This window comes from Fervidicoccus fontis Kam940 (assembly GCF_000258425.1).
Lineage (GTDB): Archaea > Thermoproteota > Thermoprotei_A > Sulfolobales > Fervidicoccaceae > Fervidicoccus > Fervidicoccus fontis.
Window position 1 is genome coordinate 1,036,821 of record NC_017461.1, and the last position, 57,671, is coordinate 1,094,491.

At 38.3% G+C, this 57,671-nt stretch carries 62 protein-coding genes, 2 tRNA genes and 2 rRNA genes (1 of these 66 only partly in view); 23 read left to right on the plus strand and 43 right to left on the minus strand.

The features are described from left to right. Together FFONT_RS05365 and FFONT_RS05370 are read left to right on the plus strand one after the other, a co-directional pair. Positions 1-1,467: the 3' portion of a beta-CASP ribonuclease aCPSF1 gene (locus FFONT_RS05365; protein WP_148683699.1), read on the plus strand. Its footprint begins 480 nt before the window's first position; the window shows 1,467 of its 1,947 coding nt (coding positions 481-1,947); the start codon falls outside the window, past its left edge; its stop codon occupies positions 1,465-1,467. Positions 1,468-1,552: 85 nt separating this feature from the next. Next, entirely contained in the window at positions 1,553-1,804 is a 252-nt protein-coding gene (locus tag FFONT_RS05370) for a hypothetical protein (protein ID WP_014558219.1), read from the plus strand. On the opposite strand, the gene FFONT_RS05375 is transcribed toward FFONT_RS05370, so the two are convergent. Next, positions 1,801-3,069, minus strand: a complete 1,269-nt coding sequence (locus FFONT_RS05375) for an MBL fold metallo-hydrolase (protein ID WP_148683700.1) — start codon at positions 3,067-3,069, stop codon at positions 1,801-1,803. The genes FFONT_RS05370 and FFONT_RS05375 overlap by 4 nt on opposite strands. Before the next feature lie 151 nt (positions 3,070-3,220). Here FFONT_RS05375 and FFONT_RS05380 point away from each other — a divergent pair, with 151 nt between their 5' ends. Then, the gene (locus FFONT_RS05380; RefSeq protein WP_014558221.1) at positions 3,221-3,595 is read left to right on the plus strand and encodes a nascent polypeptide-associated complex protein; all 375 of its coding nucleotides are present in this window, start codon (positions 3,221-3,223) and stop codon (positions 3,593-3,595) included. A 227-nt stretch (positions 3,596-3,822) separates the two neighbouring features. On the opposite strand, the gene FFONT_RS05385 is transcribed toward FFONT_RS05380, so the two are convergent. Next, on the minus strand, positions 3,823-5,067 hold the full coding sequence (locus FFONT_RS05385; RefSeq protein WP_014558222.1) for a Clp1/GlmU family protein: 1,245 nt from the start codon (positions 5,065-5,067) through the stop codon (positions 3,823-3,825). Further along, entirely contained in the window at positions 5,051-5,668 is a 618-nt protein-coding gene (locus FFONT_RS05390) for a hypothetical protein (protein WP_014558223.1), read from the minus strand. Before FFONT_RS05390 ends, FFONT_RS05385 begins: the two co-directional genes overlap by 17 nt. An 88-nt stretch (positions 5,669-5,756) precedes the next feature. Between FFONT_RS05390 and FFONT_RS05395 the strand changes: the two genes are divergently transcribed. Together FFONT_RS05395 and FFONT_RS05400 are read left to right on the plus strand one after the other, a co-directional pair. After that, positions 5,757-6,359 (plus strand): AAA family ATPase, encoded by a 603-nt coding sequence (locus FFONT_RS05395; RefSeq protein ID WP_014558224.1) that lies wholly within the window; start codon positions 5,757-5,759, stop codon positions 6,357-6,359. After that, positions 6,338-6,859 carry a CDP-2,3-bis-(O-geranylgeranyl)-sn-glycerol synthase gene (locus FFONT_RS05400; protein WP_014558225.1) on the plus strand — a complete coding sequence of 174 codons (522 nt, stop codon included), beginning with the start codon at positions 6,338-6,340 and terminating at the stop codon, positions 6,857-6,859. Before FFONT_RS05395 ends, FFONT_RS05400 begins: the two co-directional genes overlap by 22 nt. Here the strand turns inward: FFONT_RS05400 and FFONT_RS07355 are convergent. From FFONT_RS07355 to dph2, 14 genes are all read right to left on the minus strand, one after another. Continuing rightward, on the minus strand, positions 6,828-7,010 hold the full coding sequence (locus FFONT_RS07355) for an RNA-protein complex protein Nop10 (RefSeq protein ID WP_148683701.1): 183 nt from the start codon (positions 7,008-7,010) through the stop codon (positions 6,828-6,830). The genes FFONT_RS05400 and FFONT_RS07355 overlap by 32 nt on opposite strands. Before the next feature lie 8 nt (positions 7,011-7,018). Then, positions 7,019-7,813, minus strand: a complete 795-nt coding sequence (locus tag FFONT_RS05410) for a translation initiation factor IF-2 subunit alpha (protein WP_014558227.1) — start codon at positions 7,811-7,813, stop codon at positions 7,019-7,021. Between the two features lie 142 nt (positions 7,814-7,955). Then, entirely contained in the window at positions 7,956-8,156 is a 201-nt protein-coding gene (locus tag FFONT_RS05415) for a 30S ribosomal protein S27e (protein ID WP_014558228.1), read from the minus strand. 2 nt (positions 8,157-8,158) lie between these two features. Further along, complete coding sequence (locus FFONT_RS05420) at positions 8,159-8,443, minus strand: 50S ribosomal protein L44e (protein ID WP_148683702.1); 285 nt, start codon at positions 8,441-8,443, stop codon at positions 8,159-8,161. A gap of 55 nt (positions 8,444-8,498) precedes the next feature. Beyond that, positions 8,499-8,948, minus strand: coding sequence for a hypothetical protein (locus FFONT_RS05425; protein WP_014558230.1), 450 nt, complete (start codon positions 8,946-8,948; stop codon positions 8,499-8,501). Between the two features lie 65 nt (positions 8,949-9,013). Continuing rightward, complete coding sequence (locus FFONT_RS05430) at positions 9,014-10,183, minus strand: DNA primase small subunit domain-containing protein (RefSeq protein WP_014558231.1); 1,170 nt, start codon at positions 10,181-10,183, stop codon at positions 9,014-9,016. Next, on the minus strand, positions 10,152-10,886 hold the full coding sequence (locus tag FFONT_RS05435; RefSeq protein WP_148683703.1) for a DNA polymerase sliding clamp: 735 nt from the start codon (positions 10,884-10,886) through the stop codon (positions 10,152-10,154). The genes FFONT_RS05430 and FFONT_RS05435 overlap by 32 nt, the downstream gene beginning before the upstream one ends. A 455-nt stretch (positions 10,887-11,341) precedes the next feature. Then, the gene (locus FFONT_RS05440; protein WP_014558233.1) at positions 11,342-11,656 is read right to left on the minus strand and encodes a transcription factor S; all 315 of its coding nucleotides are present in this window, start codon (positions 11,654-11,656) and stop codon (positions 11,342-11,344) included. Beyond that, positions 11,637-11,984 carry a hypothetical protein gene (locus FFONT_RS05445; RefSeq protein ID WP_014558234.1) on the minus strand — a complete coding sequence of 116 codons (348 nt, stop codon included), beginning with the start codon at positions 11,982-11,984 and terminating at the stop codon, positions 11,637-11,639. The genes FFONT_RS05440 and FFONT_RS05445 overlap by 20 nt, the downstream gene beginning before the upstream one ends. A 3-nt stretch (positions 11,985-11,987) precedes the next feature. Continuing rightward, positions 11,988-12,278, minus strand: a complete 291-nt coding sequence (locus FFONT_RS05450; protein WP_228009417.1) for an RpoL/Rpb11 RNA polymerase subunit family protein — start codon at positions 12,276-12,278, stop codon at positions 11,988-11,990. Between the two features lie 38 nt (positions 12,279-12,316). Continuing rightward, a complete protein-coding gene (locus FFONT_RS05455) occupies positions 12,317-12,949 on the minus strand; it encodes a DUF2067 family protein (protein ID WP_148683705.1) in 633 nt (210 codons plus the stop codon). A 54-nt stretch (positions 12,950-13,003) separates the two neighbouring features. Then, on the minus strand, positions 13,004-13,579 hold the full coding sequence (locus FFONT_RS05460; protein WP_014558237.1) for an exosome complex RNA-binding protein Csl4: 576 nt from the start codon (positions 13,577-13,579) through the stop codon (positions 13,004-13,006). After that, on the minus strand, positions 13,576-14,214 hold the full coding sequence (locus FFONT_RS05465) for an METTL5 family protein (RefSeq protein ID WP_014558238.1): 639 nt from the start codon (positions 14,212-14,214) through the stop codon (positions 13,576-13,578). Before FFONT_RS05465 ends, FFONT_RS05460 begins: the two co-directional genes overlap by 4 nt. After that, positions 14,214-15,242: a diphthamide biosynthesis enzyme Dph2 gene (gene dph2 / locus FFONT_RS05470; protein WP_014558239.1), complete on the minus strand. Its 1,029-nt coding sequence runs from the start codon at positions 15,240-15,242 to the stop codon at positions 14,214-14,216. Before dph2 ends, FFONT_RS05465 begins: the two co-directional genes overlap by 1 nt. A 76-nt stretch (positions 15,243-15,318) precedes the next feature. Here dph2 and FFONT_RS05475 point away from each other — a divergent pair, with 76 nt between their 5' ends. Beyond that, a complete protein-coding gene (locus FFONT_RS05475; RefSeq protein WP_148683706.1) occupies positions 15,319-16,605 on the plus strand; it encodes an ArsB/NhaD family transporter in 1,287 nt (428 codons plus the stop codon). A 663-nt stretch (positions 16,606-17,268) separates the two neighbouring features. On the opposite strand, the gene FFONT_RS05480 is transcribed toward FFONT_RS05475, so the two are convergent. Next, positions 17,269-17,781 (minus strand): 50S ribosomal protein L16, encoded by a 513-nt coding sequence (locus FFONT_RS05480; protein ID WP_014558241.1) that lies wholly within the window; start codon positions 17,779-17,781, stop codon positions 17,269-17,271. A 69-nt stretch (positions 17,782-17,850) separates the two neighbouring features. Continuing rightward, entirely contained in the window at positions 17,851-19,059 is a 1,209-nt protein-coding gene (locus FFONT_RS05485) for an aminotransferase-like domain-containing protein (RefSeq protein ID WP_148683707.1), read from the minus strand. Between the two features lie 318 nt (positions 19,060-19,377). On the opposite strand from FFONT_RS05485, the gene FFONT_RS05490 reads away from it, so the two are divergent. The 7 genes from FFONT_RS05490 to FFONT_RS05520 all read left to right on the plus strand — a co-directional run bounded on the left by FFONT_RS05490 (position 19,378) and on the right by FFONT_RS05520 (position 24,563). Then, positions 19,378-20,739 (plus strand): aspartate aminotransferase family protein, encoded by a 1,362-nt coding sequence (locus FFONT_RS05490; protein ID WP_014558244.1) that lies wholly within the window; start codon positions 19,378-19,380, stop codon positions 20,737-20,739. Between the two features lie 194 nt (positions 20,740-20,933). Further along, positions 20,934-21,239 (plus strand): 50S ribosomal protein L21e, encoded by a 306-nt coding sequence (locus FFONT_RS05495; RefSeq protein WP_014558245.1) that lies wholly within the window; start codon positions 20,934-20,936, stop codon positions 21,237-21,239. Positions 21,240-21,271: 32 nt separating this feature from the next. Next, entirely contained in the window at positions 21,272-21,598 is a 327-nt protein-coding gene (locus FFONT_RS05500) for an Rpb4 family DNA-directed RNA polymerase subunit (RefSeq protein ID WP_014558246.1), read from the plus strand. 96 nt (positions 21,599-21,694) lie between these two features. Next, positions 21,695-22,378, plus strand: coding sequence for a DUF655 domain-containing protein (locus tag FFONT_RS05505; RefSeq protein ID WP_014558247.1), 684 nt, complete (start codon positions 21,695-21,697; stop codon positions 22,376-22,378). A 7-nt stretch (positions 22,379-22,385) separates the two neighbouring features. After that, on the plus strand, positions 22,386-23,252 hold the full coding sequence (gene rsmA, locus FFONT_RS05510) for a 16S rRNA (adenine(1518)-N(6)/adenine(1519)-N(6))-dimethyltransferase RsmA (RefSeq protein ID WP_014558248.1): 867 nt from the start codon (positions 22,386-22,388) through the stop codon (positions 23,250-23,252). Beyond that, on the plus strand, positions 23,201-23,863 hold the full coding sequence (locus tag FFONT_RS05515) for a HemK2/MTQ2 family protein methyltransferase (RefSeq protein WP_148683708.1): 663 nt from the start codon (positions 23,201-23,203) through the stop codon (positions 23,861-23,863). Before rsmA ends, FFONT_RS05515 begins: the two co-directional genes overlap by 52 nt. Continuing rightward, positions 23,853-24,563: an RNA methyltransferase gene (locus FFONT_RS05520; RefSeq protein ID WP_014558250.1), complete on the plus strand. Its 711-nt coding sequence runs from the start codon at positions 23,853-23,855 to the stop codon at positions 24,561-24,563. The genes FFONT_RS05515 and FFONT_RS05520 overlap by 11 nt, the downstream gene beginning before the upstream one ends. On the opposite strand, the gene FFONT_RS05525 is transcribed toward FFONT_RS05520, so the two are convergent. Genes FFONT_RS05525 through FFONT_RS05535 form a run of 3 tightly spaced genes read right to left on the minus strand, consistent with a single transcriptional unit; the run spans position 24,547 to position 27,591 of the window. Beyond that, positions 24,547-25,815 carry a tRNA pseudouridine(54/55) synthase Pus10 gene (locus FFONT_RS05525; RefSeq protein ID WP_014558251.1) on the minus strand — a complete coding sequence of 423 codons (1,269 nt, stop codon included), beginning with the start codon at positions 25,813-25,815 and terminating at the stop codon, positions 24,547-24,549. The two genes, FFONT_RS05520 and FFONT_RS05525, sit on opposite strands and share 17 nt — an antisense overlap. Before the next feature lie 4 nt (positions 25,816-25,819). Continuing rightward, the gene (locus FFONT_RS05530; protein WP_148683859.1) at positions 25,820-27,172 is read right to left on the minus strand and encodes a signal recognition particle protein Srp54; all 1,353 of its coding nucleotides are present in this window, start codon (positions 27,170-27,172) and stop codon (positions 25,820-25,822) included. A gap of 20 nt (positions 27,173-27,192) precedes the next feature. Continuing rightward, the gene (locus tag FFONT_RS05535) at positions 27,193-27,591 is read right to left on the minus strand and encodes a translation initiation factor IF-5A (protein WP_014558253.1); all 399 of its coding nucleotides are present in this window, start codon (positions 27,589-27,591) and stop codon (positions 27,193-27,195) included. 136 nt (positions 27,592-27,727) lie between these two features. Between FFONT_RS05535 and FFONT_RS05540 the strand changes: the two genes are divergently transcribed. After that, the gene (locus FFONT_RS05540) at positions 27,728-28,192 is read left to right on the plus strand and encodes an ASCH domain-containing protein (RefSeq protein ID WP_148683709.1); all 465 of its coding nucleotides are present in this window, start codon (positions 27,728-27,730) and stop codon (positions 28,190-28,192) included. Positions 28,193-28,290: 98 nt separating this feature from the next. On the opposite strand, the gene FFONT_RS05545 is transcribed toward FFONT_RS05540, so the two are convergent. From FFONT_RS05545 to FFONT_RS05565, 5 genes are all read right to left on the minus strand, one after another. Next, positions 28,291-31,496, minus strand: a 23S ribosomal RNA gene (locus FFONT_RS05545). A 205-nt stretch (positions 31,497-31,701) separates the two neighbouring features. Then, a 16S ribosomal RNA gene (locus tag FFONT_RS05550) occupies positions 31,702-33,203 on the minus strand. Together the 16S and 23S rRNA genes form the textbook arrangement of a ribosomal RNA operon. Before the next feature lie 417 nt (positions 33,204-33,620). Continuing rightward, entirely contained in the window at positions 33,621-34,562 is a 942-nt protein-coding gene (gene speE, locus FFONT_RS05555) for a polyamine aminopropyltransferase (protein WP_014558255.1), read from the minus strand. Positions 34,563-34,946: 384 nt separating this feature from the next. After that, positions 34,947-35,022 (minus strand) — tRNA-Gly (locus FFONT_RS05560). Positions 35,023-35,120: 98 nt separating this feature from the next. Next, positions 35,121-35,933 carry an SDR family oxidoreductase gene (locus FFONT_RS05565; protein ID WP_158308323.1) on the minus strand — a complete coding sequence of 271 codons (813 nt, stop codon included), beginning with the start codon at positions 35,931-35,933 and terminating at the stop codon, positions 35,121-35,123. 159 nt (positions 35,934-36,092) lie between these two features. Between FFONT_RS05565 and upp the strand changes: the two genes are divergently transcribed. Together upp and FFONT_RS05575 are read left to right on the plus strand one after the other, a co-directional pair. Further along, positions 36,093-36,761 carry a uracil phosphoribosyltransferase gene (gene upp, locus FFONT_RS05570; protein WP_148683710.1) on the plus strand — a complete coding sequence of 223 codons (669 nt, stop codon included), beginning with the start codon at positions 36,093-36,095 and terminating at the stop codon, positions 36,759-36,761. A 1-nt stretch (position 36,762) separates the two neighbouring features. Then, positions 36,763-37,467: an HAD family hydrolase gene (locus FFONT_RS05575; RefSeq protein ID WP_148683711.1), complete on the plus strand. Its 705-nt coding sequence runs from the start codon at positions 36,763-36,765 to the stop codon at positions 37,465-37,467. A 373-nt stretch (positions 37,468-37,840) separates the two neighbouring features. Here the strand turns inward: FFONT_RS05575 and FFONT_RS05580 are convergent, their stop codons facing one another. The 4 genes from FFONT_RS05580 to FFONT_RS05595 form a co-directional block, all read right to left on the minus strand. Further along, positions 37,841-38,584 (minus strand): hypothetical protein, encoded by a 744-nt coding sequence (locus FFONT_RS05580; protein ID WP_014558259.1) that lies wholly within the window; start codon positions 38,582-38,584, stop codon positions 37,841-37,843. 19 nt (positions 38,585-38,603) lie between these two features. Beyond that, on the minus strand, positions 38,604-39,518 hold the full coding sequence (locus tag FFONT_RS05585; RefSeq protein WP_014558260.1) for a fumarylacetoacetate hydrolase family protein: 915 nt from the start codon (positions 39,516-39,518) through the stop codon (positions 38,604-38,606). Positions 39,519-39,560: 42 nt separating this feature from the next. Then, positions 39,561-40,184 (minus strand): methyltransferase, encoded by a 624-nt coding sequence (locus FFONT_RS05590; RefSeq protein WP_014558261.1) that lies wholly within the window; start codon positions 40,182-40,184, stop codon positions 39,561-39,563. 92 nt (positions 40,185-40,276) lie between these two features. Continuing rightward, a complete protein-coding gene (locus tag FFONT_RS05595) occupies positions 40,277-41,716 on the minus strand; it encodes an MFS transporter (RefSeq protein WP_014558262.1) in 1,440 nt (479 codons plus the stop codon). A gap of 549 nt (positions 41,717-42,265) precedes the next feature. Here FFONT_RS05595 and FFONT_RS05600 point away from each other — a divergent pair. From FFONT_RS05600 to FFONT_RS05620, 5 genes are all read left to right on the plus strand, one after another. Then, positions 42,266-42,349: transfer RNA gene (locus FFONT_RS05600), tRNA-Ser, on the plus strand. 122 nt (positions 42,350-42,471) lie between these two features. After that, positions 42,472-43,149 carry a 50S ribosomal protein L15e gene (locus tag FFONT_RS05605; RefSeq protein WP_148683714.1) on the plus strand — a complete coding sequence of 226 codons (678 nt, stop codon included), beginning with the start codon at positions 42,472-42,474 and terminating at the stop codon, positions 43,147-43,149. Positions 43,150-43,253: 104 nt separating this feature from the next. Next, a complete protein-coding gene (locus FFONT_RS05610; protein ID WP_014558265.1) occupies positions 43,254-43,691 on the plus strand; it encodes an RNA-binding domain-containing protein in 438 nt (145 codons plus the stop codon). Positions 43,692-43,724: 33 nt separating this feature from the next. Continuing rightward, complete coding sequence (locus tag FFONT_RS05615; RefSeq protein WP_014558266.1) at positions 43,725-44,339, plus strand: RNase P subunit p30 family protein; 615 nt, start codon at positions 43,725-43,727, stop codon at positions 44,337-44,339. A gap of 17 nt (positions 44,340-44,356) precedes the next feature. Then, complete coding sequence (locus FFONT_RS05620) at positions 44,357-44,863, plus strand: Rpp14/Pop5 family protein (protein ID WP_014558267.1); 507 nt, start codon at positions 44,357-44,359, stop codon at positions 44,861-44,863. Here FFONT_RS05620 and apgM read toward each other — a convergent pair whose 3' ends face one another. From apgM to FFONT_RS05635, 3 genes are all read right to left on the minus strand, one after another. Then, entirely contained in the window at positions 44,864-46,144 is a 1,281-nt protein-coding gene (apgM, locus tag FFONT_RS05625; protein WP_014558268.1) for a 2,3-bisphosphoglycerate-independent phosphoglycerate mutase, read from the minus strand. 15 nt (positions 46,145-46,159) lie between these two features. Next, complete coding sequence (locus FFONT_RS05630; protein WP_014558269.1) at positions 46,160-47,707, minus strand: bifunctional ADP-dependent NAD(P)H-hydrate dehydratase/NAD(P)H-hydrate epimerase; 1,548 nt, start codon at positions 47,705-47,707, stop codon at positions 46,160-46,162. Between the two features lie 111 nt (positions 47,708-47,818). Beyond that, entirely contained in the window at positions 47,819-49,396 is a 1,578-nt protein-coding gene (locus FFONT_RS05635; RefSeq protein WP_014558270.1) for a PINc/VapC family ATPase, read from the minus strand. A gap of 366 nt (positions 49,397-49,762) precedes the next feature. Between FFONT_RS05635 and FFONT_RS05640 the strand changes: the two genes are divergently transcribed. Further along, positions 49,763-50,650: a geranylgeranylglycerol-phosphate geranylgeranyltransferase gene (locus FFONT_RS05640; protein WP_014558271.1), complete on the plus strand. Its 888-nt coding sequence runs from the start codon at positions 49,763-49,765 to the stop codon at positions 50,648-50,650. A gap of 187 nt (positions 50,651-50,837) precedes the next feature. Beyond that, positions 50,838-51,257 carry a hypothetical protein gene (locus FFONT_RS05645; RefSeq protein ID WP_014558272.1) on the plus strand — a complete coding sequence of 140 codons (420 nt, stop codon included), beginning with the start codon at positions 50,838-50,840 and terminating at the stop codon, positions 51,255-51,257. Positions 51,258-51,260: 3 nt separating this feature from the next. Here FFONT_RS05645 and sso10a read toward each other — a convergent pair whose 3' ends face one another. The 9 genes from sso10a to FFONT_RS05690 all read right to left on the minus strand — a co-directional run bounded on the left by sso10a (position 51,261) and on the right by FFONT_RS05690 (position 57,462). Continuing rightward, positions 51,261-51,560: an Sso10a family chromatin protein gene (gene sso10a, locus FFONT_RS05650; RefSeq protein WP_148683716.1), complete on the minus strand. Its 300-nt coding sequence runs from the start codon at positions 51,558-51,560 to the stop codon at positions 51,261-51,263. A gap of 129 nt (positions 51,561-51,689) precedes the next feature. Beyond that, positions 51,690-52,118, minus strand: a complete 429-nt coding sequence (gene hjc / locus FFONT_RS05655; protein WP_148683717.1) for a Holliday junction resolvase Hjc — start codon at positions 52,116-52,118, stop codon at positions 51,690-51,692. A gap of 36 nt (positions 52,119-52,154) precedes the next feature. After that, positions 52,155-52,553, minus strand: coding sequence for a metal-sulfur cluster assembly factor (locus tag FFONT_RS05660; protein ID WP_014558275.1), 399 nt, complete (start codon positions 52,551-52,553; stop codon positions 52,155-52,157). A gap of 86 nt (positions 52,554-52,639) precedes the next feature. Next, positions 52,640-52,864: a hypothetical protein gene (locus tag FFONT_RS05665; protein WP_148683718.1), complete on the minus strand. Its 225-nt coding sequence runs from the start codon at positions 52,862-52,864 to the stop codon at positions 52,640-52,642. Then, positions 52,854-53,681, minus strand: coding sequence for a nicotinamide mononucleotide deamidase-related protein (locus tag FFONT_RS05670; RefSeq protein ID WP_148683719.1), 828 nt, complete (start codon positions 53,679-53,681; stop codon positions 52,854-52,856). The genes FFONT_RS05665 and FFONT_RS05670 overlap by 11 nt, the downstream gene beginning before the upstream one ends. Before the next feature lie 11 nt (positions 53,682-53,692). Further along, complete coding sequence (gene glyA / locus FFONT_RS05675; RefSeq protein ID WP_014558278.1) at positions 53,693-55,003, minus strand: serine hydroxymethyltransferase; 1,311 nt, start codon at positions 55,001-55,003, stop codon at positions 53,693-53,695. A gap of 275 nt (positions 55,004-55,278) precedes the next feature. Further along, the gene (locus FFONT_RS05680) at positions 55,279-55,731 is read right to left on the minus strand and encodes an RNA-binding domain-containing protein (protein WP_148683721.1); all 453 of its coding nucleotides are present in this window, start codon (positions 55,729-55,731) and stop codon (positions 55,279-55,281) included. After that, positions 55,692-56,267, minus strand: a complete 576-nt coding sequence (locus FFONT_RS05685; protein ID WP_148683722.1) for an AAA family ATPase — start codon at positions 56,265-56,267, stop codon at positions 55,692-55,694. The genes FFONT_RS05680 and FFONT_RS05685 overlap by 40 nt, the downstream gene beginning before the upstream one ends. 37 nt (positions 56,268-56,304) lie before the next feature. Beyond that, positions 56,305-57,462, minus strand: a complete 1,158-nt coding sequence (locus tag FFONT_RS05690) for a hypothetical protein (RefSeq protein WP_014558281.1) — start codon at positions 57,460-57,462, stop codon at positions 56,305-56,307. Positions 57,463-57,671 lie beyond the last annotated feature (209 nt).

Sequence of the window (57,671 nt, forward strand, 5' to 3'; positions counted from 1 at the left end):
GCAGAAAGCAATTACAGAAAAACGTTTCTTAGAAATATTGGAGAGAGAATACATAGAGACCTGCTTTTTAAAACGAACTCGATAAGAATTATTGCTCTCGGAGGATTTCAAGAAGTAGGAAGGAGCGCAATACTTGTAGAAACTAATGAAAGCAAAATTCTGCTAGATGCTGGAGTTAATCCCGGCTCTTCTAGCTTTCCATCAATAGCACCGAGATTTGATGTTGATGAGTTTAAAATAGAAGAGCTTGATGCCATTGTTATTACACATGCACATTTAGATCATGTAGGTATGTTGCCATTCCTCTTTAAATATGGGTACAATGGACCCGTATATATGACTAAAGCTACAAGAGATATAATGGTATTATCGCAACTGGACTTTCTAGATATAATGACGAAAGAAGGAAAAATACCTCCATATACTCAAAAAGAAGTGAAAAAAGCCGTACTTCATACAATACCTGTTGAATATGGTGATGTTACTGATATTGCACCGGATATCAGGCTAACTTTATATGACGCAGGGCACATATTGGGTTCGGCAATGGCTCATTTACACATAGGGAACGGTCTGCATAATATCGTGTATACAGGTGATTTTAAATATGCCCATACCAAGTTATTAAACAAAGCTACAGATAAGTTTCCGAGATTAGAAACGCTGATCATGGAAAGCACTTATGGTGAGACGAAGCAACCATCAAGAGCAGAGGCCGAAAGCAATCTCATTAATATAATAAGAAAAACTGTTCAGAGAGGAGGAAAAATATTAGTACCTGTTATGTCAGTTGGAAGAGGACAGGAAATAATGCTGATTCTCTCAGAAGCTTTTAGTAAAGGACAATTGCAGGACATACCCGTATACATAGAAGGTATGGTAACAGAAGTCACCGCGTTGCACACTCATTATCCAGAGCTTATGTCTCAATCAGTTGAGAAAGCTATACATCTAGGAGAAAATCCATTTATGAACAAAAACTTCGTGGTTGTTCAGAGCAAAGATAAAAGAAGTGAAGCATTAGAACCTGGCCCTTGCATTATTTTAGCTACAAGTGGAATGCTTAATGGAGGTCCAAGCGTTGAATATTTGAAAAGCTTGGCTGAGGATCCTAAAAACTCTCTAATATTTGTAAGTTATCAAGTTGAAGGAACCCTTGGAAGAAAAATAAAAGATGGTCAAAAAGAATTAACGTTTCTGAATCCTGATGGAAAAATAGAAACTATCAAAATCAATATGGAAATACATTCGATAGAGGGATTTAGCGGACATAGCGATAAAAATGAACTAATATCTTTCATAGAAAATATTGAGCCAAAACCTAAAAATATAATTTTAAACCACGGTGAGCTATCTGCAATAATGTCGCTTTATAATTCTATCGAGAAAAGAAAATATGCGAACAGAGCTTTAAGCGATATAAGGGTTATAGCTCCATCCATTCTTGATGCAATCGCTTTAATTTAAAAACTTCTTAAACAATCTACAGCTAATTAATATAAACCTTAAAAATTAATACTACTATTAAGTTGTCAAAGGAGGTCGTGTCAAAGTGCCATACGAAGTTTTATTTAAAAATTTGGATGAAGCTAATGAAAAAGTGAAAAAGTTAGTAAAAGAACCTGACCTTTGCTTGATAAAAGTTAACAAAGAAAACGTTAAGCTGAAAATTAGAGATAAAAATAAACTTTATACGCTTGTATTTTCCAAAGAGAATGTAGGGGTTAGTTCTGTAGAGGAGCTGAAAAAAGTAGCTACAGATATAGCGACAAAAATTTCTTGCAAAGAAACTAAAGAACTCTAATGTTTTTTACTGAAAGAGATAACTTCTCCTGTGTTAGGAATGACAGGGACGATTCCCGTTTGCTGTTTTATCTCATCAGCAAGTACATTCTGAGACTCAGGCTCGCCGTGAACTAGTATTATTTTTTCTAAATTCCTTATAGATTTGATAATCTCAATTAATCCATTTTTTCCTGCATGACTTGAAAAATCCATCCATTCGACCCTGGCCTTTACAGGCTTACCTCCATCTTCATATATTCCTCTTTCAATTATACTTCTACCTGGAGTGTTTTTTCCTTGAAAGCTGACAAGAAAAACGGCATTTTTTTCATCATCTGCAATTTTTCTCAAATAGTATCTTGAAGGGCCTCCCTTCAACATTCCTGAACTTGATACAATAACGCATGGTTTTTTCCACACTTTCCTTCTATCTTGCCATCCTTTTAGGAATATCTGTTCGGAATATGCCTTCTCTAATAGCTCGCTATTTTTTAAAAACACTTTATTTTCCAACATGATTTCAGTTGCTTGCTTAACCATCCCATCTATATAAACAGGAGAGACATCATTTTCAGCTAGTATTGTCATTATCTCCTGCCCTCTTCCTACACTGAAAACTGGTATAAGTACAGTACCACCCTTTTCTAAGACCTCGTTTACTGATTCTGTAAGTCTCTTTTCTACATCCTTTCTTTCTGGATGGTTCGCATTTCCGTATGTGCTTTCTATTATTAACACATCCGCTTCTGCACCGTCAATCTTTGCTGATTCTACAAGCTTTGTATCTATAGAATTAATATCTGCAGTATATATTAAGGAGCCATCGGGCGTTGATACCTTTACAGAGAGACTTCCGGGGATATGTCCCGAATGGTAGAAATCTAAGGAGAAAAATTCACTCAATTTAACAAAATCTCCCGCTTTAACGTCTTGAATCGATGATAGCAAGCTATTAACTTCATTTATTTCAAAGTCAAGATAATAGCCAGAAAGCTTGAGAAAATCCTCAAGCATTAATCTAGCTAAGTGTCTTGTGACCCTGGTAGAAAAAGCTTTCGGTTTGACTGACGAATATAATAGTGGAGCGGCGCCTATGTGATCTAGGTGAACATGAGAAAGCACTACACCATCTAATTTTATCGGCGATATATGGAGCGGCATAACTGGGTTATCATTTTCATCGAAATTTACCCCATAGTCAAGAAGAACCGATCTATTGTTATATTCTACAGAAATCGCAGCTCTTCCAACTTCTTTTCCGCTACCTAAAATTTTAATTTGCATTTTTTCACGCTCTTTCACTAGCCTTTTTTGCTATATAGAATAATTTTTTCTAACGCTATAATCAACATATTACAATATTTTTATTTGTTAAACTTATTTATTTTCTTTGTATAAAACTAATTGATAGTGAAAGAAGTAGAGGTAGTAAAATATGTTTAAAATGAATCCTAGTGATATGAAAAAAATGATGAAAAGAATGGGAATAAATGTAGATGTTGAAGAAGTTAAAGATGCAGAAAGAGTGCTGATCGAAACTTCAGGGGATAAAAACTTCGTCGTTGAGCAACCCTCTGTGACTTTTTTAAAAATGAAGGGGCAGACGATCATTTATGTTATAGGAAGCTTGAAAGAAATTGAAAAAGAAGAAACTACTCATCAAAAAAGGGAGTTAGAAATTTTAGAAGATGACGTTCAGCTTGTAGCCGCAGAAGCAGGTGTATCATTGGAAGAAGCAAGGAAGGCTCTTGAAATTACAAATGGAGATATAGCACAAGCCATAATGCTTTTAAGTGCAAAAAAAGGATAAACCGATTTCTCTTTTAATTCGCAAAATTATATACAGGATTTTATAACTGAAACGGGTATTTATGATAGAGCTGAATGTTTTAATATCTTTTGTTTAAAACTCCATCAACACTTGATGTCAAAAGAATAAAGGACATGTTCACGAATATGTGGTGGTAACAGATGAATAACATTGATCGAATTTCTCAATTCATGCGGCGGAATTGAGTTTGATATGAAGATAATTTATCAGTCAGAATTTTCTAGTTTGAAATCAAAAATTGTAATATTCCCTATATACAATCCTTTGATTTCTTTTTCATAACTTGTTTTTATCAGAAATCCATATTCGTTGATATCAGTTAAAAATCCTATATCTATATGTTCGCCCTTATCATTTAAAACTGAAACGATTTTCCCTTTTAGGTTATTTGTATTTATAACATAGAAATCTTTGAAATTGTTTCTTTTCAACCTTTCTACAATAACTACAGTTTTTTCGTCGTAATCTTCTCCATAAAGCACTTTATCACCTATTTTATTAGAAAGTTCAGTTAATTCATTATAACTTAATGGATTTCCGAACCCAATAGTAATTTCCCCAAGTGTAAAAAAAGAGCCATAAGTCAAAAGTCTGCTTTTTTTGCTCTCAATTAGCGATAACACCTTATCTCCTCTTATCATCTTCCTTTCTATCTTGCTTCTCGAAGCCTTGTTTGGAGGGGTGTTTAAAGTTATAATCTTGGTGATAGGAAAAATAGATTTTACAAATAGATCGATTTTTTGCCCACTTCTGATTATAACAGTATAGTCGGGTTTTATTTTTTGTATCATCCTGAATTTATAATTCAATGATAAAGGATCTCCGAACCAACCATCGGTATCTATTATTATGATACCCTTTTCTATTCCAGCGATTAGTTCCTCTGTTGCCTGGATTACGTCAGATTCTTTACCAACGGGAGAAAGCTTTCCTATAAAGATAAACTTATCGGATTTACTTGCTGTTGACCAAAAGAGCTTTCCACTATTTTTAGAGATCGTAACACTTCCAGGATATCCGAAAGTTTTTTGTCCTAAGTCAGTATCCACATAATATGTTTCCATTCCTTTTAAATATGCAGTGTTAGCAATCATACTTGAAAAAGTAGTTTTCCCGCTATCCACTTTCCCTAATACAATTACCTTACATGTTTTTTCTTTATTAGCGCATTCTTCAACGATCAGAGAAGAATATTTTTTCCAATCAGTGTAAACTTCTATTTCTTCATTTATTGCATCTCGAATACAAAAGTCATTTTCCCCTATAACGGAGATCTTTGAATTTTTCTCAATTCTCAAAATATAGCTCCTAGACTTATGAATAACAACGCTTTCCCCTTTGTCGAATAAGATACCGTTTATTTCAACCTTTCCTCGTAAAACGTTAATTTTTGCTGGACCCTTAATAAAATAAAACTTTTCTATCTCATTAGTTTCAAGTATTTTTTCCATGCTTCCTCAACTTAATCGTTCCGGATCTGTTAGCAATAATATATGCAGCTTTTACATCAGGATCTTTTTCTTCTAATTGTTTTCTCTTGATTTTAGATGTCTTATATTCATCTACAAGTTCTAGCTCAGCACTAACATTTTCCAAAATCGTTGATGTCAAATTCCAAAGCCTATTGTTATCATTATAATCGCCTATCTTGACAATCATATTGTCATGAGGCACATTTTCATATTTTTTAAGAACCGAGATTATTTCATCTTGAATGACTTTACCTTTGCCTATAATTTTTCCATCTGCCAAGACTACATAGCCGATCTCTCTTCCAACATCAATCCCGACGATTATCTCTTTGTATTTTTCCTTGCCATCAATCATAAAAGGTATAAGAGAAAGAAAAACTTCATCTGTAAATTTTTCAATTTTAAACTTCCTGCAAGTTCCGATTATTTCTTTGCACCCTTTTTTGTCACAAATAACAACATCATCTTCACTGCACTTAAATGGTAAGTAACTTGGAGATTTGAAATCTATAGACTCTTCTCTAAGATTTTTAACAAATAAATAATAATCTTTAGAGCTTACAATAGATAACAGGAGCATTATTTCACTCTTGTTGACCTTACAAAATATTTTTTATAGAAGGACTAAATAAGCATTTATATACTATAAAAAATGTAGTGAATAGTTGATGAAAAAAGGGAAGGATTGTTGGAATGCTTTTGCTTCGGTGTTTTTTCCCAATAAAAAAGGATATGTTACTATATATGGCGAGGCTGGTTCAGGCAAGACAACTTTTTGCTTAACTTTTATAAAGAACTTGTTCAATAAGGCTATATACATTAATACCGAAGGCTCTGTTAATAAAGAAAGGCTCTTGCAAATTTTAGGCGAGAATTTTGACATTATGTTTATAGACGTGTTTAGCGAATGGGAGTTGCTACAAGCGGTTCTCCGTTCCCTCTATAAAGATGTGCTCATTGTGGTTGATAGCATTAATTATCTATACAGGCTTTCCTTTTCTCAAAATGAGGATATCTCGTCAAAACTGTTTATGCTTATTAATTCCTTATTAAAGGAGAATTCAAAGCTAAGTCCAGTACTTTCGACAGCACAGGTTTATCTCGAGGGAGATATTCCAAGCGGGTACAACATCCTTTCGCATTACAGCACTCTGCTGAGACTCTCTAAAGGCTCGTCCAGATCTGAGGGAGAGGTTCTATTAGATGATATAATTGTAGGAAGATACACAATTAAAAATGAGGGATTTGAATGGATATATTGCGAATATTAATAGATTTTTTGAAAATATACATTCCCCCAATGGTCGCTAATGGTATACCAGTTGTCGTTTCGAAGTTTATCAAAGGAAGACCACTGGACAGAGGAAAGTACTTGAGCGACGGAAAAAGAATATTAGGCGATGGAAAGACAGTCGAGGGCACAACATTTGCAATTCTAACTGGTACTTTAATGGGAGCGATTATAGGTATACTAAATTACTACTCACTGCAGTATTGCTTTACGGGATTTTTAGGCTCTTTAGGAGGAATTTTAGGAGATATAACTAAGTCATTCTTTAAAAGGAGAATTGGGATTGAAAGAGGGGGGATGCTCCCCTTAGTAGACCAGCTGGATTTCTATTTAGGATCAACTTTATTCATTTATCTTTGTCCAATCTGCGCGCATCCATCATTGGATGTTTTCCTATTTGGTATCATTATAATACCATTGCTTCACTTATCTACTAATTATATTGCATTCAAGCTTCATTTAAAGTCCGTTCCTTGGTAAGTTTTATTGCTATTCTATATTTAGCATATTTATCTTCTGGAGAAAACCTATGAGGATGCGGAACAAATAGTTCTCCACCACAATAAGGACATCTTCCAGTTTCTAACGTATATCTTTTGCACTTGGAACATTTTCTCATTAGCCATTTCATTTTTATCATCATTCTTTTTCTTTAACTACTTCAAAATTGACCTTCAACTTTTGGGCGTCTTTTTCCGCTTTTTCCAATATGCTGTTGATTATCCTTTCAGCAGATTTGTAATCCTCTGATATAACTTCTATTTTATATTTTGGTGCTCCAATCGTATATATATTAACTGAAGAATTATCCTCTGAAATGTTCTTCATATTTAGCAAGACGCTTCTTATATCTTCGATCCCACTTGGAGAAGTGCTCCATAAGTTTATTATTCTTGTAACTTTGACTTGTTTAATTTTTATATGTTTGTTAGCTTCTTCGTATACAGGCATTATCCACTCTTCTTTTGCATTAGGAACTCTTAAGGTATCAGGTCCTAACATTACAGCAGTTTCCAATGCTGTATATAAATCACTATAGTGATCCAATAAAGGCCATCCGATATCGTTATATGCATCATCTAAAGTTTTTCCAAGTTTTTGTGCAGCTAGTTCAAGAATTTTTTCAGCTCTTTGATTTCTTTTATACCAGTGCATTTTCTTTTTCTTTTCACTATCATATACCCTTTTTAAGCTAACGTCTACTTGCTTTTTCTGCTTATTAACTCTAATAACCTTAACAACTATTTTTTCATTTTCCTTCAAAACTTCTTTTATGTTTTTAACCCACTTTGTTGCAACCTCGCTCCATGGTAAAAATGCCCTCATTCCATTATATTCATCTAGCTCAACATATGCTCCATAATCAAAAATCTCTTTAACTGTAGCGATGACTAATTCATTAGCGTCAGGAAGCTCTTTTCTGGCTCTAACCAAATGATTTCACCTGTTAATTACTTAATAGCTATTACAAAATAGGTTTTGCCGAGATTATATATTATTTTTTAAGTAAAAATATCGTTCTTCCAAAATAGATGGTATGATGCAAAGAAATTTGTGATTTAACTAGTAATAAAATCTACCCAACTACTTTTATGAACTGTGCTTGTAGTCTTGCTCTTCCACCTGTTGGTTTTACAAGTTGAGACCCGCATATAAGGCATCTTACTGGAAAAGTTGCATGAGAAAAGATGACTTGTTCGTTTCCACATGCAGGACATCTTACTAAAATGAATTTTGTTCTTGGCTCTGGGATAGGAAGGCTTCTCCTCTTTGTCATGCTTAAGCCACCTCTGTGAGCTCAAGCTTCTTTAATCTTAGTCCTTTTCTATGCTGTATATACCCGCATTCACTGCATTTTAGCTTAATTACTTGCTTTTTGGTAGTTTTTGCATATCTTTTTTGTTCAGGTTTTCTTTTTGAACCATAACCTTCCTGTTTTCTGACGTATCTTCTCTGCCCTATAGACAATGCTCTTCTTTTTCCAGCTTTATAAATCATTACTGTTTGCACTGTATGTTTTTTACACCTTGGGCAATAGGCTCTAATTTTTTTAGGAATTTTCAATGCCGGCTCACTCCGTTTATTTTTTTATTGCAAAACTTATTTCACATACTAGTCTTTATTTAAAATCAGGGTTTAAATAATTGATTCTCAGTTCTTTCGCAAAAGATAAATCTTTAAGTGCTTTTGCTTCTTTTACGCTTAAAATCGAAAAGCAAAAATCTTCATTTCTACACTCTTTAAAAATCCCTGGATCATCATTTTCAACAAACACATAAAAATCTTCATCTTTTTTAAATGATGTTGCAAAAAAAGAAAGAAAACCAGATTTTTCTAGCGGACTGTCATCTAAATTCTTAGAAATTATTTTTGAGATTAGCTTAGAAATACTTTCTGTTTCTTTTATTGTTTTCTTGCAAAGTTCTACATTGTTTACAAAGCTTTGAGCACTTCCTCTTTGATAACATACATTTGATATCATGTTCAAAAATCTCATTTTTAAATCGTTATAGTTTACTTCTTTTTTAATTGATATTCTATTGAGTACAAACTCAATTGATTCGCTCATTTTTCACGACCAAAAGTTTTAGTATATCGCCATTACTTAATTTTTTGATATCTTGTAATAAAAATTTAGGCGGGATCTGCTATACCTTTTGAGATGAATAAAAAGGCGAGGCAGCCAGGGATTTTTATAATATCCCCCTTTAAGCTATTTATCTTTATCCCTAAAATTTCCTTATTTTGCATTGAAACATTCATTTTAACATCCTCATCTTCCTTAAACGGAGAATATGAACAATTTATGGAAAAACTTTCAAGCTCACTTTCTCCTATTTCAAATACAGGCAGACCCAGCTTACCATTTATTGAACCAGGGATCCTTATTAATCTATGAACATCGACTGTAACCTTTTCATCTATACTTATAGATGCCATTTTCATGATATCGTTCAAATTAATTTTTTCTCCGAGTAGTACCTCAGCTTCTCCGAACGTAATCTTTTTTTCATCATTTAAGTTCATCTTTTTATACAAGATTTCTCCTAATCTCCCTCTCCATCCAGGTTCCTTAGGATTTGGAATATACATATTTTTTCCTTTTATTGATTCTCCCAATCCGATTATTCTTTCAATATTCACTCCACTTCCTGTTATATACTTAATTATCATGCTTCTTTCTTCACTCGTTAGCTTCAACCATTCATCATCGCATTTTGGATGAACGTGAAAACCCCTATTGCCAGAAAAATATATCTTGATTTTTTCAAAACCGAAGTCTTTTCTTAAAACTTTTATTAACTTTTTTGCTTCAATTCCGGCTTTTAAGATGCATTCTTTAGGAATTGGTTCGACCTCAATAACATTCTGGCTACCGCATTTCGTACATTTTTTTATCGACTTACCATAAAGAAGCGATCCGCAGTTTAGGCAAGCGTGTAGTTGCTCAATAGATTCGCATCCAGGAACTTCATCGGCATCAATATCAAAGATTATTTCTGAACCTATCATTCCTTTTTTTTCCATATCATCTATCTCAGGGAAGGTGTAAATCGCAGATGAGTAATAAAGGTGCATAGGTGGATTTTTTAATAAAAAGCTTCTAAGCTCATCTTCACTTTTAAAGGATAAATGTCTAACATAACCTTTATAGTCTATAGGCTGGACGGCAAATTCCCTGCTATTTATATCGTCAGGTAGCTCAAGTTTAGCTTTCTCGTAGTATGCTGAAAGCTTTTGAAAAAGCCATTCTTTTCTATCTATCGACCTTTTACGCTTCTCTTGGTGCGATGTAAGAGACAAGCCTTGCACCCTGCGGAAATTCAAAAGTTATCTTTGTAGGAATTCCGCTTGAGAACTGTATTGAAACAATATCCGCAACCTCTGCAGAATATAAGAGTGACTCTAAATATTCTAAACCATAGAGAGATTTTTGTTCCCCTTCGCACACTAAAGAGATTATGTTACCTGAATCCTTATCGAGCTCAACTATAGCCTTTCCAATTTCACTCTCATTTAATATAGTAAATTTACTTTCATTTGCAATAAAATAGATATTGTCGCCTAAAAATTCTACATCTTCAATAGAATCTTTAAATATTTGAGCAGAAAGTCTTATATCTGCCTTAAACTCCAAGTTAATATCTGGTAATTCCTGGTAAGGGACGTCGACAGTACTTTCAGTAAATATTCTACTAAATTTGCCGATAAATTTGAGCTGGAATTTGTTACCCTCAGTGACTATTTCAAGCTTATCTCCCTTTTTTGCCCTTTTCAGCATATCGCTTAAATTTTCTAGGTTAATACCTATAATTTCAGAATTAGCTTCATAACTTTCAAATGAAGAGCTTGGAAAGAAAAGATCAATAAGCATCACATGGCTAGGATCCATCGCCCTTAATCTGATTCCATCTTTATCTGCTTTTATTGCAACCTCTTCCAATATTTTGCTAATACCCAATATAGTATACTTCCAAAGAGATGCGTTACTAAACGTTATTTTCATATACGATACACCATTATTCTTACCAAGAATTAAACTCGCTTAATATTTTAATGTATCATCTGTTAAATAATGATATATATTTTTTGAAAATTTTAGATTTTCTAATCATATCATAAGGATCCTTATATTGAGTTTTGTTAGAATATTTACAACCGAAAGCCTCGCCCTTTAGGGCAGGAGAAGACCAGAATAGTTGAAATTTTCGCTATTTATAGCATGAAAGAAAGGTTCGTATGAAACCTCTTTAAGCAAATCTGTACTGTTTGTAATGCTTGACAGCGAAGAATTTTTTTATCTTAACTTTTCGCATAAAAGTTAGCAGATATGAACATAAAGAAAATCTTAGAAAGGACTAGGGAACAAACTTTTACTCTTCACGAATGTCTACCCAACGAAAGATCTATTTCTAAATTGATTCAAAGTAACTATGAACCGACCAGAAAACTATGAAAAGATCACTCATATTCTCTCCAGACGTATCCGCATTTAGTGCATTTATAGAATCTCGTTGGAGGCTCGTCTGCAGCTCTTGTTTGCATAGTCCAATAATAGACTTCATTATTGCCGCATTTCGGACAATATACTACGTCTTTTAATTTTGGTAAAGTTTCGGGAATTTTATTTTCATCAACTATGATAAGCTTGTCCTTTTCTCCATGCTTTATCTTGTTAACAATTTTGTACTCATTTTTCTTCGGTTCAACTTCTTCTGTATATCCGCATTTTGGACAAACATATACATCTTTGCCATCAATTTTCTTCGGCTTCATTAGAGTTCCACACTTTGGACAGAACTTCACAGTTTTTCACCTCTTTTAGACCATTTACTATAGATTCGTATAGCTCTTTATAAACTAATTCTTTTTTTATGTTTGCTTTTAAAGCTTTTACCAATATTTCTTCGTTCTTACCACCGATATTCATTACATCAATAAATCTTACTTCTTTTATAAAAGACCTCTTTTCAAGCCTATTTAAAAAATTCTCATCGTTTTTTTCAATTATCAGATGTTCTAAAATTTTATTTCTAAGAACTCCCCCTACTACTAAGTCTTCTTTTATAAAAAGTTCCAGAATCCTCTTTTCATCGTTTTTCATAGTTCAAACTTGTACCTCTTTTATTTTAGTTTCCAGCTCTCGTATTTCATCTTTTAGTAAGCCTATGCCTTTTTTAAGCGCTTCTACAGGTTTTATAGATCCATCGGTTTTCAAATAGAGTACCATTTCGTTTTTAAGTGGGTGATCTATTCTATAATAAGACATAACCACTCCGTCGATCTTCATTAAGGTTTTTGCCATAAGATTTCCAAAAGTGTGATCTTCATCATATAGTACAATTTCTAGTTCTTTTTCATTCATCTGTTTTATGCTATATTTCATTTTTCTGTTCATCTCCACCTAGCTACACTTTTACTTTTCAGCTTTATAGCTTAATATTCGTTTTTCTTTTTTAAGGCTTCTATAATAGTATTCAATGCTTTATCTTTATCGGCCTTCAACATGTACATATCTTCGATTTTTTCAAAAACTCCTTCTTCCTCTCCTATTGATGCAATTTCCATGGGAGAAAGGCCAGAATATACAGATAATACCGCGATAATTTCTGCACCTATACCTCTAGCAATTTCTCTCGCTGACTTGTAGGAATCAAATAAGTCTTTTGCTAACGACTTTAACTCTTCGAGATCATCATAGATTACAAGCAAATCTTCTTTTTCGTCGTACGAGAAATCGATATTCTCTAACTCTAATAATCTTTTAAAACCTTCTAGAGGGACTGGGACTTCAAGTGACTTCGCTAACATAGAGCCAAATACTGTTATACCTCTTCCCTCTTTCGGGTAACCCATTTTTATTGCAAAATCTTCCACTGCACTTCTAATCCTGTGAATGCTATTCTCTACGCTTACTGGGTCCCCAATAATTCTAATCTCGACAGAATTTCCTTTTATCCTATACATTACCTGTGTGGCTATCGTGCTTCCCATTATAGCATCTAAGAAACGCTCAACATCAGCATTTTTTGGGATCCTAAGAACTAATTTCTTCTTAATTAGCTTCAAGACGCTCACCAGAATTAGTATGACTTGTGAAATTTTTGCTACTGGTTGGTTTATTTATCCACTATGATCCTTCAAGTTTATATAATCACTAGAAAGTTTCCTATTTTCTATGTTTCCACATTTAGGGCACTTAAGCTTCCCATTTTCCAGCTTTTGCATAATTGCGCCACATTTAGAACATGATGCCAAAATTACTCCAAGGGAAGAGTGCTTAAAAGAAAGCTGAAACGGGTTCTCAGAGGATATTATTTTTGCTTTAACTAAATCTCCAGGAAGAACATAATCGCTAATATTTTTGCCCTCTTCATCTACTTGCGAAACATGCAAAAAGCCTGCTAGTGGTGCTGAGATAGGCTTTAGGTTTCCATCATATAAAATCGTTATTAAAGCTATATCGCTTTTTACCGAGTTTACATACCCAATTACTACAGATTTTAGTCGCGGAAAGTCATACTTCTTTTTAAATGGAATTACTTTTAGATTCTTGTTAATAATATCTTTAACTACTTTTCCAATTAAAGTAGATCTCAGCTTGCCGTTTTCGTCGCTATAAACTCCTGAAACAGGGATAAACTCTTCTAGAATTGCGAGCTCGTCTCCAGGAAATGCCAAATTTTCTTCTTTCATCATTTTTTCTCTCCTTTAATAATAAAGAGTAGCATGACTGGTATTTTCTTTTTTCTAGACACATGATATTCAAATATTTGTTTTAATTCCATATTATAAACTTTGAGTATTTCTATTTTGTACCCAAATTCTCCGACCTTTTTGAAGAAAAAATCTTTGCTTTTTTCGCTGTACATATGAAAGGACAAAACTGCCCTTGTCACTCGTAAGGCTTCTTTTAAAAACTTCCAATCTATTCCTCTTTTTACGCTCCCAAATGGTGGGTTCATTAAAGTCACGTCTAAACTGCTATCTCTCAACGGAACAGATGCTCCGTCAGCTTTTATTATTTCAACTTTGCACTCTATACCAAGTTTTTTTGCATATTTAATCTGTTCTTCAATTTCCTCATCATCAATTTCTATTGAAACGCACTCATTTGCTCCTGCTATTAAAGAGCCGAGACACAGCCTGCCAGTTCCTGAACCAATATCTAATATTTTCTTGTTTATAATTAGTCCATGTTGTAGTGCGAACCATATAGTTTCAGATGCTATATTCGAAGGTGTCATGTGTTGCTCCAACTGAGGCTTAGGATTTTTCGGTCCCTTAATTTTTTCAATAGTAATTTCGAGCATTTTTTTATTGAACGAAGTCATCACAACAACCTGTACCTCTCCAATTCTCCTTTTAGTACCATAAATGCTTCTCCTGGAGTAAGCACGGGCTTTTCAAACTCCTTCTCACTTATGTCATCTATAGGGATTCTTGGGCATGAAGTTACAACATATGCATCAATTTTAGGCTGATCAATGTTTCTTAGCTCATTTATTGTTAAACTTTTAGAAAAAAAGAGATAGTACTTCTTCCCTTTGTTTTTTATCAGAGATTCAAGTGCCCTTATAGTTATAGGCCTATATTGACCAGTTCTAGTTCCAATTATTATTCCCCACACTTCTGCGCTTTTAGATCTCTCCATTGTGGCATATCTTTTTTTAAGAATTTTTTTAACATTCTCGGTAACATTCTCAACCTTATCTGTATAAGGGTCAATTTTTATAGTAGGCTTCATTGTCATGAGACCGGCACCAAAAGCGTGAAAATATCCTCCTGAAACCACTACCACAGAATCATAGTTTTTCTCATTAATAAGCGGTGAATAGTCACAACCAACAATTTGCCCTTCTTCCATAAGCGGAGACTTTGGTATAGTAGCACTTATCCCTCTTTCATTCAGAAAATCTCTTATTTGCTTTAGCGCATCCACATGTTGTATGGTAGAAACAAGCGCGGGTTTTGAAGCTCCTATTTTATTTAATTCAAATAGCAAAGATATTAGAGAGCTTTTGCTAAGCTCTTTTTTAAACTTTCCTGGAACATAAATTACTGGTACTTTTTCCAAAATTGATTTATATTCAGCCAATGAATAGGGAGTATGGCCAAAATGAACTATAAGCTCAGCACCAAGCATTTTTGCCTCCTCAATAGCTATATCGCAACCTCCCCACGTACTTTCGGCAGAAATGTATATTTTAACATCTTTTAAATAATTTTTTAAATAGTCAGCTATAGCTATAGAAAATAATTTAAACCCGTCAGGAAACTGAAGAATTATTGATTTTGGGTTTAAATTCGAAATCTTCGAAACCAAGTCCGGAAGATTAAAATCATAGTCGAGAGTTTCCAAGTCATTTCACCATATTTATCATATAATTGTTTGGGACATAAGTATTGCAAAAATACTTAAGCTAAAGTGAAGAGAGTTGGTCACCCATACGCTTATAGCATGGGCAATACTCATCCTCTTGGTATTCTTTCTAATTTTTAGGTCTAAGTATCCTAATATACCTGTTTGGTCTTTTATGTCTTTTTTAGCCTTTTTGTCTGTTGCAGGAGGATTAGTGAATATCGAAGAGATTCCTTCAGCTATAGATTTAAATGTTATTTTCTTCCTAATAGGAATGTTCAGCATTATCGCTTTAGCCGAAAGCTCAGGTTTGCTTGACCTTCTTTCTCATTACGTGATTAGTAAGTTCAAATCGACATATGCTGCAATTATAGGTACTTTTGCCTTTTTTGGCCTTCTAACATCAGTAGCTGTTAACGATACAATGGCAGTGATGGCTCCTCCGATAGTTTATTTCATCTCGAAACACCTAAAAATACCATACAGGCAATTGCTCATTCTTCTCGCTTTTTCAATAACAATCGGTTCTGTTATGACTCCGATGGGAAATCCGCAGAACGTGCTTATAGCCATCGGCTCTGGAATGAGCGCTCCTTTTATTTATTTTATAGAATATCTTTTTTTGCCCACAATTATAAATCTAGTGATTACTTCATTTTTGGTTATAAAGATTTACAAAATTCCTAATAATTCTATTGACATCGGAACAATACCTGAAGAAAAAATAAAAAATAAAAAAGATGCAATCCTTGCAGCAATAGGAATTTTTTCAGTAATAGTCGCAATGATAGTTAATGATATCTTACGAGTTATGGGAAAACCTAGTATAGAGCAGATAGGGTTCATACCGTTCATTATTGCATCCTCTTTATATTTTTTCGTGAGTGAGCCTAGGTCGCTTATAAAAGAGGTGGACTGGGGAACAATCATCTTTTTTATCACAATGTTTATAGCAATGGACGGTGTATGGAAGAGCGGAGTAGCTTCTGAGCTTTTAAGGGTATTCATTCCATCAAAGCCAAGTGATACAATAGCTCCAGTGCTGATATCTATTATTTCTATAATATTGAGCCAGCTTTTCAGCAATGTTCCATTTGTAAAGCTATTTATGGATTATATGCGAGAATTAGGATATACGGCAAATAATATAGTGCCCTGGATCTCGCTTGCTATGTCTTCGACAATTGCAGGTAACTTAACCCTTTTCGGCGCTGCTTCTAATATTATAATACTAGAAATCTCAGAAAGCAGGTATAAAGAGACGATCCCATTTTCAGAGTTCTTTAAGATAGGCTTTCCTGTTACTTTACTGAATTTGACTATATACCTGTTTTATATATATCTGACCTCCTATTCGCTCTAAAGAGCGAGGGTTCCCCTTAGGGAATTCATCTGTTCCCCGCATCTATTCGTGAATACATCTTTCATCTGCAGGGCAGTCGAGGGGATCAGAGTTCTGTTCATCTAAAGCTTTCTCTAGGCTATCGAACTGTTTCCCGTCCTATATCGCTATAGGTTTGCCTATGGCGGGTTGTGCCTCAAATCCATGATTCACCGTGGCCACTAGTCACTCTACGTGGGGGTCATGGGCACCCTTCGAGCCCAAAGGCACGGGGCTCATACCTAAGAGGTACTTTTTGACTATGTTTATTGTTCCTATTACGTCCCTGTCGTGTTTAAAACCACACTTGTAATACCTCATAAATCTAGGCTCCAACCTCTCCTCTGGGAATTACCCGTCATAGGAAAGAGCTTAGAGCCACTCCAGAGGCCTAGGTCAACAGAAAAAGACCCACAAAAACCTAAATAAACATTTATACACAAAACTGTTGAAAACCCTCATCTAGTGATCGGGAGCAACCCCTCATTCTTGATAAGACTTTCTCGATGCTTGTCATCAAAGAATAAAAAGCATAGGAGCTAATTAAATCTTCATACCAACCATGAATGGCGAGGCTTTAGTTGTATCTAAAAAATAATAAGCAAGTAATAATTTGATTTTAAATTTACTATATAAAGAAAAGGATCAATTATTCTTTGCGGGTTCGATTTTTATCATTGTTGGAAAAGGAATCTTAGAAGAGCAAACTTTCAAAGCTTTTTTTGCATGCTCTAGATGTTCCTTCTTAACCTTTACTACCAAGACGTCATAACCTTTGTATACTCTAACTGCTGTCCCAATAGGTTTTCCGAAGGAAAGCCTCATTCCATCCTGAAGTCTGTCTGCTCCAGCGAAGGCCATCATCTTATTTTCTCTCAGCACATGATGAGGATATCTGGTAACCTTCAGGTAGTAGTTTCCTTCGCCTACATTGGCAGTTAAATACTTATGAGCTGCAACTCTCATAGCTTCTAAAGCATTATGCCTAATTTGTCCATCTTCTAAAACTATTAGGGATAAAATGTAGTCCGCATCAAGCTTCGGATTTCCCATTTCGAATTTTGTAATTTTTGGCTGAGGTACTCCTGGTATATACTCCTTTCTTGTATATGGTGGAGAGCTGAAGTGTGTATAGCATCTAGCAGGTCGGATCGGCATTATAAACACCTTCTTTAAGAGTTATTGAAAAAAGAGGTTATTAAAATATTTGCTATTAAATTTAAAAATTCAGAAGCCTAGAAGTTCAGCTATGCTTGATATACCTTTTTCAATCTTTTCCGGTGGAACCATAGAGAAATTCAGCCTTATTACTTCTTTACCGCTATCGTCAGTATAGAAAGCTGCCGCCGGCACTACCGCTACTCCCTTCTTCTCCAAAAGCTCTTCAGCAAATGCATATCCATCCATACCCTTCTTCAACCATACCAAAATGAACATTCCAGCAATAGGCTTTGTGAATTTCAATCCTTTGAGCTTCTCTTCTATGCTTTTTATCATTATATCTCTTTTCATTTTATAATTTTCTAGTGCCTTCTTTTTCGCATCTTCAAAAATTCCCCTTCTTAATGATTCGATGACCAAGTATTGCATTGGCGTGGAAGCACACATATCAGTCGGTCCCTTGACCATTTTAATCAGGTCCATAACTTCGCTAGGACCCTCTAGCCATCCAATCCTTAAACCGGTTCCCAATATCTTGCTAAACGTACCGCTATAAATTACTCTGCCTTCTTTATCCATGCTTCTCAATGTCTTTGGCGGCTGTCCTTCGTATAAAAGATGGTTATATGCAGTATCCTCAACTAATATAAGGTCATATTGTGATGCTATTTCAAGAAGATGCTTCCTCCTTTCTTCTATCATTGTAACTCCGCTTGGATTCTGACCGGTCGGAATTGTATATACCAACTTTACTCTTTTTCTCTCTCCCTTTAGCTTTTTCACAGTTTTTTCCAGCTCGTCTGTAATCATTCCACTGTCATCAACAGGCACTCCAACAATTCTTGCTCCATACTGCTTCCAGTCAATGAGCGTATTTACATATGAAGGGCTTTCAGAAATAGCTATATCTCCTGCATCTAGAAAAATCCTCCCAAGCAAATCTAATGCTTGGCTTCCACCTATAGTAACGACTATTTTGTTAGGATCCGTCTTTACATCGTCATATTTTTTCATAAACTTAGCGATTTCTTCTCTGAGCTCAAATGCACCGTCTGCAGGAGTGTAATTTCCAACTAGCTCGACTTTTTCAAATACTTCCTTCATCAATTCTCCGAAGATCTTTCTTGGAAGAACCGAAGGATCTGGCTCTCCTGCTGCAAACGATATAACCTCTCTCTTTCTTGATAGGTCGCTGATTTTTGACATAATGGTTCTTATTGGTGATGGTTCGAAGAAATTAATTCTACTTGAGTATTTTGTATCATAATTTTGCATAAACTCACACCAAATTTTTCTATATTAATGATAATTATTAAAACTTTTCTTTAATTTATAATAAAGGTGCTGTATTATACTATTTTGAAAAATTTATCAATGTATTTTCATATCTTTTCTTTATCAAAATGGTTATATAGTATGCTTTTATCAGAATACCATTTTCTCTAGGTATACCTTCAATAAATATTTTGAATGGGACAGTTGAGTTTATAAAAATTATGTGAACGATAATGGGAATATAAAACACACATTTTGATAAGTATTAAAACTTAAATATTAATTAAAAAATAATTAAATAAAAAAGTAGTGGGGAATATGGAACAGGAAAAAAGAATTCTAAACGAAGAATTAATTGAAAAATATTGGAAGTATATAGGAGTAGGAATATCTTTCAAATATTTTCCAATAGTAATTAAAAAATCAAAAGGATGCAGAATTTGGGATATCGAAGGAAGGGAATACATAGATTTCTTGACTAGCGCTGCATCATTTAATATAGGACATACCAATGATGAGGTTGTAAAAGCTATAAAGCAGGCCATTGATGACATGATTGATTACGATCAATACTTGTATCATGAACCATCTATAAGGCTAGCAGAAATGCTAGTGAATATAGTGCCTGGTAGCTATGAGAAAAAAGTTTTATATGAGCTCAGTGGTGGAGCAGCAAACGACATGGCTTTAAAAGTTGCTCTTGCCTTTACAGGAAGAAAGTATATAGGCTCCTTTGAGGATTCTTATCATGGAACGCACTATCTTGTTCTTTCTAGCTCAGGCTCATTTAAACCAGAAACAAGGTACAAATATAACGCATACCCCTATGTATACTTCTTCAAGTATCCAGATACGTTCAGGAGACCGAGAGGTATTGAGCCTGAGGAGTATGGAGAGATACTCCTTGGAGAGATCGAGAGGACCCTCCAGGTGGATGCATATGGGAAGGGGTTCGCTGCTATAATATTTGAGCCTATACAGGGGGATGGGGGAGTCCTCGTGCCTCCTAAAAGCTTCATAGTAGGCCTCAGGAAGATCGCTGATGAGTATGGGATAGTACTAATAGATGATGAGATTCAGACAGGCTTCGGTAGGACGGGTAAGATGTTCGCAATTGAGCACTTTGGTATCGAACCAGATGTCGTAACTTTAGGAAAAAATCTCGGTGCTGGTTTTCCCATGTCAGCAGTTGTCGGGAGAAAGGAAATAATTGATTCAGGTCCTCCAAATACGTTAGGATCCAATGCGTCAGGTCATTACCTTGGAAGTATTGCAGCTATGGCTGGCATAGAATATATAATAAAGAACAGGCTTCATGATAGGGCTGAGCTCATGGGAGAGTACTTGATGAAGAGGCTGAATGAGCTCAAGGATGGGCACGAGATCGTTGGAGATGTCAGAGGGAAGGGGCTCATGATAGGGGTTGAGATCGTTGATGATAAGGATAGCTTGAAGCCTTCGAGCAAGAAGGCGCAGAAGATCATATGGAGGGCATATGAAAATGGCCTGATAATGATGACCTTCGGGAAGTACGGGAATGTATTGAGGATAGCCCCTCCCCTCACGATCGAGAGAGAGGAGATCGATAAGGCAGTAGAGATTATGGAAAAAGCTATATCGGATGTGGAGAAGGGAAAGGTCGGAGATGAAGTTCTGAGCAAGATGGTCGCTTGGCAGTAATACAAATGATCAAACACAAAATGCTTTAATCTTTACTTTTTAATAAAATGCTGTTTGTTTTTAAATAAACTCGTTATGAAAGATTTATAATCTCAATTTATTTTATTCTTTTAGTGATTTGCCTATTTGGAAGGGAAAATATTTTTAGCAAAAATTTGTCACATTTAAAATGATTTTAAGGAGGATGTGTAAAATTGGTTAAAGCACCTAAAGGCTACAGGCACAGGACGAGAAAGCTCTTTAAAAAGGACATCAGAGAAAGAGGAGGAGTGCCATCTCTCAGCCTTCTTATGATAAAATATAATGTAGGAGATAAGGTAATGATATATATTAATCCATCAATACATAAAGGAATGCCGCATAGAAGGTTTCATGGAAGGACCGGCGTAATTGTTGGTAGAAGGGGAAGGGCATATATAGTAGAACTTTATGAGGGTAGTGTAAAGAGAACGCTTTTTGTTAGACCAGAACATATAAGACCGCTTACAGTAGCGGCTTAATTTTAATTAAAACTTTATAGAGGATGTAAAATTTGCCAAGGATTATTGTAAGCAAAGAATACCTATCCAATTCTCAGCTTGAGGAGCTTTTGAAATCATCAAGCTTTGATAAAGATTCCATAATAATAAAGAAAGTAGAAGAGTATCTTAGTGCTGTAAGGAAATGCAAAGCTGAGAACATTAAAGAAATTTTGGAAGAACTAAAAAAACTGTCAATACCTGAAGAACTCGCAGTGATGATAATAAACGTACTTCCAACAGAAAGCGCAGAATTAAGAGCATTATTGCCACAGCAGTATCAGTCATTGCCTTCTGAAACTGTGGAAAAGGCTGTAGAGATAGTAAGTAAGTGCTTTTGAACTTTATGGTATTCAAATTGTGTATAACATTAATACTAATATACTTAATTTTCTAATATATTTTATAACGCAAAACAATTATGGAAGTGATGATGTTTGTCAAATGAAAGAGAAGGTGACAGATACTTTTATGGCGAAGCAAAAAAGAAAAGAGAGATACCTGATGATGTTGCTGTCGTCTTAGATTTTCTCCCTCACGGAAATCCGTTTGACAAACATGTTGAACATAGAAGAGTACCGCTGGCACAGGTAGTTGGCTATAAATATTTCACCCTATTTGAGCTAGTAGTCCCTGAGGGAGAAAATTTTGAAGTGGGTGAAAAGATATATGCGGGTCCAGACTATGTTGGAAAAGGTCCAATCAAGTCGATTTTCGGTCCTATATCTTATGAGGACTTAACAACTGTAGCTAAAGAAAATCTCGTGTCAGTACTTTCACAGATAATTAAAGAAAATGAGAAATACTTCTTGAAGTTTTTTAATAATGCTGGATCAATAACACTGAGAATGCACATGCTTGAATTGTTGCCTGGAATAGGAAAGAGGACTTTAAATGTTATGCTAGATGAGAGGAAGAGAAAGCCGTTCGAATCATTCGAGGATATCGTTCAAAGACTTACTATAAGAGGCGTTAAGATTCACAACATTGAAAAGGTTATTGCCGAGAGGATTGTAAAAGAGCTTATTGGAGGGGAGAGGTATTATCTTTTTATAAGACCAAGTCCTAATGAATCCCAGGCTGTATATTTAAGAATTTTAGACGAAATTTATAGGGAATGAATTTATAATGGAAAGAACCAATGAACATAAGGTTTTTTTCTTCTCCCCAATTGAATTAAAAAATTGGACGATACATTTCATAAAGGAAGCAGGGATTAAGCCTAAAAAAAAGCTAAGCCAGAATTTTACAATTGATCCTAACTACATTGAGACTTTCATAAAAGAGCTCTCTCTAATAGATAACCTTGAATGGATGGTCGAAATAGGGACTGGGATAGGGACTTTAACCAAAGCTGTGTCTTATGCTTTTTCATCATCAAATATAATCACGATCGAAAAGGATGCAAGCTTATTTTCGATAATTTCAAGTATAATAGAGGAGAGAAACGTTTATCTGATTTTGGCAGATGCATTGGGCATAGTTCCGAGCATAAAAACAAGCGTAGTTTTTTCAAGCACTCCATTTTCAATAACTTCTCCCATTATCATAAAAGCTTGCAGAAATAATAATATAAAAAACATGATTTTAGGAATGCAAAAAGAAGTTGCTGAAAGGCTTGTCGCTGCAACTGGAAGTAAAAGCTATGGAAGGCTCTCCATTTTAGCTCAGCTGTTATTTGAAATTAGGATAGTTAGAAGCTTCACTCCCAAGAGCTTTTTTCCCGAGCCAAAAGTCTCTGTGAGCATTGTTTCTTTAAAAAGGAAGAAGAACTATGATACCAAGGTTCATTTTTTACTTGAAAAGTTAACTTCATGCGTATTTTCGCAGAGAAATAAAAATTCCAGAAAAGTATTTAAGCAATGCTTAGAAACCTTAAAGTTAAATTGCATCGATTATATAGAAAAGTTACTTGAAAATAAAAGGGTGAGGGAGCTATCTCCATGGGAAATGGAAGAAATTTCGAGGAGATGTGCAGAAGTAACAGAAAGGTAAGATGGGGATATTTCCTCTGCATTCCAGAAGGGGTTTATGATCCAAGCGACGACACATATATGATATTGGAGTATTTAAGCTCTCACCCTGAGATTGTTAAAAATAAAAAAGTTTTAGATATAGGAACAGGTAGCGGGATCATTGCCCTTCATTCCTTAGTGCTTGGAGCGAGCGATGTCGTTGCTACTGATGTGAATTGTTTAGCTTCATATTCGACATGCTTGAATTTAAGCAGCTTTGATAAGCAGCAAGAAAGGTTCAGCGTAGTTATTGGTAACAAGGTGACTTTTTTGAGGTCGAGATCTGGCTTCGATACAATCATAATAAACCCACCTTATCTACCAATTGAGCCTAAAAATGCTAACGATCCCTTTGAGCTACAATGGGCTGGAGGAAAAGAAGGAATAGATTTTTCTCTTTCTATATTAGACGAGATACCAGAAATTTTAAGCAGCGGCGGAACGCTTTTGTTAGTTTCTTCATCTCTAGGTAATTTAGAGATTCTGTATAGGAAAATGAGCGAAATAGATATGAAGTTTGGCATCGTTTCGAGCAAGAGCTTCTTCTTCGAAGACTTGTACTTAATAAAAGGGGAGAAAAATGGATATTAGACTTGTGCTTGTAGGTATCGAAGGTGGAGCAAACTTAGGAATGATAATGAGGCTGGCTGAAAACTTCGAGGTAGACGATGTCGTTCTCGTTTATCCAAGAGAGCTCGATATGGATGAGGCCAGAAGATTTTCAGCAAAAGCGGTAGGCAGATTAGACAATCTAGTAGTTTATAAAAACCTGGATGAAGCTCTCTCTCCATGTGATGTCAGAGTATGCACTACAGCTAAGTTCAGCCTGGATGGTGATATTTTAAGAAGCACGATCCCCTCCTATGATCTGCCCTCTTTTCTTGAAAGATATAAAAAGCCGTGTATCGTATTTGGAAGAGAAAGCTCAGGTCTCACTAGAGATGAGCTTTCGAAGTGCGATTTTGTGTCAACAATTCCTTCGTCTTCAGAGTACTCAGCTCTGAATTTGGCAAATTCGGTATCAATATATCTTTATGAGATATACAAGTCCAAAAGAAAAAGGGATCTGGTAAATTTAGCCGAGAGAGAAGAACTTGAGCAAGCCGTAAGCATATTCGGCGATATAGCTTCAATGGCATTAGGAGATGAAACAAAAATAATGAGGGCAAGAACAGCCATGAGGCATGTGCTATTTAGGTCATCTCCATCAAAGCCAGAAGTTAGAATATTGACGCATGTCCTCAGAAGAGTTAAAAGGAGGATCGAGGGAAGCTCTACCAAACAACCTTGACCACATCAAGCTCGATACATTGCACACTCTTTCCGAGTATTTCAGAGAAGTTCGGCTTAGTTCTTCCATTATCACCAGAAATCAGCTCTTTTATATAAAGCCCCCCGTCCGTCTCTATCAACCCAATCAATACCCCGGAAAAAGCGTGCAAGCTTATATCGTATACTTTTTTCCTCCTTGCAACATCTTTTCTCCTCACAAGAACTCTTGTAGGGGTTCTCTGCTCAATTACCTTTCCCTTCAGCTCTCTTACTATCGTATCAGCATCTTTCTCATTGAGGGGTACATCGCCTGCTACAACTATTCTGTAAATCTTTCTTTTCTTTGAGTCAAGCTCTTTTATCTCTCTCACATCCTTCCTTTTCCCCTTTTCTTCAAGTATGAAAATTCCGTATGGATTTTTATTTACTAGCCAGCTGATGTAGCTAAGCGGCACTCTCCTGGTTCTTGGATCTTTTATCTCAACTACCATAGGCCTTCCCCAACCGAGCATCCTCACATCAACGTCCTCTCTTCCAGAGGCATGAAGTAAAACCTCCCCCCCATAAAACTCACTGAGAACGGAAAGCATTCCTTTAACAGAAAGTTGTTGTTTTTTGTCATCATCGAACCACTCTACTTGGCTTATGTTCCTCCCAGCTTTGATATATCTTCCTTTAATGAACAGAGGCATCACTTTTACTCTCAGATTCTCACTTTTCAAATCAATGTAAATAACTGCGCCTGGATCTGTGAAACCTGCATCTATACCAGTAGAGCTGGTAATCAGCTTTCCAACTTCTCTCCTCAGCTCAGACTTTATGGATTCAGCTGTGTCTATTGAAAACTCTCTGAGAAGCTCATCCTCTTTGGTTTCTATTTCTTTTGAACCTGTAATTCCAACGACAAAGGACTCTACAGATTTTTTCTTTAATATGGGCACAGCTTCTTTATACAGGCTCACCCATTTCTTTAATTTGCCACCGCATAAATAGCATTCACCAGTCCTGCGTTTAATATTAACCTCTTCGAGCGTCTTATCAAACTCCGGACCTAAAGATTGAGAGATGGCTTCCAGCTTTTTTCCCGCCTCCTCTTCACCACTCTTAAGTTTTTTTATTAGCTCCATCGCAATTGCTATTTTTATTGCCTTTCCTCTTTCTTCATTAGTAAACCCCTTTAGAAAGGAGGAGAACATCCTTCCCAAACATGAGTCGCATAAAGGATATTTTTCCATTATGCTTATCGCTTTGCTTAATACTTCGTTCTCCAAACTTCTATTCCTCCTCTAAGAATTCATCTGCTCCTCCAAATTTTTTAAGAAGAGACTTCCTTCTTTTCAACTGCTTTAAGAGCTTTTTTATGTAGTTGTAATAATTCAAAAGCTCTCTAACGTCTTCCTGTGCCACTCCAGCACCTATTGCGATCCTTCTTATCCTTGACTTCTCTCTTTCAAGAAGCTCAGGTTTTTCCATTTCTTCATATGTCATGCTGTTAATTATATTAAGCCACATGTCCATTTTCTTTTCGCTCACTTTTAGAGCGCCCTCGTCTTCTGGTAATGACATGCTCAATCCAGGTATCATTCTAAGTATTTTTCCGATCGGCCCCATGCTCCTGATCTGCTTTATTTGCTTATAAATCAGCTTCATATTGAGGTTACCGCTCATTAAAGAATCCGCCATTTCTTCAAGCTCGTTTTGGCTCATGGTTGAATATACTCTTTCCAATATTGCCTCTATGTCGCCCATTCCCAGGATCCTTGAAGCAAAGTTTTTAGGTCTAAAAGGCTCAATTTCATCGACCTTTTCTCCAGTTCCCACAAATTTTACTTTCGCGCCTGTGGCTGCAATCGCTGATATTGCGCCTCCGCCTTTCGCAGTGCCGTCCAGCTTTGTAATTATTATTGAACCTATAGGTGTGGCTTCATGGAACTTCTTCGCAAGATCATAAGCCTTTTGACCGATTGACGCATCCAATACTAAGATGACTTCGTCAGGCTTTACAGCATCTGCTATTGCCTTCATCTCGTCAATAAGTTTGCTTTCCTCACCGTACCCATGTCTTCCAGCAGTATCAATAATTATTATTTCTGCCTTTTTTGATAGATGGTACTCTAGTCCCTTTCTGCTTATCTCTGCGGGATCGTTCAACCCCTTATCTCCCCAAAACTCAACCCCAACTTTTTCTGCCAGTTGCTTCAGCTGCTCATATGCTCCAGCCCTGAATGTGTCTGCAGCTATCAGCCCTACTCTATATCCTCTATTTTTATAGTACCAGGCTAGCTTTGCCGCAGTAGTAGTCTTCCCGCTCCCCTGGACTCCTACAAGCATTATCACATAAGGCTTTTTTTTCGGCAACACGTTAAGCTCTTCTTCTCCTCCTAAGAGCGATATGAGCTCTTCATATACAATTTTAATGAACCAGTCTCTTCTGCTCACTCCTTGCGGTGGCTTTTCCTCTAGAGCCCTCTTCCTTATTTTGCTCGTAAATTCAAAAACCACCTTTACATTTACATCAGATTTAATTAAGATCCTCTGGAGCTCTCTTATAAACTCCTCTACGCTCTGCTCATATGGAGAAGTAGATGAAAGAAACTTTTTAATTGCTTCCTTTATTCCCGAAAAAATGTTGCTCAAATCTGTTACCCTTATCCTCTCATCCTAACAATTATCCTCTGTCCCATGACCTCCCAATATTCTACTTCTTTTCCAGGAGCTATTTTGCTCAGCAGTTCTGGGTCATTTGGCTTTTGAACCTCGAAGGTTTCATAGCTTTCCATATCCATAAGTTGATAGGAATTTCCAAGGTCTGCAATGACTTGAGCAACTTTCTTCTCAATTATTGGTTGCTCTACTCTCTGATCCACCGGCGCTGTCAAAGTCCTTTTATTTCCAGTGAAAAGTCCTATGGCGACAACATGAGCCTTAGCGCTCCCGTGCTTCCCCGTTTTAGCTTTTGTTATCTCCACAACCCTGCAAGGCTCATTTTCTATGATGATGTATGTTCCTATTTTCACATCTCCGAGGGATATGTAGTTTATACTCATATGAAACCACCTAAAATATTTAAGACATTTTTCAATTAATAAATAAAAACTATAGCTAAAAAAGACTTATAAATACCTACTTTTCATTTTTAAATTGTTTTCTCCACAGACGAAAGCTCTTCAAAAGGCGATGTCTTTGGAGAGTATATATATATTTTCAATAAGACCTGAATATGCAGAAGCAATTTTCTCTGGAAGAAAGAAGTTCGAGCTCAGAAGAGGAAAAGGAAAGGATCTGATCAAGGGAGGTCTTGCTATAGTATATGTCAGCGGGAGGGTCAAAGCAATCTCAGGTGAATTTACGATCGGACGAATTATAAGAGGTCCTCCAGAGAAAATATGGAGATATGTGAGGAAGAAAAATGAAAAGGGTATATCTCCTGAGTCGTGGAAGTTTATAGCAGGAGCAAAAACTGCAATTGCCATTGAAGTATTATCGCCAAAGCTATATGAAAAGCCAGTCAGTTTAAGGGAAATCAGGGAAGTACTACCTACATGGACTCCCCCCATGGGTTACTCAAAAATCAATAAAAATGAACCAATTTATCAGATATTTCTCTCAAAACTCCTAACTTCTAAAGAAGTTAAAACTGAGAATTAAATTCTGTGCCGAGTATAGGAGTCCCAGGCTTAACCCTGAGCGAATCCTGAAAAGCTGCGCGCTTTTTGTGATATGCGCAGCTTTAGGTCCCAGGAGAGAAGCAAGCGGCGTCGGGCTTTTAGTAACGGCAGGCTCACTCCTCGGGAACAAGTCCCTCGGAGCTTACACCCCCGTCCTATCAAGCCCGTCTTCTACGGGGGCCCTCCATCCGTGCGAGTTTCCCCGCACGGAATGGCCGTCTCGTCTCGGGGCGGGCTTCCCGCTTAGATGCTTTCAGCGGTTATCCCTAACGGCGTGGCTGCCCGGCATTGCCCTGCCGGACAACCGGTAGACTAGAGGCCGCGATGCCCAGTTCCTCTCGTACTGTGGGCATCTTCCCCTCAGACGGCCAACGCCTCCCGTGGGTAGAGTCCAACCTGTCTCACGACGGTTTAAACCCAGCTCACGATCCCCTTTAATGGGCGGGCAGCCCCACCCTTAGAGGCTGCTGCACCTCTAGGATGGGAAGAGCCGACATCGAAGCAGCAAACCGCGGGGTCGATGGGAGCTCTCGCCCGCGACGACTCCGTTATCCCCGGGGTAACTTTTCTGTCATGCCCGGCCCCCACCAGTGGGGGCACGAGCGTTCGCTAGGCCTCGGTTTCCCGTCCGAACCCGTTGTTATCCGGGGTTCGGTCAGGCCGGCTTTTGCCCTTGCACTCTACAGCGGGTTTCTGACCCGCTTGAGCCGACCTTTGGGCACGCGTGTTATCTTTTCGCGCGCGTGCCGCCCCAGCCGAACTGCCCACCAGGTGCTGTCCCCTGGATACCCAGGGTAAGTCCTACGGGAGCGAGAAGGTGGTGTTTCAGGATCGGCTCCCCTACCCCCGAAAGGGTAGGATCGACGCCTCCCACCTACGCTACGTTCCCACTCCCATAGGACAACATCTGGCTGCAGTAAAGCTCCACGGGGTCTTCTCTCCCTACGGGAGGTTGCTGGACTGTGAACCAGCTTATAGATTCACGGGGGCGCAGGCCGGGACAGTAGGGACCTCGTTGATCCGTTCATGCGCGCCGGAACTTACCCGGCAAGGCATTTGGCTACCTTTCTCCCGGGAGCTCCCGCCTTTCAGTTAAGTATGAATCAATAATTGCGATTTTTTTTAAGGTTTTCTTTTTTTAATAAGCTCTATTTCATACTTAATATCTTTTTGAATTTTTATGTTTTCCTAGGCGAGATACTCCCGTTAAGAGAGTCAGAGTTACTCCCGGCCTTCAGCGGCGCTTCGCCCGGTTGGACCCGGGGTTCACGGACCGCCAGTGGCCAGGATTCACCCACCGTACAAACCTTTACAGGCTAGCGGTGAGCTATGTTTTTATTAAACAGTCAGGTCCCTCTAGGCACTGCGACCTATGGACCCAGGTTTCTGCCCAGGTCCACAGGCACCCCTTCTTCCGAAGATACGGGGCTAATTTGCCGAGTTCCCTGGCCTGCGCTGACCCCCAGACGCCTTGGGCTTCTCACCCTGGGGCACCTGTGTCGGTTCTCGGTACGGGCGTGGAGGATCGTTCTCAGCTCCCTTTTCATGGGTTCCAGGGATCGGCTGAACCTGCACTAGGCAGGCCATTCCCCCCTTCTACCGGTTCTCACCTTGACGGTACTTCCCGGTATTCGGCAGGTTAGCAGGGGCGGCTACCCCTGTCAGCCTACCCCGAAACGTCAGGAGCTGAGCTTTGCGTTGCCGCGATGCCTACCTCCACGGCACAGGAATATTAACCTGTTTCCCTTTTGCGAGCGCCGTGTTACGGGCTCGCTTAGGACCGGCTGACCCTCGGCCGACGACCGTTGCCGAGGAACCCTGGCCCTTTCTGGCGGAGGGGATTCCCACCCCTCTTCGCTGTTACTACCACCGGGATCCGCACTCGGAGCGGGTCCATCGGACCTCACGGCCCGACTTCTGCCCCACCCCGACGCCCGCCTACCGGATCACCTCTGCAATGCAGAGGTGCCCCGAGGTATCGGCGGCTGGCTTAGCCCCGACCAATCTTCGGGGCCCTCAGCCTCGGCGGGTGAGCTGTTACGCACTCCTTAGAGGATGGCTGCTGCTGGGCCAACCTCCCCGCTGTCTTAGGCTGAGGACGCCCTTTAGATGGCACTTAGCCAGCACTTTGGGGCCTTAACCTCGGTCTGAGTTGTTCCCCTCTCGGCTCCCAGGCTTACCCCTGGGAAACCCCACTCCCACCTTCTTCGGCGGCCACAGGTTCGGAGTTTGACTGGAAGTCGTAGCCTTTCGGCTACTGCACTTCCAATCAGTAACTCTACCCCATGGCCTACCTCCAGTGAGGCTGGGCTGAGACCCACTTCGGCGGGAACCAGCTATCACCGGGTTAGATTGGTCTTTTGCCCCTAGACGGGGGTCAGGGGAACGAATTGCACGTCAGAACCCTTTCGAGCCTCCACCGAGGTTTCCCTCGGCTTCGCTCTGCCCCCGCCTAGATCACCCGGTTTCGGGTTTCACGGCTGTGACTCCAGGCCCTTTGGGACCCCGTCCCTCACCGGAGAACCGGTTGCGGACTTGTCGGTTTCCCTGAGCCTTCGGGGGTTAGCCCCTTAAGCTCGCCACAACCGTGAACTCCCCGGCCCGTGTTTCAAGACGGAAGATGCAACCCCGATCGCTTCTCCTCGTACTCACGGATCACTCCGTTTTCCTTTGGAGAAGTTCATTTCTTTCGGGCTGCATCCGGTGTAACCGCCTGGTTTCAGGCTCTTTTCACACCCCTCTCGGGGTCCTTTTCAGCTTTCCCTCGCGGTACTTGTCCGCTATCGGTCTCGGGACGTATTTAGGTTTGGAAGCTGGTGGCTCCCTGCTTCCTACGGCCAAACCGGGCCGTAGTACTCTAGCTTCTGGCGAAAGCCACCTCGGTTTTGCTTACGGGACTATCACCCTCTGCGGTGGGGCATTCCAGCCCACTTCAGCTACCGAGGCTCGGCTTTCTGGCTTTTAACCAGCCAGAAGCTCTCAACACCACATCTCCCTCTACTTATCATAGAGGGATTTGGTTTGACCTCTTCCCCTTTCGGTCGCCCCTACTCAGGGAATCCCGTTTGGTTTCTCCTCCTCCCCCTACTAAGATGTTTCCGTTCGGGGGGTTCCCGCCCGGTTATCCGGGCACTGCAGGCTATTAACCTGCAGTAGGAGTTCCCATTCGGGAATCCCGGGTTCTACGGCTGCATGCGCCTCACCCGGGCATATCGCCGCTTGCCGCGCCCTTCTTCGGCGCCCGAGCCGAGCCATCCACCAGGCGGCTTAAATGCCGCTTTCCTGGGGACAGGATCCGCCCATTAAGGCGTCTGGGACTCCTATACTCGGCACTCATCGGTGAATGCACGTCTCATTCACCTGTGCCACTTCACCTCGGACTTTCGTCCGAAGTTGCATTGTAGCGATAGGTCATATCATTCCCCTTTCGAGAGCAACTTTTCACTCTCCTTGTGCATGCGGTTTGCCCTCCAACCTCCCGGTGCCATCAGGAGGTGATCCAGCCGCAGGTTCCCCTACGGCTACCTTGTTACGACTTCTCCCCCCTCGCAGGGAAAGGGTTCGACCCTACCCCTTTCGGAGCAGGGCCTCACCCTTTCCCCACTCGGGTGGAGCGACGGGCGGTGTGTGCAAGGAGCAGGGACGTATTCACCGCACGATGATGACGTGCGGTTACTAGGGATTCCTCGTTCACGAGGACGGGTTTCAGTCCTCGATCCCAACTGCGGCTGGGTTTAAGAGATTGCCTTCCCCTTTCGGGGTCGGTTCCCGCTGTCCCAGCCATTGTAGCCCGCGTGCAGCCCGGGGGTTTCGGGGCATGCTGACCTGCCGTGGCCCCCACCTTCCTCCGGCTTAGACGCCGGCAGTCCCCCTAATGTGCCCCACTCCAAAAGGAGTGAGTCGCAATTAGGGGCAGGGGTCTCGCTCGTTGCTGGACTTAACCAGACACCTCACGGCACGAGCTGGCGACGGCCGTGCACCTCCTCTCAGCGCGTCGGGCAAGGTCATTAGCCTGGCCGTCATCCTGCTGTCGCCCCCGGTAAAGTTCCCGGCGTTGACTCCAATTAAGCCGCAGGCTCCACCCCTTGTGGTGCTCCCCCGCCAATTCCTTTAAGTTTCAGCCTTGCGGCCGTACTCCCCAGGCGGCGGACTTAACGGCTTCCCTGCGGCACTGGACGGACTCTAGGTCCGTCCAACACCTAGTCCGCATCGTTTACAGCTGGGACTACCCGGGTATCTAATCCGGTTTGCTCCCCCAGCTTTCGCCCCTCACCGTCGAGCGCGTTCCAGCCGGGCGCCTTCGCCACTGGTGGTCCTGCCGGGATTATAGGATTTCGCCCCTACCCCGGCAGTACCCCCGGCCTCTCCCGCCTCCTAGCCCAGTAGTATTCCCACCAATCACCGGGTTGAGCCCGATGATTTAGGCAGGAACTTGCTGGGCCGGCTACGGGCGCTTTAGGCCCAATAACCGTCCCGACCACTCGTGGGGCTGGTATTACCGCGGCGGCTGACACCAGACTTGCCCCCCACTTATTACCCCTGCCTTACTGCAGCAGGGAAAAGCTCTCCAAAAGGAGAGCACTCGGGGTGACCCCGTCACGGGTTACCGCATTGCGGAGGTTTCCCGCCTGGTGCGCCCCGTAGGGCCTGGGCCCTTGTCTCAGTGCCCATCTGGGGGCTCCCGCTCTCACGGCCCCTACCCGTTATAGGTTTGGCGGGCCATTACCCCGCCAACAGCCTGATGGGACGCAGCCCCATCCTCGGGCGGATAGAAGGCGTTAACCCCCTTCCATCCATTTAGGCGGAGAACCGTTCCAGGCCTCCCCGCTTATTGGGTATTAGCTCCAGTTTCCCGGAGTTATCCCCATCCCGAGGGTAGGTTAGCCACGTGTTACTCAGCCGTGCGCCACACCCCACAGCGGTGGGATGTGCGACTCCCATGGCTTAGTGCCACCCCGATAGCAGTCGGGTCCGGCAGGATCAACCGGAGTTCGGCCGCAAGGTCGGAGGGCATACGCACAAGGAGATTGGTGCGTTGCTCCCGAACCTTGCATATCGGGGAATGATATGACCTATCTCAGACCCGAGTTCTCCATGAGGGAAAGAGCCCTCCCTCCATGGTATCCTCAGGCCGTCATTATAAGTGTAGCAAAATAATTTCTTCAAAATAGGTTTTTATATTTTTGTCTCCCCGGTCTACGCTCAGGGAGAAATATACCCGCAACCGGAGGCAGCGATTTCATTCTCGGAGCTTTTGCTCCGTGTCCGCGTGCGCCGCCGGGCGATTGGCCGCGGGCTTGAAGCCCTGAGCTCCCGGAGACATCAAATAATATTAGTGTTAAAAAGGTTTTATATAGATTTTGCCGCAATTTTGAGGTTTTCAGATTATAAATCCCCAATTTTCCATTTTAAATTTCTAGGTATTTTGGTTTCTCGTCTGTTGAGATATCAGTGTATTTTTTCAGCGCCTGTTTTAAGTTCTTAGGAATTTTGAACATGCCTATATGGGCATCCCCGTCATAATATCTCAGATCTTCTGGATTCACTAAAAGCTCCCTTATTCTCCTTTCCACCTCACTTTCATTGAGCTGCAGAGGGTCTTTCTCTTCTGATCCGAAGACAAAGCCCCAGAGCCCGTTATAGCTCCTCATGTAGACCGCATAGGGTCTTGCGATTTTGAAGACGCTCTTTATTGTTGAATGTATCGTGGCAAACATCTCCTGGTAGAGTACAGGACTGGTTGCTTGCGTTACCATAACGCCACCTTCTTTGAGCGCTCCCTTGACCAGCTGATAGAACTCGCGCGTATAAAGCTTTACTGCAGGGCTTCCTGCCAGAGGGTCAACTAAATCAATCACTATTGCATCGAACTTTTCATCGCTTTTTCCGGCATTTTCCAGATACTTCCTGCCGTCTTCTATTACAACCTCCGCCCTTTTATCAAAGAAGGAGTTGTGATGCCACTCCTGCAGATATTTCTTAGAAAATTCCACCACCTTCTCATCGATGTCGACCATGACTGCTTTTTTAACGGTTTTATACCTTAATACCTCTCTGAGCGTTGCTCCTTCTCCTCCCCCCAAAATTAAAACTCTTTCAGGGTTTCCGTGAGCCAGCAATGGAGGGTGAACCAATGACTCATGATATACAAACTCGTCAAAAAGCGTCGACTGTACCTTTCCGTCAATGATTAAAGCCTTTCCAAGGGTCAATAGATTTACTACAAAAACCTCTTGATACGGCGTCTTTTCCATAGCATATAGCTGATTAGCTGCTTTGAAAGAAGCATCGCCATCATCTATCCATTCTACATACCAACTTGTCCAGGGAGTAAGCTTTTTCATACCCATATTTAACCACCCATAATGTTATCATGTTTTATAAAATATTAAATTATCTTCGCTTCTAGTTAATGCTTTTATGCTTTATAAACCATTTTTAATTTGAAGCATATAAACTAGAAAGCTTTTAAAAAATTAAGGCAAGTGAGAATGATTGGTATATAAACGGTTGATGTTAAGTCGCAACAGCTATTGTTAATGTTAAAGAGAGAACCTCGTTTTAGGGGCAATCACCTATTTTTCATTTCTCGAATTTATGTTCAATTTCAAAGATAGATAATGGTAACTAATTGCTCTATGAAGATCTCGAATGTGGATAGACGCTTGAGTCATCTAATTGTTTGCAACTGAAATCAGTTTATATATTAAAACTCAACTGAAAACTCAAAAAAATGCGGCGGCCGGGATTTGAACCCGGGATTTCCGACGTGGCAGGCCGGCGTCCTGATCCAGGCTAGACGACCGCCGCTCTACTTTTCTTTTTTCTTTAATCCCCTTTAAAAGTTTCACTCTAAACTTAAAATAAATTAAATGAATAAAGCTAATCCAAGATTTTTAAAAGTACAGTCATTTTAGAAAGGCCTTTTTCAGGCTTGAAATAACACCGCCATCAACCAGTATGTCGGTTCCATTTATGTATGAGCTCTTCTCGCTAACGAGGAATTCTATCACGTTTGCTATTTCTTCAGGTCTGCCCATCCTAGAGAGGGGTGTCATTTGAAGAAGTTGCCTCATTGCAGGTTGCATTTCCAGCTCCCTCCTGCCCATTGTAGTATCAATTATTCCAGGAGAGATTGAGACGAGCCTAGCTCCTTTTTTAGCCCATGCTTCAGCCTGATCTTCAACTAAAAGAATTACGCCAAGCTTAGAAAGGCTGTAAGCCATGCCTGGATCGCTTTTTGCAATCACAGAGAGCTTTTCAGAAAAACCCTGAGATAAAGGATCCTTGAGTAGATTGGAAACGTTAGTATCCCTGGGTACCATGTATGCGGACATTGATGCTATCATAACTCCTACGCTACCGCTAGTAGCTATATTGTGAAAATGTTTCAAAACATATGCAGTTCCTACAAGATTCACATCAAAGATTCTTTTAGCGTCTGCCATTGTAGGTGAGATCCCTGCAGTGTGAACAATTGCCCCAAGGTCGCCGAGCTCCGAAGCTTTTTTTGCGAGCTCTTTGACATCTCTCTCATTGCTTACATCGGTGACCATAGTTTCAATGCTTCCGTTTACTTCGCCTTTAAGCTCAGACTCGACCTTTTTTAAAGCCTCAGGCACAATATCAGCAAGTAGCAGGCTCCCCTTTTTCGCTAAAAGCTTTGCAGTTGCCTTTCCTATACCTCCCCCTCCCCCCGTAATTACGTATACTTTTGTCATTACAATAATCCCCATTATAATATTTTCACTTCAAAAATATAAAAATCTTAATAATTCGCACAAAAATATAAATAAGCTTTTTAAAAGCTCAATAGTTGTAGGAAAACAGTTTAATTTTTAAGCAATTTTTGAGAGAGAAAATAAAGGAGTGAATTCACGATGTTCAAAGTCAACGTCATAGATCATCCGTACGTGCAAGCAGTTTTGACGACTCTTAGGGACAAAAATACCAGTCAAATAGAATTCAGAAAATCTCTGGTAAAGCTTGGGAGAGCTTTAGGAATAGAGATAACAAGGGAGATGGAGAAGGAAGAAGTAGAAGTTGAAACTCCTCTCGGAGCTAAGGCTAAAGGATTGAAGTTCAGGGATATGGATAAAGTCATAATAATTACTGTCCTTAGGGCAGGAACCCCTCTCACTGAAGGACTTATAAAGATATTCTACAATGCGAAGCAGGGAGTAGTATCAGCACGAAGGATGGATGAATTGGGGATGGGCTCGGGAAAAAATTTTGAGATAGAAGTTAATTATATAAGATTGCCAAAAATATCTGGAGAAAACATAGTAATTATTTCCGATCCAATGCTTGCAACAGGATCTACCATTAGCAAAGTGACAAATATCGTATTGGAGAGAGCTAGGCCAAAGAAAATAATCATCGTTGGAGCTATAGCTACGAAAGTTGCAATAGAAAAAATTAGGGAGATAGAAAGGAATTCAGAAGTAGATGTGAGCGTATACATAGCTTCAATCGACCCGGAGATAAACAGCAGGGGATACATTGTTCCTGGGCTAGGAGACGCGGGTGACAGAGCTTTCGGTGATTGATATGGATAGAGAAGAGGTTGAGGCGTTAGTATTTGATTACGATGGGACTTTAAGCCCTATAGGTTCTGAGGCCGGAGTTTCAAGAGAGCTTTTGGATATTCTCAATCTGCTAAAGAATATGTATAAACTGATAGTTGCCTCGACTAGGGACTGCAGATTTCTTATGGAGAAAATAGGTTTTTTCGATGCCTTCGTTTGCTCAAATGGGTTAGAAGCTATAATAGGAGATGTGGTTGTACATAAAAAGGGTGTACTTCAAATCGAAAGGACTAAAAAGCTTGAAGAACTTAAAAAGATGGCTGACGAAGAGTGCTTAAAGGTCGAGGAAAAGATGTCTTTGGACGGAAAGCTGATAGGTCTGGGGATCAGTTGGAGGAGGTGCGGAGAAAAGCCAAACTGCATTGATGAAATTATAAGAGAGGCAATAAGAGGAGAGCTGGTAATAGAATGGTACCAGAGACCATTTGTTGAGGTATATGTTGACAAGGCGGGAAAAATGGAAGGTCTGAAAATTGCGAATGCGATCTTAAATATAGAGAGGTTTGCATACTTTGGAGATTCAGAAAGTGACCTTGAGAGCTTGAAAAATGCAAGCATATCAGTTTTTGTAAGGAATAGCTATAACTCTCATCTAAATCCTCCAACTACCTACACAGTGAACGAAGGAGAGCTTAGCTCGTTTTTAGCAAAAAAATTTGCTAGATGATTGCGATATAAATGATATTAAAGATGTTAAATTCTTTTGAGTTCACTTTTTGTTATGAGGTATATACTTATTGAATTGTAAGGGTATTATATTTGATAAAAATCTAAATTACAATCGATTTTTAATTTGAGTTTTTAAATAATACAGGAAAAATTACAAGGCATTATTTTCTTTTATTTATAAGGAAGCGTTGTATATGAGTGCAAAGACAGAACTATTTCAATGTTTGACTTGACTACTCCATCCCTCGCTATGTGGGGGGAGGGGGGGACGAATAAGGTTTTCGACAAGGGACTAATCAGCTTAGGAAAAGACAAAAAGCGATAATTAAAGCATAGCGCTGAAAAGTTTTGATAAAAGCACGAAATGGAAGTTAGATGAGGTTATTTTTCCTATATATTACTTTAGAAATCCTTTTGTTCTTTTGATTTACTGTACCAGGAAGCCTTAAAATTCTAGCTAGGTCTTTACTTTTTTCATCCCCTCCAAGTAGTTCAACGACGTTTTCTTCTAGACTTAATATCTTTAGTGCACTCTCTTCTTTGTTTAACTCAAAATAAAGATGATAACCGTTGCCGGAATCAACAACAATATCCGGCAATCTAAACGATTTAGCAGCTTTTTCAAGTATTTCTGCAAGAGCAGGTCTTTTAACAACGTACCAAGAATATTTGTTTTTTCTATATGTGCAGAAAAGACCATAGTTATCCTTTTCCTCGCAATAATAATCCTTGAATTTCAGCTTTTCTTTAAGATTGTCATCTAATTCGACATCAAGCACCTCCTCTTTAAAATCAAGATCGCACCAAAGCCACTTAGAAATCTTCACTTCATTTTTTGTGCCTCTTCCCTTTTCTGGCTTTCTCCATAAAGGAAGAACTTGGTAATATATGTCATATCCTTCCATAGCTAAGTTGCTTAAATTTTGCCTTAGCCATTCATATATTTTTGAAAAAAGATCCTTACCATAGATTTGCTTGCAAAAATGAATATAGCCTAAATCCCTTTGGTTATCTTTCTTGATCCATACAAGAGAGAAACAATTTGCAAGCTCACTTTGGTAATTCCAAATTTTCTTCAAAAAATAAACTGCTTCGCTTATTAAAATATTGTCCATGTTTACACCGTAAAATCCATTACAGCTCTTCAACAACGAAGTTTCTGAGAATGCCTATTTTCTCAACTTCTGCCTCGACTTCATCTCCTCCTTTAAGGTACTTATTCTTGCTGTGTCCAACACCAGAAGGTGTGCCAGTAGAAATTATATCTCCAGGTCTAAGCGTAATTCCTTTAGAGGACCATTCTATTAGCTCTTCTACATTGAAAATTAGGTCATTTGTGCTACCGTTTTGTTCAATAGATCCATTGACCCTCAGGTATAGCTTCAAATTGTTTGGATTATCTATTTCATCTTTTGTAACTATGTATGGACCGACAGGTGTAGATAGATCCATGGTCTTTCCGCCGATCCAGTCCAGCCCGAGAGAGCCTAGTGGCGGAAACTGCCAATCTCTCATCGTAATGTCATTTACTATTGTATATCCAAAAATGTGCTCATCGGCGTCGTCTTTCTTAATATATTTTCCAGCTTTTCCGATAACAACTCCAAGCTCAACTTCCCAATCAACCTTCTCTGAAACTTTTGGCTTAAGAATATTATCCTCATGCCCTACTAGCGAAGTTGGAAACTTCGGAAAGAAATAGGGTCGAGAAGGAGGTTTTAGCCCGCTCTCCTGACCATGCTGCTTGTAATTTACTGCTACACACAAGAATTTTTCACTATCTAGAACTGGAGGTTCCCATTTGAACTCTCCTTTTTTGAGATATATATTACCCTCAAGATCTAAATCTAAACTCTTTGCTTCTATTTCTTCTATGAGCTTTTTGGCTTCTTTTTCCATAAGTATTAGCTTCTTCATTGAGTAAAAAAAGTCGGGAGCATAGTTGCTTTTATACACTTTCTTAAATGCCTGAGGAAGATCTAATACTCCCTTCTCAGTAAGAAGGCCAACTTTCTTCTCTCCTTTAATTGAAAAAGTTAAGAGCTTCAAACAGATCACCGTCTTTTAAATACTAATAAGAGGCGCATTTATTTAAATTTGAAGTTTAAGATGATAAAGGAAAACTAAATCAAAAGGAGAAACTCTTCTTTTTATTCCTACCATAAAAAATCCTTGTTTCTTAAGAAAATCATCTAAAAGAGTCAAATCAGTTAGTGAGGATAACGTTATTATCATCTCTCCCTTTTTTCTGAGAGCTTTTCTTCCCAACAATATTGCCTCTTTTAGTAAATTTAAATCTCTGCCGCCGCACCAATTTAAGTCTAAAGAGTCTATAGGTTCAAGAGGAAGGTAGGGAGGATTTGTTATTACTAAATCAAAACTAGCAACATACCTAAGTTTCTCCGTTTTCAAAACCTCAATATTTTTCTCTACGCCATTAATTTTTGAATTTATTTTTGCAGTAGCAAGCGCTACTTCGCTTATATCTGTGCAATAACTTTTGAGACCAAATTTCTTTGCAATATATATGGAAATGGCTCCAGTTCCACACCCAATTTCTAGGACTTTTCCTTTAGGTTTAAATTCGTTAAGATAATCTATTATGAGGCTTGTAGATAATGTGAAAGTTGGATTAAAAACGCCTTCTGGGATGTAAACATATAGCCCTTTGTATTTGAAGAGCTTGGTTATTCTGCTTAAAAGGACATGAGTCAATCTAAGAGTATACCTTGAACTTTCAGAAAAAATTTTTCCAATTATAAGTTTACCACCTTTTCTTTCGCCTTCAATTTTTGATTGCTTATTATTTAATTACTTTTTTTGTTCATTTCAACTTTTTTCATTCTGCTTATGCTGAATGGAATTGCTAGAGCCATAATAAGAGCCTGCACCAGAAATGAATGTTTGATCGCTTCTCCAAGCTCGGTTAGCTCAATTGTAAGCGAGCTATCGCTGGGAAGTATGCCACCCAAAACTATCAGATGAGATGCTAGTGTATAAGGAATTTTTTGAGTCATAGTGAGAATTGCTATGTTCAAGCTAATTGCAAAGCCTACATTAAACGATACTGTCCTAATTGAAGATGCGACCCCTCTTCTGTCCGGAGGGACTGAAGTCATAATTGAACTCGTATTTGGGGAGACAAACAAACCTGTACCTACACCGAGTATAACTTCCGCAAATATTATCATTGGTATGGATCCTGCTAACGAAAGTAAAAAAAGAGATATAGAACCCACTGCTAAACCGGCAACGGTAACCGGTGCGAATCCAAGGATATCGGAAAGTCTTCCACCTATAATACCGAAAACCAAAAAGCTTGCCTCGTATGGGACTAAAAGTATTCCTGTTTCGCTCGGTGAATACCCTAGAACGCTCTGCATATATATTGCTAGCAATGTCAACGACGCTCCAAAGCCTATAGAGTAGAGTAGCTGTGAAATTATACCGCCTGAAAACTGCCATATTTTAAAAAGACGCAAATCCAAGGCAGGATGAGTTGTCTTTAGCTCCGAATAAACAAATATTGCGAGAAATGCAACAGATAATGCAAGTAATATATATGAATAGTCCCTATAGCCATAGCCAACCATAGTTAGTCCTATAAGGGAAAGTGTTAATGATAGTGTAAAGAAAGTGAAGCCTTTTATGTCAATAAAAATGTTTTCTTTTGGCTTATAGACTTCTTTGAGCCTTATTCGAGTCCAAAAGAGTACTATTACTCCTATAGGAACTTGTATTAGAAATATCCAATGCCAGCTAAGAAGATCTATTATAAATCCGCTCAACGTTAAGCCCAGTAATGCACCAATCCTCCATGCAACTTGGTTTACTCCAAGCCATGTGCCAAGCCTAGAAGGCGGAACATTGTCTGTGAGAATTGTAATGGAGATGCTCATTAGAAAGGCTCCTCCAATGCCCTGTACCGTCCTCGAGATTATAAGAAAGGCTGGATTACTGCTCAATCCGGAAAGTAGAGCTCCAATTGTAAAGATTCCTATACCTATTGTGAAGAGCCTTACCCTTCCGTATAAGTCTGTTAGCCTTCCTATTATGAGCTGGAATATTGTTGAGCCTAACATAAATCCCTGTATAATCCATATCATGCTCCAAACGTCTGCCCCTATTTCCCCAGCTATCGTAGGGAGACCTACTACTGCAAGCCTCGCATTGAATCCTGCAATAAAGCTTGCTAATGTAGTTACTGAGAGAACTTCGAGAATTCTTCTATTGTCGCTAGTCTTCACATTAATCACCGTACGATAAAAAACCATAAATTAGAAATAAAAGCAAAAAGCTCTTTTAAAGTTTTAATATATAATCTAAAGGTATAATTTTCTTGCTTAGTAGTTATCTAAAAACTTTTTTATTTCTGATTTGAGATAGAAAACATGCTCCTCGAATACTGTGCGCGTGAAAGCTCCAAAGCCACATGCAGAACCAAGAAGGGATGCAGAGGAATAGAAATGATGGGATGATATTGATCTATGAACTTATATGAGATCTGAACCCCTGCTATTCAGCCGTATATAACATCATAAATTTTGTGAAATCAAATGTAGGCCTATATGTATCTTTATTTACTAAGAAAAATATTAAGGGAGAAGCTTTTACAACTGAAACTCTCACTATTAATTGCGGGAGGAGTTCAGTTTCGCTGCTATCTGGAAGTCAAAAATATATTCTCGAATAGATGTAGAACTCAATGAATGTAAAAAAGCAAGTCTAAAGCAGGTTTGCTGAAGTGTTTGGAAAAGCTTATAAATTTTCGATTACTGAAAAAATAATAAGCTTTTGCCGGGGTCGCCCAGCCTGGTAGGGCGCCGGCCTGCTAAGCCGGTGGGGGAAACCCCGCGCGGGTTCAAATCCCGCCCCCGGCGCTTTCATAAACGATTAGTGCTGAAAGCTCATCTCTTTTATATTAAATCAGACAAAAACGGTTATTAACTTATTATTCAAAAAAGAACATCAAGTGCTGTTTTCAGGAATGGTGTGCATAGAAATGAGCAAGTCAATGTACTATTACATGGCAAGAGTTTGGAAGAGGCCGTATTCTGGAGACCACTTGCAACTAATGAGGGCTAGAATGATAAGATGGAGAAGAGAGCCCGCTGTTGTGAGGATAAATAAGCCTACAAGACTGAATAAGGCAAGAATGCTTGGATATAAAGCAAAACAGGGTATAATTGTAGTAAGAGTCAGAATAAGGAAAGGAGGACAGAGAAGGCAGAGGCCAAATAAAGGAAGAAGACCAAAGAGGATGGGCGTTTACGGCTATGCACCGGCGAAAAGCATCAGATTGATTGCTGAAGAGAGAGCTGCAAGGAAATATCCTAACCTTGAGGTCTTGAACAGTTACTATGTCGGAGAGGATGGTGTGCATGAATGGTACGAGGTAATAATGGTCGATCCACATCATCCTGCAATCTTAAGCGATCCGGAATTAAAGTGGATAGCAGAGCCTCAGAATAGAGGGAGAGTATTCAGAGGGCTGACTTCGGCAGGAAAGAAAATGAGAGGGCTTAAAGCTAGCAGAGGTTTGAGAGGAACGATGAATTACAAGTTTAAGAAAAAACAAAAAGAAAGAGAGCAAAAGAGGAGACATGAAGCTAGTAGAGGCGCAAGGCTTATAGCTCCAGCAGAAATTCTCGAAAAAGTTCACAAAGGAGACATAAAGTAGCTTGATAATTTGAAGAATATTTCATTTACTTTTATCTAGAAGTAACAATTAATATATAATATATAGCTTTCTTGATATATTTTTAATAAAGTAGTGAAATTGATATGAGCATAAAGCAAATAGAGTTGAGAGTAATACAGCATATGACTGAGGAAGAGGATCGAGTTTTGAGATCCCTTTTAAATGCCCTACCTGAAGATTTAAGAGAAAAAGTCAAGCCGGTGGCAGTAAGTTCAAAGGGTCATTATGGCGATACGATCATTTTTTATAAGGTTGTTCTTGAAAAGGAAGATGCCGAAAAAGCTGCAGAGTTTATAATAAGGTCATTTGACAAATGTTCTGTTTTTGAAATTAAAAATACTTTCTATAATAGGTTTTCTGACAATTCCTTTCACCTAAGGCTTGATAAATTTAAGCTTCTTGAAAACAAATTCATAATTTCAAACTCTGATGATGTAGTGAAAATAGTAATAAAAGAGAGTAAAAAAGGATCGATTAAAGAAATATTTGAAAGGGCAGGGATATCTATAGAAGAACAGTGAAATTGTCGTATTATTCGAAGGTGTGAAGACAAGTTGAAGGCTCTCTTTGCGGACTACTATATTTTTCCAAAAGACGAGGAAGAGCTTAAAAAAATTGTGAAGGTTGCTCAAAGCCTAAATTATAGTCTTATTGGAATAGATGAAAAATACAGCACTAAAATTTCTAGCTTAGCCTCAGAGCAATTAAAGGTATTGACATCAAGACGAGTCGAGGCATTTGATGAAAGGGAGGCAAAAAATAAGTTGCATGCTGCCGGAAAAAAAGTTTCTATAACCATAGGAGTTGCAAAGGGTGCAAGCGCATTGAGATTCTTCAGTAAAAATAAATCGGTAGACATAATTGAAATTTCTCCAAAACTGCATAGGGTTATGGACAAAAACCAAGCAGACCTTATGAAGCAAGGAAAAACATCCATTGGTATTAACTTGGGAGAAATTGTAAGGAAACTTGAGCTCATTCCATTCGCTGAATTCCTTATAAAGTATGCATTAAAATATGATATTAAGATCGCATTTTATAGCGGAGCTGAAAAATATAGTGAGCTTTGGCATCCTAGAAGCGTTTTTCATTTGTTAAAAACGTTTGGAATTACTGAAAGGGTTGCTAAATCGATAGTTTTAGATATGAGGATAAAGAATTTAGCTTAGAGTTAGAGGAGGTAATAATGGGTTCATTTGAGTATCTAGCTATTGCAGAAGCGGTTGCAATATTATTATTGTCTTTAGGCATCTTCATTATTTATATTAGATTTAAAAAGATCGAAAGGGGACTCACAACCTTAAATAAAAAATTCAGTTTAATTTCTTCTTTGGAAAATTGGAATAAAGAAGAAATGGTAAAAAAAGAAGCAAAAGTTAAAAGGAAAAAAAGATACATAGTTTTTTCTATAACATCGGACGCGGACATTGATTATAGCGAGATTGCAGATTCAATTCTTACAGCACTCGGTAAAATTTACGGGGAGCCATTTATATCGAAATCAGGCTATCACTTCATCGTCTATTATTCAGATATAAAAAAAGGAATAGTCAGAGTATATAGAGAATATGCGGACAACATAATTGCAATATTTCCATTTGCTAGGAGATATGCAAAAAAAGATTTTATGATTGTGCCTGTAAAAGTATGCGGAACAGTTAAAAAAGCCAAGAAGTTTTTGAATAAATTATAGCTATAGCATTTTTAGGAATGATAAGACGGTCTTTAATAAGTTCTTTCCCTCGCTTATAAGCCCAAAGCTTCCACTCTTGCATTCTACTTCATCAAATCTCTTAATTCGGTCTCCATCGCTAAAGTTTTTACTATAAAGCAGGAACGGAACAGGAGAATCGCTATGAGCTTTCTTTTCACAAGGTGTAGCGTGATCTGAGGTCACTAAAATGGCTATATCTTCTTTTTCCAAATATTTGACAATGGATCCTAGGTAGTACTTATCTATATCTTCTATGATTTTTGTTTTTAATTTTAAGTTTCCTTCATGTCCAGGCTCGTCCGGCCCTTTTAAGTGGACATATACTACATCGGAGACGGAGAGAGCTTCAATAGTTTTCAAAGCCCACTGTTCATAAACATGCTTTCTCTCTCCAGAAATGCTTGATACATCTATCATTTTCATTCCTGCAGCTTTTGCTATGCCTTTCTCAACCGGCATTTCAGTCAGCGCTGAAAACTTCAGATTAGAATACATCGCTGATATATCCTTCATCTTAGCCTTGCCAGTTCCAGCATCCCTGAGCAAAATTGCGTTGGCCGGAAGCATGCCATTTTTTAATCTGCTTTCATTTACCTTTGATGAACTGAGAATTTTTATTGCTCTTTCAGTAAACTCATTTACAAGTTCACATGTAATTCTATTCTTCTCATCCTGATTAAGCGGAATGCACGGTTTAATTGTAGCATCAAAATTTTCCAAAGCAACAGAGACTTTTCCCCTTCTCTCATACGCTGGATCTGTATTGGAAACCTCATCGCCCAACTGCTTCTCTTTATGACCTAAAACTACAACTACTCTGTGTCCTACGGTAGCTTTTACTTTAGCATAGCCTTTTCCATTTAAAAGCTGAATTCCGTCAATTAATGAGGCAAGCTCGTTTGCTTCCTCTTTGTTGATACCTCTGCCTGCCCTCCTATCTATGATCTTTTTAGTTAATGGATCTACAGTTGCAAAGTTTCCCCTAAATGCAACTTCTTTTTCCTCCTTTAATTCTATATCCACACCAAGTGCTTCAATAGGTCCTCTTCCAGGATGCTCATTAATTGGGTCATATCCAAGTAGAGCTAAAACAGCAGCGTCGCTCTCTGGAGCGATGCCTTTTCCTATTACATACATTAGCCCGCATTTGCTTTTGTAAGCTAAACTGTCAAGATTCGGCTTATCTGCTATCATATATGCTGTCTTTCCTAAATTTGGGTCTCCTGCCGCTCCATCTAATACAAGATAAACTAGCTTCAAGCCTGATCATCCTTTCTATTTCTTCTTATTAAAAAGATCTCTCAGTACTGTCGAAATGCAGTTCAAAACATCTTCTGAAGTATAGAACTCATTGTAGTTATTTAACAGGTAATCTCCAGCTAAGCTGTTCACAAAAGACGCAATGCAGGAAGCATAAAACAGAGAACCTGTTCTCTTATAAAAAGCCGCTATAAGTCCAGTGAGTATATCTCCTGTTCCTCCAATGCTCATTCCTGGGTTTCCGCACCTCTTCTCTCTGCATCCATATTTAGCACTGCATATATAGTCAATTGGTCCCTTTGAGACTACAATTGCGCCGCCGAGTTTATTTGAGAGATTCAATGAGTTCTTTTCTCTATCATTATCTCCAGTTATGTCGTAAGACCTCAATAGAAGATCTAACTCTCCCCTATGTGGAGTTAAAACAAAGTTTTCATTAAGGGTTTTTTTATTCTTGGCAATGCACTTAAGAGCATCTGCATCAACTATAACCTTAGCATCAGGATATTTACTTTTTAAATGATCTATAAGTTCTGAAACAAAATTGCAGGTAGTTTCATTAAAGCCGAGCCCTGGACCCACTACAACAGAATCTGAGCGAGAAATATACTTGTCAATAGATGAAATCTCTTCAGGACTGTGGTAGTCATTTTCTGTTCCTATAACTATTAGTGATGGGGTAAATGATGAAACAATTTGCTTTATTTTTTCAGGAACTATAAGGTAAACCAGGTCCGCGCCCGCTCTTAGTACTGCTAAAGCACTCAAAGTAGGGGCGCCGTAATATTCTTTAGAACCTCCAATCACAGTGACAATACCTCCATCTCCTTTTTTTGCATCCTTAGGCTTAAGCTTCAAAAAGTTCCTCACATCCCCAGGTCCGACTATCTTTTCAGCAGCAGGAGTTATGCCCACATCGCAAATTACCTGCTTTCCTGCAAACTCGCCTCTATTTTCCAGCCCTTTTTTTCTGTAGTGCATAACCACTGTAGTGTTCGCTTTTACAGCGATCTTCTCATCTCTATATGAAGCTAGCTCTCCTGTGTCGGGATCTATTCCGCTTGGTATATCTACAGCTACTACATATGACCCAGAGCTATTTATTGCCTCAATTGCTTGAGGAATTGGATATCTGAGCTCTCCCCTTACTCCTGTTCCTAAAATGGCATCGATTATTATATCGTAGTTTTTTAGAAAACTATGAGGACTGATTTCATCCCAATGAAAAATATTAATTTGAAAATCCTTTAAAAGATAATCAAGGTTTGTCCTCGCATCATTATGATTTATCAGCTCTTTCTGATAGAGAAGAAGGACGTCAACGCTTACTCCCATCGCTCTCAGATGCCTAGCCGCTACAAACCCGTCTCCGGCATTTCCGCCCCTACCAGCTACAACAACTACTTTGCCATTTTCCTTTCCTAAAGTTTCTAATGCTTTATAAGATTCTTCTGCAACACATTTTCCAGCGTTCTCCATAAGCAGGAGAGTCGGAATGCCAAGATATGTCATGTTCTCTTCAATAGCTCGTATTCTCTTAGAACTTAAACAATCTCCTAACAAGATAATCTTCCTCCTTATTAAACAAAATGTTATTTGATAGCAAAATTATATATTGTTATTTCTATAAGTTCTACAGAGAAATAGAACGAATTATAATTTCAAAATGAAGAGCTACTCGGTTTCTATCCTTAGGTCATATCCCATTTTCTGTGCAATCCTTTTGAGCCTCTTCGCTCTCTTCATTATAAGCCTAGAGTTCTCTCCAGAAAGCTTTACAGTTGCAGTTTTTCCCAAAATTTCTACCTCTGCTCCAGGGACAAGTGTTTCGATCTGTCTAATTATTCTTTCTTCTCCTGCCCCTACCTTCTTTCCTCTTTTAATGGGCACAACTACCGTCTGCTCTCCAAATGTATAAATCTCATACTCTAGTTCGCTCGTTAAAAAGTCTTTTACTTCAATTACAGGCCTCGCGAGATCGACTTCCTTTAAGCCTGTAGGAAGCTTGACAGTTATAGTTATCTCGTATACTTTTGATATCTGTCCCCTATCTATGAATATGACGGTATCAATAATGCTAGGAATAACGCCGAGCTCAACTCTGTTAATAAACCTCTGTATTGCGTCAATCGGGCTCGTTGCGTGGAGTACTCCCACCATTCCAATTCCAGCCAGCCTTAAATCGACATACAACTTAAAGTCATCATCTCCTCTCAATTCATCGAAAAATGTGTAGTCAGGTCTGCTTAACAATAAGATGTCATGTATCTCGTCCTTCTCGGCGAAGTGCTTGCTGTATTGAACTATTTGAGGAGACAGCCTCATGTCTCTAGGCGATTCTATCGTCGTGACAATTTTCCCTTCTTTTTGATAGAATTCTGCTAGAGCCTGCGCAAAAGTTGTCTTCCCCATTCCAGGGGCGCCTGCTATCAGAATACCTTCAGCCCTCTTCTTAAACCTCTCGAGAAGCTTTTCTGGCAACATATAATCTTCAAGAGAGAGCTTTACAAGCGGCTTTACTGCAGTTATCATCCATTTGCTACCGAGAGGAGGTCTAACAATAACTATCCTGTATGCTCCGAGCTGAACTATTGTGCTTCCAGATCTGTCTATTTCTATGAAAGAATCCTCCCTCGACTTTGCAGTTTCCACAATTTCATCAAAAATGCTCTGGATCTCAGCCCTAGTTATGGGCTTATCAGACAATTGGACAAATGACCAGGATCCCGGTCTTCCCTTCTTTGCTATAGGCGGGACATCCTCTATTAAGTGCACGCTCATCGTTTCATTATCAAAGAAATCCTCAAGCTTAAGCCTTTTAGATGCTGACGCTGGAACGTAGAGGGTCTTTATTCCCGTTGCTTGAGCAATCTGTGATGCTATCTTGTCGCTTGTTATCAGGACGCTTTCAGTAGATATTGCAAGCTCTCTTACAATTCTAGAAAGCTCCAATATATCTACTTGAGAAAAAACTCTTTGAGAATCTCCTACAATTTCCACTTCTATATTCCTTTCTTTTGCAAGCTCCCTTATTCTTTGGAGTTCTTCTATTCCTGCTAATCCGACGGCTTTCCCCTCAAAAGCCTCTTTCTCAATAAAAGAAACTAGCGTTTTATGTATGTATATCTTAGAAAGCTCTGGTATTTCATTTGATAATATTAGCTTCGTTACAATTCCTCCGATGAGTGAAGAATGGTCTGGGACAAAATTATCTGGAAATTTTTTATTTTCTGCAAAGAAACGGCTTTCCATGCTTTATTAAGCCCTCTTAAATTATGGTGTATCACTAATTCTTAATTATTCCTAATTATATAAGAAAAGCCTTAATAATACTTCAGGTAATAAAATTTCTCTTGCGAGTATTTATATTTGCTTATTAGCCAATTTACTAAAATAAATAAATTCAAAATGTATAATCAATTAATTAAGCAACAGTTATTTACGGCCGACTGAAACTTTCACTCTTTAAAATAGAGTAAGGTCAAAAGAATAAATTTGAAAACAAATTGTATTGCAAGAATACAATTTCAGCTATATGTTATAAATGCAATAAGCCCGCATCTCCCCGCCTTGAAAGATGAGGGCTCTCTACCCTGCCCATTGAAGGGGCGATGCTTCATGATAGAAAAGGTGAAAAATACGAAGGTAAATAGAAAAGAAAAAATAAAAGCATACATAGAAATAATAAGAATTCCCAATTCCTTTATGATGGGTTTAGCCGTTTTGGTCGGAGTTCTTATAGCAAATCATGAGTACTTTTTAAATTTTAGAAACTATTTGACTATATTGTCCGGCTTTGCAACAGGCTTCTTTCTAACAGCATCATCTATGGTCTTCAATGACTACAATGATAGAGAGATAGACCTTATAAATCAGCCTTCTAGACCAATTCCAAGCAAAAGAATCGGAGAAAGGGAAGCGCTTTCTTATGGGATCCTTCTGTCTTTAATAGGAATTATTTCCTCTTTGTATACAGGTCTTTATACATTTGCTATTGCAATTTTGACATTCGGTATAGCTCTTCTATATAATTTCTGGGGAAAAAAGACAGGGCTCATCGGAAACTTTATGGTAAGTTATAGTGTAACCATCCCTCTAATTTATGGTGCAGTAATGATAAACTCTTTTACGTTTAAGATAATGATATTCGCATCTATGGTCTTCCTAACTAATACCGGTAGAGAGATAATAAAAGGAATTGCAGATATAGCAGGAGATTCTGTTAAAGGAATAAGAACCATTGCTGTTAAGTACGGTGCCAAAAGGGCATCAATTGTCGCATCTTGGTTTATTTTGGTAGCTGTTTTTCTGTCTTTTATCCCAACAATAACCAGAATGACCGGCCTGCTTTATTTTATTTTAGTCTTAGCTGTAGATGGAATACTTATCTCATCTGTCCTCACCATTTTGAATAAAGCCGATAAGGAAATCGCCTTATTGGTAAAGAAGAGGATACTATTTGCAATGTTCTTGGGATTGATAGCGTTTTCACTTAGTTTTGTGTAGCTTATTTTTGCTGAAATGAATTTTGCTTTTAAGAACACAAGTTAATTTTCTCAAGTTTTATTCGACTCAAATTGTAATACAAAGAATTTAAACAATTATCTTTGGTTTACTGTAAGATTCCTTTTAACCCTTACTTAAATTTAATAATAAAAGTAAGGGAAAAAATGATTCGGGGTCTCAGTAAAAAATGCTATCTGCAAGCCAAATACAAGTTCCGAGCGACAGTTACTCAACAAAGATTTACGCATACAAACCTAAAATTACGTTAATTTTGGACTGGAGTTATGAAAGTAGTGAAACTATAAAAAATGTATTGAAAGCAAAAAAGACGCTCTTCATGAATTATCTTATTGATATAGATGTCGATATGATAAATCTTCAGTTAATAGCACCAAGTGAAAATTTAAACAATAACTATAACCCGCCCGCTGTTTTTTTGAATGGAAAGCTACTTTCAGAAAGCAGAACAGTAAGCGAAGAAGAAATTATTGACTTGGTGCTAAGCGAATCAATTTCAGAGAATAAAGATCTACAAATTGAAATTCCATCGTCAATAAAGCAAAATCCTGTATTTGGATCTTCTGCCCTCGCGTATAGCTCTCTATAACTTTTAAGCCGTTTTATTTGTTGAAAATTGTATTAGATTTCTTAACCTCTTGTATTCTTCGAGGAATTCTCTTCCCTTTTCGGTAATGTAAATTTTTCCATCCAATTGTTTAACTAATTCCTCCTGTATTAGATAACTTAAATATTTCTTCATTACTTTGTAGTCAAGCATGGATTTATTAGAAAGATGAGTGGGTTTTGTTCCATCTTCCTTGATATTCGCTAAAATTGAAACCACAATTTCTAAATCATTGCGTCTCTGTCTGCTATAAACAAAACTTCCAAGCTTGTTTGTACGTTCCATTTTTATCACATCATGTAAAAATTTTATTTTATTTCAACCTTTTCCTAAATTCCTTATAATATATAGGTGCCTTTTTAACCTTTTTTTCTTGTCAATTTTTTTCCATAAAAGAATAAATGTTATATAAATTTACTTTGTTAAATTATTTAAATCATCTAAGCTTAGTGAATTAGAGGCGAGGTCCTTCGTAACTTTTATATTTCCATCCTTTGTCACTTCAGCTTTTTCTAGTGGAACAAACTTCCAACCTATTTTCCTATCAAAGTAAACTGCAATAAAGCATCTCGCATTGCTTCCAGCCCTGCTAGACCACTCCTTAAGCTTACTTACTTGAAAAGAATCGACATATACGGTATCAGTTGCTCTTCTGGTCTTTACCTCAATAACGAAAATTCGGTTATTTTTTGCGGCTATAATATCAGGTTGATAGGTTTTTTTTGCCTTTGCTCCACTTGCTGGCGCTCTTATCGTTGCAAATCCCATTTCCCAGAGCTTTCTCACGAGATCTCTCTCTTTCTGGAATCCTCTTATTCTGTTTTTTCTTTTTTCAATGTCCATTTTTTTCACTTATTATGAAAGTTTTACATAAATATTTTAGGTTTTTTCGCTACTCATCATTTCTTCTTCTCTTTTTATCATTTCCTCAACGATGTCATAGCCATAAATAGACTTTAACTGCTCCCTCCCTTCTTTTGTTATCATTTTTGCAGACCAAGGCTTAGAAATGTCTATATCAACGTACACCTTCTTAAAACCTAAAGAGCTTAGCTTCTTTTCTACCTCTTCCTCTACTACTGAAACAATCGATGATACCATTGGGCAAAAAGGCGTGGTGAGCCCCATTCTTATATAAACGCTCATATCGTCATTGACCTGTATCTCATATATTAGTCCTAGATCATAAATGTTTACTGGAATTTCTGGATCGTAAACTCCCTTCAGTGCTTCTATTATTTTTTCTCTTATTTCGCTTTTATTAATAGCCTCACTCATAGTTTCACACCAAGATTAAGTATAATTTTCCAAATTTATTAATTCTACATACAGATGGTTCAGTCTTTTGAATTTAATGCTTCTTTTTAAGTCTTATCCTTTGAAATCTTCCTTTTTACCAGGTATATTGATAATGGAGGGGCAATAACAATTATGACTGCCCCTATTATGAAGAGGAACATGCCTAAAGATGTCTCAACATTTAAAAAGACTGAGAATATTATAAGAGCTATGCCTATAATAAAAAATGGGATCTGGTAACTGAAAAAAAGCTTGAAAATTTCCTTCTCTCTTTTTTTTCTATCGCTCAATTTTACCTCCACTGAACTTTGTTTCGATTTCATTTATAATATCACTTGTTATCTCGCTTGCTAATTTGTTTGCTTCCTCTTCAGTATTTCCAGTAGCAAGTATTTGGATTTCAATATACGGCTCGTTGCTTTCTTTTCCCTTAGGATGAGTTTTTATGTAGGCATTTAGATATTTTTTGGAAGCTTTCTCTATCAACGGCGCAATGGCAGATTCCATTATTCCTCTCACTTTAATAATGTTTTCAGAAACTTTCTTTTTGCTCCACATCTTTAAGACGGATTCGAGATCTTCTTCAAAGATTGCTTTCATTTCTGAAGGAACGCCTGGAAGCGATATGATGTAAGAGCCACTATAATAAAGCATCATGCCAGGTGCTGTCCCGACAGGATTTTTCAGTGGGATTGATCCTTTTGGCATTTTAGCCATTTTCTCCCTCTCTTTTGTTAAAGGTTCAGACATCGCTTCATAAACTTTCTTTACCATATTAAGGGCATCTTCATTAACTTCGTACGGAATTTTTAACGATTTCGAGATAAATAGTAACGTGTTGTCATCATATGTTGGACCAAGTCCACCAGTAGTTATAACTATCCCGGCTTTATTTTCCAATGCTCTTTTTAGCTCGTTGCTGAATTCTTCAAATTCATCCGGCACAACAATAATCCGTTTCACTTTAAATCCTAAGAATGAAAGCTTTCTTGCCAGCCAAGATGCATTTGTATTAACAGTTATTCCATTAAGAAGTTCAGTTCCAGTATTGATAATCCAAACATTTTCATTTTGAGGAGGGGAAAAAAATCTTTCCATATTATACATTACCTTCTCTTTCACCTTAAAATTAAGATCTTGTCTTTAAGATCTCCTGCGTCTTCTAGTGTAAATCCATATTTTACTTCAAGGAAGCCTGATCTAAGCTCTATTACATCTTTTTTAACTTTTTCCGGATCCTCGTTATCTATCAGCAGTCTTCTCATTAGATGTGCTATTTCATACATTTCCTGCTTTCCCATCCCATACCTTGTCATTTCTTGTGTACCGAGTCTCAACCCGCTCGGATTCTGCACATTTTCTGGAGGGTCATATGGTAATAAGTTTTTATTAGTAATGATGTTAGCGCTTTCTAGTAACGTTGCACATTTAGCTCCTCCGCCTTGTTTAGCAACATCTACTACAACCTGATGACTCATCGTATATCCCAGGTTTTCTCCAAGTACTTTAAATCCTTCCTCTGCTAATGCTTCAGCAAATTTTTTAGCATTCTCAACAACAGCTTTAGCATACTGCTCTCCGTACTTCATCATCTCTAAAGTTGTGACTAAGGTTGCTGGTATCCTATGAAGATGGTGGTTGCTAAGGAAATATGGAAAGATCGTCTTTGAAACCTGCTTGTACAACCCCTCATCACTAAAAGCTATCAATCCTCCTTGCGGACCTGGGAAAGTTTTATGAGTACTCGCTGTCATTACATCCGCTCCTTCCCTTAGCGGATTCCTCCAAACACCCCCGACTATCAGACCAAAGACGTGAGCCGCATCATATACTATTTTTGCTCCCCTTTCCTTTACGGCATCAGCAAGCTCTTTAACTGGATGAGGGAATAAATATACACTTCCTCCAAGGACTAAAAACTTAAACTTTTCTTCTTTTATCATTTTTATTGCTTTATCTACATCAACATTCATCCTTTCTTCGTCATATGGAAGATAAACCTGCGTCATGCCTAAAGCTCCTAGCGTCCCAAATTTAGTATGACTGACATGGCTCCCGGCTTGTACGGGCGCAACAAGCGCTCTGTCTCCGGGTTCTCCCAATTCTTTAAAAACAGATGCATTTGCTATTGTTCCGCTAATAGGCCTAGTCTCTATATACTGAATGTTGAGAATTTTTCCCATAAGTTCAGCAAGCATTATTTCGAGCTCATCGATGTATTTTGTTCCCTGATAGTACCTTTTTTTCGGTTTACCTTCAGCATATCTGCTCATGAAGTCGCTCAAATATACAGCTTCAGCAAGAGGGCTCATTACGTTTTCGCTTGCTATTAAATTTATTGATTTTTTCCTCCTCCACTCATTTGCTTCATTTGTTAATTGCAACACATTTCTCAAGAGATTTTCAGGAGAGGACAATTTTATCACCATAAATTTTTACATCATTAATTAATTAAATTCTCATTTTAGTTATAAATTTTTCAATAAAATTCAGCCCGCTTAATAGCTCTCTTATTAAGATTTCGAATAAAATGGTTCAGCTTGCATGTGCATCCATAATCTTACTTGGTCTTTTCTTTCCATCAGTGATAAGTACTCTTTAGAGGGATCATATTCCCCAACATTTATTTAACCTTGGCTTATTAAGTATTTAGCAATATTCAAAAGATTTATATGCTTTAAAAAGGATAGAGATTCAGAGAAAATCAATAGCAGTCAGGTTCTGGTACTCCTCTTTCAAAAACCGGTCTTCCTTTTCTAGTTGGAGGTGCCAACCAATCTATGACATCGTGAGGATTATCATGATATATATAGAGCTTAACAGCACCAAGGGGAGATTCTCTTTCTTCACTTACAAAAGAAATCCTTCCAGCCGCTAATGCTTGTTTGTGTAACATTACAACTATCATCTTATCAGCTACACCTTCCTTTAGATATCTTCTTGCCGAATCTAATATCCTCTCGCTTCTAAGCAAGTAGTGCATTTTCTTCAGGCTTGAAATGCACTTAGATCTCGCTACAATTTTTTTCTCTATACCTAAATCTTCACTATATATCTCTTCTGGCTCCATAATTTTTTCAACCAGCAAGGCTAGATTCTTTTCACTTTCTGTAGGTTTTACAGGTATTTCCATACGGACTCTTTCTTGCAATTGCATATTTCATCCTCCTTACTTTTCAGGTAATCTATGACTTTACTGGGCGATTCATCATTAATTATCATGAAATCACTTAAAGATATTACATTGCCAATTCCGAAGCTTAGCTCTTTCAGATCTCTTTCAATGAGCTCTTCAAAGCTCCTAGGATCACCAGGTCTGCCTCTATAAAGTAGCCTTTCAAATCGCATATAAGGAGGCGAGTACACAGCTATAATGTTTATGCATTTGCTCACCTTTTTAAATTCACCAATTTCGTTTATGCTTCTCACTCCATCAATAACAACCGTCTCGGATTTTTCTTTTTCAAGAATAGGTATCATTAGCTTAGCTACCCCACTCGGACCATACTTATTTCTTATCTCTTGGGCAATTGACAGTAGATTTTCTAAAGTTTTTTCTACGCCTCTTTCTTCCGCAATATTTCTAACTATGTCGCCCATAGAATAGACGGTATAACCTCTGCTTTTAAAGTAGCTTGAAACTATCGACTTTCCAGAACCTGGCATTCCTGTAATTAATATAAGCTTTCTCATATCTCCCAGCATCTGGAATTAATTTTAAATCGTTATTTTATAATTTGATCTTTTCTCTTGCTATTAATTTAATTTTCAGGCATTTATATTTGGGAAGAGGCAAAACGATAGTATTTGTATCAACACTAATTTTCTCAGGATTTTGTTCTATATTATTTATATAAAATTCTCTCATGTAAAAAGGCGGCTTCACATAAATTCTTAATACTTTATCGTAGCTCAGGACATTGCATGCATATAATTCATACTCAAACTCTCTTTCGCTTAGATCTTTAATTTTTTGGCTGTGTAAGAAGGTGGAAGGGTCATTTATCTGAACTTTTGGTAACTTTGAAGAAAACAGGTTGTTCTCATCAACAAATACTCTTAGATAACTTAACAATGAGTAATTTGGAAGTGTATCAAGTGAAATGATCGTTTTTCCTCTGTTTTCTACAAATATTTCTTTTTCTTCGTGTTTGAGAGTTATTGGATATAAAGATGCAAAGGTTATTGAGAAAGAAGGCTGCGATAGAATAATAAAATTGCTCGATAGCTTTTCTCCGTGAGAAAGAGTGTCGATAACAATTCTATACGGCTGGATCCACTGTACTAAAGAGTTTATAGATATTGTGTTAATTCTTATATCTGATTTTTTATTAACTTGAAACATATTCCCCTCTTTAAACATAAATAACTCGTTTCCGCTACAGAAGTAATATGTGATCTCAGGCGTGAGGGTTTTTTCACAGCTCTCATTAAAATTTATATTTATTGGACCAATGTTAAGCTCTTTTCCAATTTTTGTTTGGTTTTTTCTACTTATTTTTTTAACATTTCTATCGTTATCGTTCAGCTCATATGGGCCAGTTCCCTCTCCTTTGAAAAAGTATTTTTCACCCTCAATTTCTTGAATGAATGTTATTGGAAAAGGGTTGACTATACCTATAATGTTGCTTGCAGATATTTTTGTGTTTGTTTCATGAATAGTTTTAATGGGTAACCAGCTAGTATTTTTCATAGGTGTTGTGGCTTCGCTCCACAGGATTTTTCTTGTTTTTTCAATGCTGTTACCTATACTTACTTCTTCATTGTAATAGTCAATTATCATGATATTTTCATTATCGAATTTTTCGTCTAATGCTTTTTTCGCAGCGGAGTTGTTCTTTAGGATTTGCACGATTTCCTTTAGCCCAACTATATTGAAACCATTCATATCATTTCACGCTTTTATTGTTGATCTTTATTATTAATGAAGATTTTACTAAGTGAAGTTTAATTATATATAAAAACGGCATGACGAAATTCCGTCCATAAAACAGTTGGTATTACTTTATAAATTTGAAAATTTCTATCTTTTCAAAATTTCAAACTCATGACACTCATTAAGGTAATACAAAAAAAGTAAAGGTAATACCCTTATCG

Excerpts from the sequence above, each read along its gene's own strand:
- FFONT_RS05375 (WP_148683700.1), bottom strand. The coding sequence starts at position 3,069 with ATGCAAATTAAAATTTTAGGTAGCGGAAAAGAAGTTGGAAGAGCTGCG.
- FFONT_RS05380 (WP_014558221.1), top strand. The coding sequence starts at position 3,221 with ATGTTTAAAATGAATCCTAGTGATATGAAAAAAATGATGAAAAGAATG.
- FFONT_RS05385 (WP_014558222.1), bottom strand. The coding sequence starts at position 5,067 with ATGGAAAAAATACTTGAAACTAATGAGATAGAAAAGTTTTATTTTATT.
- FFONT_RS05390 (WP_014558223.1), bottom strand. The coding sequence starts at position 5,668 with ATGCTCCTGTTATCTATTGTAAGCTCTAAAGATTATTATTTATTTGTT.
- FFONT_RS05395 (WP_014558224.1), top strand. The coding sequence starts at position 5,757 with ATGAAAAAAGGGAAGGATTGTTGGAATGCTTTTGCTTCGGTGTTTTTT.
- FFONT_RS05400 (WP_014558225.1), top strand. The coding sequence starts at position 6,338 with ATGGATATATTGCGAATATTAATAGATTTTTTGAAAATATACATTCCC.
- FFONT_RS07355 (WP_148683701.1), bottom strand. The coding sequence starts at position 7,010 with ATGAAATGGCTAATGAGAAAATGTTCCAAGTGCAAAAGATATACGTTA.
- FFONT_RS05415 (WP_014558228.1), bottom strand. The coding sequence starts at position 8,156 with ATGACAAAGAGGAGAAGCCTTCCTATCCCAGAGCCAAGAACAAAATTC.
- FFONT_RS05425 (WP_014558230.1), bottom strand. The coding sequence starts at position 8,948 with ATGAGCGAATCAATTGAGTTTGTACTCAATAGAATATCAATTAAAAAA.
- FFONT_RS05435 (WP_148683703.1), bottom strand. The coding sequence starts at position 10,886 with ATGAAAATAACGTTTAGTAACGCATCTCTTTGGAAGTATACTATATTG.
- FFONT_RS05440 (WP_014558233.1), bottom strand. The coding sequence starts at position 11,656 with ATGAAGCCGAAGAAAATTGATGGCAAAGATGTATATGTTTGTCCAAAA.
- FFONT_RS05445 (WP_014558234.1), bottom strand. The coding sequence starts at position 11,984 with ATGAAAAACGATGAAAAGAGGATTCTGGAACTTTTTATAAAAGAAGAC.
- FFONT_RS05450 (WP_228009417.1), bottom strand. The coding sequence starts at position 12,278 with ATGAACAGAAAAATGAAATATAGCATAAAACAGATGAATGAAAAAGAA.
- FFONT_RS05460 (WP_014558237.1), bottom strand. The coding sequence starts at position 13,579 with ATGATGAAAGAAGAAAATTTGGCATTTCCTGGAGACGAGCTCGCAATT.
- FFONT_RS05465 (WP_014558238.1), bottom strand. The coding sequence starts at position 14,214 with ATGACTTCGTTCAATAAAAAAATGCTCGAAATTACTATTGAAAAAATT.
- FFONT_RS05480 (WP_014558241.1), bottom strand. The coding sequence starts at position 17,781 with ATGCCGATCCGACCTGCTAGATGCTATACACACTTCAGCTCTCCACCA.
- FFONT_RS05485 (WP_148683707.1), bottom strand. The coding sequence starts at position 19,059 with ATGCAAAATTATGATACAAAATACTCAAGTAGAATTAATTTCTTCGAA.
- FFONT_RS05490 (WP_014558244.1), top strand. The coding sequence starts at position 19,378 with ATGGAACAGGAAAAAAGAATTCTAAACGAAGAATTAATTGAAAAATAT.
- rsmA (WP_014558248.1), top strand. The coding sequence starts at position 22,386 with ATGGAAAGAACCAATGAACATAAGGTTTTTTTCTTCTCCCCAATTGAA.
- FFONT_RS05515 (WP_148683708.1), top strand. The coding sequence starts at position 23,201 with ATGGGAAATGGAAGAAATTTCGAGGAGATGTGCAGAAGTAACAGAAAG.
- FFONT_RS05520 (WP_014558250.1), top strand. The coding sequence starts at position 23,853 with ATGGATATTAGACTTGTGCTTGTAGGTATCGAAGGTGGAGCAAACTTA.
- FFONT_RS05535 (WP_014558253.1), bottom strand. The coding sequence starts at position 27,591 with ATGAGTATAAACTACATATCCCTCGGAGATGTGAAAATAGGAACATAC.
- speE (WP_014558255.1), bottom strand. The coding sequence starts at position 34,562 with ATGGGTATGAAAAAGCTTACTCCCTGGACAAGTTGGTATGTAGAATGG.
- FFONT_RS05565 (WP_158308323.1), bottom strand. The coding sequence starts at position 35,933 with ATGACAAAAGTATACGTAATTACGGGGGGAGGGGGAGGTATAGGAAAG.
- upp (WP_148683710.1), top strand. The coding sequence starts at position 36,093 with ATGTTCAAAGTCAACGTCATAGATCATCCGTACGTGCAAGCAGTTTTG.
- FFONT_RS05575 (WP_148683711.1), top strand. The coding sequence starts at position 36,763 with ATGGATAGAGAAGAGGTTGAGGCGTTAGTATTTGATTACGATGGGACT.
- FFONT_RS05580 (WP_014558259.1), bottom strand. The coding sequence starts at position 38,584 with ATGGACAATATTTTAATAAGCGAAGCAGTTTATTTTTTGAAGAAAATT.
- FFONT_RS05605 (WP_148683714.1), top strand. The coding sequence starts at position 42,472 with ATGAGCAAGTCAATGTACTATTACATGGCAAGAGTTTGGAAGAGGCCG.
- FFONT_RS05610 (WP_014558265.1), top strand. The coding sequence starts at position 43,254 with ATGAGCATAAAGCAAATAGAGTTGAGAGTAATACAGCATATGACTGAG.
- FFONT_RS05620 (WP_014558267.1), top strand. The coding sequence starts at position 44,357 with ATGGGTTCATTTGAGTATCTAGCTATTGCAGAAGCGGTTGCAATATTA.
- FFONT_RS05635 (WP_014558270.1), bottom strand. The coding sequence starts at position 49,396 with ATGGAAAGCCGTTTCTTTGCAGAAAATAAAAAATTTCCAGATAATTTT.
- FFONT_RS05640 (WP_014558271.1), top strand. The coding sequence starts at position 49,763 with ATGATAGAAAAGGTGAAAAATACGAAGGTAAATAGAAAAGAAAAAATA.
- FFONT_RS05645 (WP_014558272.1), top strand. The coding sequence starts at position 50,838 with ATGCTATCTGCAAGCCAAATACAAGTTCCGAGCGACAGTTACTCAACA.
- sso10a (WP_148683716.1), bottom strand. The coding sequence starts at position 51,560 with ATGGAACGTACAAACAAGCTTGGAAGTTTTGTTTATAGCAGACAGAGA.
- hjc (WP_148683717.1), bottom strand. The coding sequence starts at position 52,118 with ATGGACATTGAAAAAAGAAAAAACAGAATAAGAGGATTCCAGAAAGAG.
- FFONT_RS05660 (WP_014558275.1), bottom strand. The coding sequence starts at position 52,553 with ATGAGTGAGGCTATTAATAAAAGCGAAATAAGAGAAAAAATAATAGAA.
- FFONT_RS05670 (WP_148683719.1), bottom strand. The coding sequence starts at position 53,681 with ATGTATAATATGGAAAGATTTTTTTCCCCTCCTCAAAATGAAAATGTT.
- glyA (WP_014558278.1), bottom strand. The coding sequence starts at position 55,003 with ATGGTGATAAAATTGTCCTCTCCTGAAAATCTCTTGAGAAATGTGTTG.
- FFONT_RS05680 (WP_148683721.1), bottom strand. The coding sequence starts at position 55,731 with ATGCAATTGCAAGAAAGAGTCCGTATGGAAATACCTGTAAAACCTACA.
- FFONT_RS05685 (WP_148683722.1), bottom strand. The coding sequence starts at position 56,267 with ATGAGAAAGCTTATATTAATTACAGGAATGCCAGGTTCTGGAAAGTCG.
- FFONT_RS05690 (WP_014558281.1), bottom strand. The coding sequence starts at position 57,462 with ATGAATGGTTTCAATATAGTTGGGCTAAAGGAAATCGTGCAAATCCTA.